This is a genomic window from Rufibacter sp. JT3400010 (assembly GCF_054956755.1).
Window position 1 is genome coordinate 57672 of sequence record NZ_JBUDXA010000008.1, and the last position, 57671, is coordinate 115342.

The following is a 57671-nucleotide window of genomic DNA, read 5'->3' on the forward strand; positions in this document are numbered from 1 at the left end:
ACAATCAGGCATGAACCACTTTTATCAGACATTTTTCATCCTTCAAGTTTGAGCGAAGCGGTAACTTGGAGGAATATCAACAGCCAGTTTGTAACTGGCGCTGTGCAATAGTATCTATAACAGTCCGCCAGTTGCAAACTGGCCTCAAAGCACACCACAAGTTACCGCTTCGCTCAAACCTGCGGTATATATTCAGTTACTCTGTAACGCTGTGTTTTCATGAAACAGAAAGGGCTATTCCAGAACAGAACCTGATTTGAAGCGATTCCAACAGAAAAGCCTTTGTTTCTAAAAACATCTTTGCTGCGTAGCACCACGACGTTACAGTGTAACGTCGCTACATGAGGTCATCCCTGTTCTTTGCGTCATTTTACCAAAACAGAACATCCTCCCATTCTCTCCTTCCCTCAATCATTCAACCACTCATTGCCACATTTGCAGAATCCAACTGCAGCCCGTACCTTTGCAGATGCTTATCAAGAAAGACGGAGGGATTAGGCCCTATGATGTCTTAGCAACCCAATTCAGTTGGGTGCTACTTCCTACCTGACGCCCTTCCGGCCGATGGGGAGATGAGTGCAGGCCTTGCCTTACCCTACCCTGCACGCTTCCTCCTGCCCTTTCTTGAGCCGCAACTAACCCTTTAGGTTTGCACAAGAAGATGACTCCAATAGAGGAAGAAGTAAAGAAACGCATATTAGTTTTAGACGGTGCCATGGGTACCATGATTCAACGGTACAACCTCCAAGAGGAAGATTACCGCGGCGAACGTTTCAAAGACTATCACCTGGATGTGAAGGGCAACAACGACTTGCTCTCTATCACCCAACCCCACATCATCAAAGAAATCCACAGTCTCTACTTTGAAGCTGGCGCCGATATAGCCGAAACCAACACTTTCAGCGGCACCTCCATCGCCATGGCCGACTACGACATGCAGGACCTGGTGTACGAACTGAACTACGAGTCTGCCCGCATCGCCCGCGAAGCCGCTGATGAGTGGACTGCCAGAACCCCTGAGAAACCGCGCTTTGTGGCCGGTGCCATAGGACCAACTAACCGTACCGCTTCTCTTTCCCCAGATGTGAACAACCCCGGTTACCGCGCCATTACCTATGACGAGCTGGTAGAAGCCTACACTGAGCAAGTGAGAGGTTTGGTTGACGGCGGCGTGGATTTGCTCTTGGTAGAAACCATTTTTGACACCCTCAATGCGAAGGCGGCTCTATTCGCCATTGACCAATACAGCCAGCAAACCGGCAAGCGCCTGCCGTTGATGGTGTCTGGTACTATTACCGATGCCAGCGGTCGGACTTTGTCTGGCCAAACCGTTGAGGCGTTTTTGTACTCGGTATCGCACATGCCGTTGTTGAGCGTGGGCTTTAACTGCGCTTTGGGTGCCAAGCAGCTGCGTCCTCATTTACAGTCTCTGAGCAAAGCGTCTAAATTTCATATCAGTGCCTATCCCAATGCCGGTCTTCCCAACGCCTTCGGAGCGTATGACGAGACGCCGGAGCAGATGGGTCAGCACATCAAGGACTTTTTAGACAACAACTTCGTGAACATTGTGGGTGGATGCTGCGGTACCACCCCGCCGCACATCAAGGTCATCGCTGAGATTGCTGCCCAGTACCCACCTCGTCCGTTGCCGCAACTGCCGGCTGTGCCTACCTACTCCGGTTTGGAGCCGCTTACCGTGTTTGAAGGCTCTAACTTTATCAACATTGGCGAGCGCACCAACATCACCGGCTCCAAGCAATTCAAGCGTCTTATTCTAAATGAGCAGTACGAGGAAGCTTTGGCCATTGCCCGTCAGCAGGTGGAGAACGGTGCCCAGATTATTGACGTGAACATGGACGAAGGCATGCTGGACTCTGAGGCCGCTATGACCTTGTTCCTGAATTTGATTGCTTCTGAACCAGACATCGCCCGCGTGCCCATCATGATTGACTCCTCTAAGTGGAGCGTGATTGAGGCCGGATTGAAGTGCGTGCAGGGAAAAGCCATCGTAAACTCCATCTCGCTCAAAGAGGGCGAAGAGGCGTTCAAAGAGCGCGCCCGCAAAGTGCGCAGCTACGGAGCCGCTGTAGTGGTAATGGCGTTTGACGAAGAAGGCCAGGCCGATAATTACGAACGCCGCATTCAGATCTGTGAACGTGCCTATAACATCCTGACCAAAGAAGTGGGCTTCCCCGCCGAGGACATCATCTTCGACCCGAACATCCTGACCGTTGCCACGGGCATGGAGGAGCACAACAACTACGCCGTAGACTTCATCAATGCCACCCGCTGGATTAAACAAAACCTGCCAGGCGCCAAAGTAAGCGGTGGCGTGAGTAACATCTCCTTCTCTTTTAGAGGCAATGACCCCGTGCGCGAGGCCATGCATTCTGTGTTCCTGTACCACGCCATCAAAGCCGGTCTGGACATGGGCATCGTGAATGCCGGTATGCTGGAAGTCTACGAGGAAATCCCGAAAGACCTGCTGGAGCGCGTGGAAGACGTATTGCTGAACCGCCGCTCAGATGCCACCGAGCGCCTAGTGGAGTTCGCCGAAACGGTGAAAAACAAAGGCAAAGAGGTAGTGCGTGACGAAGCATGGCGCAATGAGCCGGTGCAGAAGCGTTTAACGCACGCTTTGGTGAAAGGACTGGTAGAGTACATTGACCAGGACGTGGAAGAAGCTCGTCACTTGTACCAGAAACCGCTAGAAGTGATTGAAGGTCCGCTCATGGACGGCATGAACGTGGTGGGTGACTTGTTCGGTGATGGCAAGATGTTTTTGCCGCAGGTGGTGAAAAGCGCCCGCGTGATGAAGAAAGCCGTGGCGTATTTACTACCTTACATCGAGGAAGAAAAAGTACGCGCCGCAGCTTCCGGAGACACCTCCACCCGCCAAACCAACGGCAAAATCCTGATGGCGACGGTGAAAGGCGACGTACACGACATCGGGAAAAACATTGTGGGCGTAGTGTTGGCCTGCAACAACTATGAAGTGATTGACTTGGGGGTAATGACGCCTGCCGATAAGATTCTGGATGCCGCCCGTGAGCACAACGTGGACGTGATTGGCCTTAGTGGTTTGATTACCCCGTCACTGGACGAGATGGTGCATGTGGCACGTGAAATGGAGCGTCAGAACTTCAACATTCCGCTGCTAATTGGCGGTGCCACTACTTCCCGCGCGCATACTGCGGTGAAAGTAGCACCAGCCTATAATGGCACCGTGGTACACGTGTTAGATGCCTCGCGCAGTGTGCCGGTAGTTGGTAATTTGCTGAGCCCTGATAACAAAGAACAGTTTGCGGTAGACATCAGGAAAGAGTATGATGAGATGCGCGAAGGGTACCTGAGCCGTCAAAAGGACAAGAAATACCTGCCGTTGACCCAAGCGCGTGCGAACAAATTGCCCATTGAATGGAAAGCCGAAGACGTGTACGCTCCAGCCAAAACAGGTGTGCAAGTATTCCAGAACTTCCCGCTGGAGGAATTGGTGCCGTACATTGACTGGACTCCGTTCTTCCAGGCGTGGGAGCTACACGGCAAATTCCCGAAACTGCTGGAAGACGCGGTAGTAGGCGAAGCTGCCACCAAGCTGTACGCCGACGCCCAAGTTCTACTCAAGCGGATTGTAGACGAGAAACTACTAACCGCTAACGGTGTAGCAGGCTTGTTCCCGGCTAACTCTGTAGGCGACGATGACGTGGAAATCTACACCGATGAACAACGTACTGAAATTCTCACCCACTTCCGTACGCTACGCCAACAAGGCCAGAAAGGACCAAACGTGCCAAACATCGCATTGGCTGACTTTGTAGCGCCAAAGGAAACCGGCCTAGCAGATTATACTGGAGGTTTCGCAGTAACGGCTGGGATTGGCTTGGATGAACTGGTGCAGCAGTTTGAAGCAGACCACGACGATTACCACAGCATCATGGCCAAAGCCCTAGCTGACCGTCTAGCCGAAGCATTTGCCGAGAAGCTGCACGAGATCGTGCGGAAGGAAATCTGGGCCTACGAACCAGAAGAAAGCCTCACGAACGAGGACCTGATTAAGGAGAAATACCAAGGCATCCGTCCGGCACCGGGGTATCCGGCTTGCCCAGACCACACCGAGAAAACTACGCTGTTCCAATTGTTAGAGGTGGAGAAGAACACCGGCATCACCTTAACCGAGAGCCTAGCCATGTACCCCACCGCAGCGGTTTCTGGCATGTACTTCGCGCACAAGCAATCACGTTACTTCGGACTTGGCAAGATTGAAAAAGACCAGGTAACGGATTACGCGCAACGCAAAGGCATGAGCGTGGAGGAGACCGAGCGTTGGTTATCACCAAACTTGAACTACTAATTTCTGTTTAGGGGCTGGTTTGATGAAAACAGTCCCTAAACAACAAGTTTAGAGAACCTTACTTAGGACGGGATCTGCATTGGATGGAAACCTTGCTAATTACCCGTTAGCTCGTTCTCCGCCAATAACTCACTTCCCCATTTTGCCATCCTGAAAGGAACTTGTGGGCGAACTAGAAAAGCGTTGAAGAAGCCTCATGGCCGTTCGCCCACAAGATCTTTCCAAGATGACAAAATGGGGTAGGAAAAGTAATAAAGAGGAAGGTAAGAGAAGAAAGTAAAAGATAAACAACCACGAGGCGAACGCCTCAAGAACACTCACCCTCGCTAAACAAAAGGGAACGGGATTAACAAGAAATAAAGGCTTACGCCTGAGACATATATAACTTCAATGAAAGTTACTGAGCATTTACAGAACGCTACCAACACCCTTTTCTCATTTGAGATTCTGCCGCCGGTAAAAGGTACCAGCATCCAATCCATTTACGAAGGCATTGACCCGTTGATGGAGTTCAAACCGCCGTTCATCAACGTTACCTACCACCGCGAGGAATACGTGTTCAAGGAGCGGGAGAACGGGTTATTGGAGAAAATCACCATCAGAAAGCGGCCGGGCACGGTGGGCATTTGTTCAGCGATCATGAACAAGTACCACGTAGATGCGGTGCCACACATCATCTGCGGGGGCTTCAGCAAAGAGGAAACCGAGAATGCCTTGATGGACCTCAACTTCCTGGGCATTGACAACGTGTTGTTGCTGCGCGGCGATGCCGTGAAAACAGAACCTGGTTTCCGTCCGCACAAGAACGGACATTCCTACGCCTCTGACTTAATCAAGCAGGTAGTGCAACTGAATCACGGCGTGTACCTGGATGAGGACATGGCCAACCCCGTGCCTACCGATTTCTGCATCGGGGTGGCCGGTTATCCGGAGAAACACATGGAGGCCCCTAACCTTTCTACCGACCTAAAATACCTGAAGCAGAAGGTAGATCTGGGCGCGAATTACATCATCACGCAGATGTTCTTCGACAACAAAAGGTTCTTTGATTTTGTGAATGCGTGCCGGGCCGCGGGAATTAACGTGCCTATCATTCCGGGCCTGAAAACGTTGACCACCAAAAACCAACTGAACGTGCTGCCGCGCTACTTCAACATAGATTTGCCAGAAGATTTAGTGACTGCGGTGGAAGCCTGCCAAACTGCTAAAGACGTGAAACAAGTAGGCGTTGAATGGACCATCCAGCAGTGCAAAGAATTGATGGCGTTTGGGGTGCCGTGTCTGCACTTCTATACCATGAGTAAGTCTGATGCTACCCAAGCGGTGGCAAGGGCTATTTTCTAAAGCTGTTTTAGCCTTGCTTTTGGTAAACTGCCTTGAAACAACCAATAAGTCCTAAAAAAGTAATTTCCCTCGCTCGCCTCTGGCGAGTGTGAGCTACCTGCGGCGTCCCGCCGCTTTGAGGTTGTTTGTTCAAAAGGAGCAGAGAAACGGCCAGAGGCCGCAGGTAGCTCACACTCGCCAGAGGCGAGCGAGTACGTCCAATTCTTTCGCCCTATTTTCTGGGAAAAGGTCTTAAAACAAACGAGCCATCTACTACGCAGATGGTTCGTTTGTTTTAAGTATGAAACGGAAGGCCTCTATAAGTTAATCCGGAATTTGGTAGTGGTGATACCACCAAAGTTGCCGTAGCCGTTCCGGATGTTGCTGTGCAGGTTTAGCGGTTCGGCGAAGGGATTGTCTTCTTCGTAGTTGCCTTTGGAACGCTCGTAGAGGTACAGGTCCTGGGTGAGATGCTGCAGGGTTACTTCCAAGTACTTAGGGGGCGCGCCGCCTCCAGTATAGGCTCCTACTCTATTGGAATAGGTAATGACGCCTTGCTTGGCCCAGCCATCGTCAAAGACGTTGTATAGTTCAATTTCCTCTATCTCTTCGCCAAAAATATCATCATTTTCATTGGTGGAGTAAAAGTTGCCCACGGGCCGGTCCTGCTCATCCTTTAATTGCACGTACAGACGGTAGTAGTTCTGTTGGCCGGCAATGTCTTGGAACTGGACCCGCAAGATGCCTGATAAATTAAATTGACCGTTCTTCGCATCGGGTTGGAAGGTAGCCGAGGCTACGGGCACAGGGGCGGGCATGGTCAGTTTGCCTTCTATGGTTTCAAAGTTGGGGGCACTTACCGTAAGCGTGTATTGCTGGCCGGGTACTGGCGTAAACTCATTGGAAGGTTTGTAGCTGCCTTGCTCTGGGTTATATTCCAGGGGCACAAATGCAAAACTTTGGCGCGTAGTACCGTTGCCGTCTTTGAGGGTGATAGCCGCATCTTTGACCATACCGTTGCGCCAAAGGTCATCGCCGGCCAGCACAGACTGGCTGCGCCCGATGTACATGTTCTGCTTAGGGTTGTCGGTGTTGAGGTTGTACTGAACCGCCAAGCGCGGAATATGCGGAGGAACTTCAATCTCTACTTCCTTCTCACAGCCAGACAGCGCCAACGCCAACGCTGCTCCAACCAGCAAACGGGCTCTTTTACGTTGATTTACAGAAAACAGGGTTAAAACAGAGGTGAACATGCGCTGCTAGAACTTAAAGGTTTTGCTGATGGAAGGTAAAATGGGGAACAGGCTGATCTGCCGGAAGGTAGCCGATTCATCTTCGTTTCTAGCCGACTGCACATAGATAAAGTAAGGGTTCTTGCGGTTGTAAGCATTGTAGAAACTGATGTTGTTGACTACCTCGCCCCAGCTTTTCTTTTTAGTATGGCTCAGGCTGATGTCGGCGCGGTGATAGGCGGCCATGCGGTAGCCGTTACGGGAACCATAGTCGTTATAAGTGGCAGTTCCGCCGTAGCCTCCCTCCCAGGCCTCACCCAGCACATAGCGGGCTTCGGGCAAGGTCACGGAGTTGCCGGTACCGTACACCCACGTGGCAGACAAGGACAGATTGGGTTTCAGCTGATGGATCACCACTACCTCAAAGTCATGGCGGCGGTCATAGCGGTACGGGAACTTCTCGCCCCGGTTCAGCTCGGGGAACTGGCGGTTAGACCAGGCCAAGGTGTAGCCAATCCAGCCGTTGGTGCGGCCCGTTTTCTTGTGCAGAAACAGTTCCATGCCGTACGCCCAGCCTTTGCCAGTGGTCACTTTGGTGTCCCAACTGCTGGAAATACCAATGAAAGACGCGCCCTCTTTGTATTCAATGAGGTTGTTCATGGTCTTGTAATACCCTTCCAGGCTGATTTCCATCTTGTCTCCGGCAATGGTGCGGGTGGCACCCAATGCTACCTGGCGCGAGCGCTGCGGCTTTATCTTCTCGGTAGAAGGTACCCATAAATCCGTGGGCAAGCCGATGCCGCTGTTGGTGAGCAGGTGAATGAACTGGGTCATGTGGGCGTAAGACGCTTTCAGGCTCAGCTTCTCGGTGGCGATGAACCTGACGGAGGCGCGTGGCTCAATGGATGAATACGTTGCCTTGTTCACCAGAAAGCCGTTGGCCCGTACGCCTACGTTCACTTTCAAGCGTTCAGAAAGGCGCAAGTCATCTTCCAGGTATACGCCTACCTCCTGTGCGTTGGTTTTCCTGGTGTTCACTTCCAGGTCTTCAGCATCGCCATCATCATTACTCCTCACCTGCAAGGCACCCGGCTGAAACTGGTGGTGCACGTATTGTGTCCCGAACCGGATGTAATGGTCCGGATTTGGGATGTAATCGAAATCCATTTTGGCGCTCAGGTCCCTGATATTAGAGAGGTACTTGAGTCTGTAGTCATAGCTTTGGCCCTGGTATTTAGATTCTTCCTCGCTGCTTATGTCAAATTGGTACTTGGTGTAGGTGAGGTGCGAGTTTAGGAAAAGCCGTTGATTGATGATGCGGTTCCAGCGGAAGGCCGAGGTCAAATTGCCCCAACCCAACCCGGCCTTGCTTTCTGACTGACCATTGTCTGCGCTCTCCATGGTGGCGTAGAATTCATCATAACCGGTGTAGGCACTCAGGTAGAGGCGGTCTTTGTCACTTACTTTCCAGTTCAGCTTGCCGTTGAGGTCATAAAAATAATAACCGCCTACGCCGTCTTCCTTGTTCATGAAAGGCCGGGCCAGTACGTCAATGTAGGTGCGGCGGCCCGAGAAAATAAAGGAAGCCACGTCTTTCTTGAGGGGTCCGCCTACGGTGAGGCGCGAAGCAATTAACCCAATGGAGCCCTCACCGTCCACCTCATGCATATTGCCTTCCTTCATGGAAATGTCCAGCACCGAGGACAGCCGGCCGCCGTACCGCGCCGGAAAGCCGCCTTTCACCAGTTCCACGTTATTGAGCGCCTCGGCGGTAAACACGGAGAAAAACCCGAACAAATGCGAAGCATTGTACACTGGCACGCCGTCCAACAAAATCAGATTTTGGTCTGGCCCGCCGCCACGCACGTACAGGCCGCTGGTCCCCTCGCCACCACTCTGCACACCCGGCAGCAACTGAAGCGTCTTGAGCACATCTACTTCGCCAAACAGCGCAGGAACTGATTTTATCTGACTCACACTCATGTTGATGGTGCTCATGCGGGTACTTTCGCGCACGTCTTCCTCGCGGGTATTCACAATCTCCACTTCGCGCAGAGCGGTGGCAAATGGCGTAAGCAGCAGGTTTTGACTCAAGTCTTTGTCTAGATAGGCAGAAAACTGGCGGCGCTCATAGCCCACGTAAGACACCACCAACTTCACCGAGTCTTTGGGCAGCGTGAGGCTGTAGAAACCGTAGGCGTTGGTGGCGGTGCCCTGCCCCGTAACCGAGTTAAGAATGGCTACGCCGATCAGGTTTTCGCCGGTCTCGGCATCGCGCACATAGCCGCTGATGGTGAATTTCTGCCCGAGGGCGGTGAGAGGAAGCAGGAGCAAAGCCAGGCCTACCAGGTGCCGCAGGCCACGTCTGCCAGCCGCCTTAAAACGAAAAGACATTCAGAAATGAGTTGAGATAAATGAAATACTACCCGCAGGGTTTACCTACTATGTAGGTAATGACAGGCAATATCAGGTTTACCCCTACGCTTTCCAAAATTAAATTAGTCCTAAAAGTAGATCCACTCGCTCGCCTCTGGCGAGTGTGGGTTACCTGCGGCCTCTGGCCGCTTTGTGAACGTTTATCAAAACAAGAAGATAAGCGGCCAGAGTTCGCAGGTAGCTCACACTCGCCAGAGGCGAGCGAGGTTTTTTTTTAGTTTCTCATCAATTTTTGCAGAACTATCCCAGAACTAGATCATCCCAATATTTAGAATGGCATCGCCTTGGTTTACCACGGGCATGTGGTTCAGGCCAATTACATAACCGCTCACCGGGGAGGTGATGGGATGGCTGGCATAGCCGAAGGGATCTGCCACGGTGCCCACTTGCTGGCCCCTATTAATGGCTTGACCGTTTTTCACGAAGCTTCGGAACAAACCGGCGCGGCGAGCGCGTATCCAGGTGGTTTTCTTGCAGACAACCGGCGGCTGCGACATGGGAACAGAATTGTCGGTCATACCCAGATGGTGCATGACGCGCATAGCTCCTTCTATGGCCGTATTGATGCTGTTTTCGTCAAACCGCAACGATTCTCCGGCCTCATACACCAGAATGGACTTGCCCATTTTGGAAGCTTCTTCACGCAGCGAACCTGGTCTCAGTTTGGAATTTAAGATGAATGGTGCCCCGAAGGCCTCGGCCATAGCCGCACTTTGCTCATTGTCCAGCTCGCACCTGATCTGAGGAAAATTGGAGCGGCTGGCTCCGCCGGTGTGGAAGTCAAGGCCATAGTCAATCAAAGGCAACACCTCCTGGGTAAACCGGGCGGCTACCCGGCTGGCCAGGGAGCCGTTGGGACTGCCGGGGAAACTCCGGTTCACGTCTTTGCCATCTGGTACCTCGCGGGAGAAGTTCAGGAAGCCGTAGATGTTGAGAATAGGAACTGCCAAGACGGTTCCCCGCAAAGGCTGCAACATCCGGCGCCGAATCATGCGCCGGATGGTTTCAATGCCGTTTACCTCATCGCCGTGCATGCCCGCCATCAATAGCAGCACCGGTCCCGGCTCCATGGCCCGGAAGACATGGATGGGAATATCAATTTGGGTCCCGCTGGGCAGCTTGGAGATGTTCAGCCGGATGAGGAGGTCGTCACCGGGATTTATCTCAATGTTATTGATGGTCATCTCCGCCATCTGGGGAACTGGTTGGTTTAGACTTTTTCTTCTTTCCTTTGGCTACCAGTAATTCTGTGTATTCCATGATTTTACCCGCTATGTCTTGTTGCGTGGCTTTTTCAATACCTTCCAGCCCTGGCGAGGAATTCACCTCCAGAATGAGCGGTCCGCGTTTAGATTGAAGCATGTCTACGCCGGCCACGTCCAGACCTAAAGACTTAGCAGCCATGAGTGCGGCAGCTTTCTCGGCGCGGGTGAGTTTGATAAGGCTGGCGCTACCGCCTCGGTGCAGGTTAGACCTAAACTCGCCCTCTTTGCCTTGCCGCTTCATGGCACCAACTACTTCGCCGTTTACCACAAACACCCGTATGTCAGCGCCTTTGCTTTCGGCTACGTACTCCTGCACAATGATGCGGGCTTTGAGGTTGTAGAACGCCTCAATCACCGATTCGGCGGCTTTTTGGGTTTCGGCTAAGACTACGCCCAAACCTTGGGTGCCTTCCAGTAACTTAATCACCAGGGGTGCACCGCCTACTTCGGCAATGAGTTCCTTTACTTTCTTGGAGTAGTTGGTGAAGGCAGTTTTGGGCATACCCAGACCGGCCCGAGCCATAATCTGCAGACTGCGGAGTTTGTCTCTGGAGCGCACAATGGATTGGGAGGCCACCACACTTTTCACTTTCATCATCTCAAACTGCCGCACCACCGCCGTGCCGTAAAACGTAACCGAAGCCCCAATTCTAGGAATAATGGCGTCTATGCCCGAGAGTAACTCGCCTTTGTAGAGAATGTGCGGGTCGCCTTTCTCCATGACCAGGTCACAGCGCAAATGGTCCAGCACCACCACCTCATGGCCCCGTTGCTGGGCGGCTTCCACTAAACGGCGGGTAGAATATAACTTAGGGTCTCGCGAGAGGATCGCAATTTTCATACAGGAGGGTTCTTGGGTTTGGTACTTTTTTTCTTGGTCTTTTTCTTGGCCTTAAGCGACAGGTACTTTTTGGAAACATCCACAATGAACCGTTTTCGGAGCAGTGTGCGCCCCAGCAGAACCGGATACTTTAAATCACTGCGGTCTGAGAGGGAGAACTCAGTCTCTATCTCCTGCCCATAGATCATGATCTTAGTACGGATGACGTAGCGTTCCTGCACATCGCCAAACGAACTTTTTACAGTCCGCAAATCAAAATTGGTAAACTCAAAGGCCTTGTGGTTGTACGCGGGGTGGTTGTCATGCAGCAACTCAAAATGAATGGCCCGCTGCCCGTCTGGCAAGTCCACCTCACAGATATTGTCGCAGTGAATAGAAGACGTATACGCGCCGGTATCAACTTTGGCTTCTATTTCATACAATTCCAGTTCAGGAAAATCTACCATCTCCCGCCGGCCTATGATCCCTTTAATAGGTTTGTCATCCTTCATGCTACAGAAATCAAGAACTATCAGAAGCTGTAATGGGCCTGTTTTCTGAAAAGCAGACCCATTACAGTTAATTCATACGCATAAGTGAAAGGCACGGTCAAATAGAAAACCGCTCCAGACATAGATGTTCCTCTTCTACCATCTTCATCCCGTGGGCATCTGTAGTAGTTTTAGTGATGGTCTGGCATTCTACATGGTCGTTGTTCTTTTCTATAAAGAATAACATGCCCACTGCTATCACTAAGATAGCGAACCCCACTGAAAGTAAATTCCGTTGCTCCATCTGCCTTTAGTTCATACCGGAAATGCATTGTGCTGTTTCTAATCCAATTTGTAGAAAATAAGCCAGAAACAGAATGGCAGTACTGCGTCTCTACACCGCTATCAAAAAAATTATTTATTGCCGGTGTAGGTGATGCGGTAAATGGCATCATTCATATCATCAGACACCAGCAGGGAACCGTCTGGCATCACCTCCACGTCTACTGGCCGGCCCCATTCTTTGCCGTCCTGCAACCAGCCCGCCGCAAACGGCACAAAGCTGCCTTTGCCCTGGGCATCGGTGCGGTAGAGGCTTAGGCGGTAACCAATCTTCTCGGTACGGTTCCAGGAGCCGTGTTCGGCAATGAAGATCTGGTTTTTATAGGTGTCGGGGAACATGGTGCCGGTGTAGAACTCCATGCCCAGCGTGCCGCCATGTGGATTCAATTTCTGTACCGGCGGAGTGTAGTCTGCGCAGTCTTTGCCTTTCCCGAACTCAGGGTCCAGGGTTTCGCCGGCGTGGCAGAACGGATACCCGAAATGCATGCCCTTTTTTGGGGCGCGGTTCAGTTCATCTGGCGGCATGTTGTCGCCCATGAGGTCGCGGCCGTTGTCTGTAAACCACAGTTCTTTGGTGGTAGGGTGCCAGTCAAAACCAACGGTGTTGCGCACGCCATGGGCGAACACCTCCAGGCCGGTGCCGTCTGGGTTCATGCGGTTGATGGCGGCGTACACGGGCTCTTTACTTAGGCAGATGTTGCAGGGCGCGCCCACCGGCACGTACAACTTGTCATCTGGCCCGAAGGCGATGTATTTCCAGCCGTGGTGCTCCTCTGTGGGAAATTTGTCATACACCACCGCGGGTTTAGGCGGGTTCTTAAGGTTCTGGGCAATGTTGTCATAGCGGGTAATGCGACTGATCTCGGCCACGTACAGCGCGCCGTTGCGCAGGGCTACGCCGTTGGGCATTTTCAGGCCACTGGCAATGGTAATCACCTCATCGGCTTTGCCGTCTTTGTTTCTGTCTGGCAAGGCATAGACGTTGCCTTTGTCGCGGGAACCCACGTAGAGCGTGCCGTCTGGCCCTAAGGCCATGGAACGGGCATTCACCACGTTTTGGGCGAAGTAACTGATCTGAAAACCATCTGGCAGGGAGATTTTAGCCAGGTTGGCATCGGTGGCGGGTTGCTCGGTGACGTTCTCAGAGGCAGTGTCCTGCGCAGCGGTGGAGGTTCTTTCACCCTCTTCGTTCGCATCGGGCTTGCCCGAATTAGAGGAACAGGCCAGTTGGCCCAGAAGCACCAGCATGCTGGCACCTAGTTTTAACTGTAAAGGAAGTTTCATAGTTTTAGATTGTACGGTATGGTGTAGAGGCGAAACTGAGCTGTCATTTCCGTTTCGGGCTACTTTGGCAAAAATAAGGTAAAAAAGGAATTCTCCTCCTGAGGCGTATACGCAAAGAAACTTACTTGGCTGCCTTGGTGCGGTGATTGCGTAGCCACGTGGCCACCGTGTAGAGCAAATTGGTATGGCCCGTCTGCAAAACCACCAGATTCTTTCGTTTTAAGGCATTCAGAAACACCTGTAACCGGTTCTGAGAGATAATCTGGTCGTACTTGCCTAAAAATACATTCACCTCAATGTTGCTCTGGTTTAAGAGCCGGACAATTTTGCGGGTATCAAAAACCAGATTGCTGAAGCCCGTCCAGCTGCGGTACACGCGCAGACGCTTCTGGGGGGAATCCATCTGCCAATGCGCAAACTTCACCAGCCCCGAGTTCACCCAGCGTTTCCGTTCCAGCCAGCTCAACGTCTTGAAAAACCGGGTTGGCCGCAGCACAATGCGTTTGAACATGCCTTGCAGCCAGCCCGGGTACGTGGCAATGCTGTACAACAAATGCGTCTTGATACCGTCTGGGGCAATCAGGTACAATTCCTCCATTTGGTCATGAAACTTCTCCAGCACCGTTAGCGCGAACTTCCCGCCCATGCTGAACGCCATCACCGAGAATCTTGCAATCTGCTCCTTTTCCAGCAATGCTTGAATAAACGCCTGTAGCTTCTTCTTGGAAAGCGGCTGGTCTGCCTTGCTCAACGTGCTTTGCCCATGGAAGAAAAGGTCAATGGAAAACACCGTGTAATCTGGCTGCAACGTGCGCGCCATGGTGTCATAGTAATGCCCTTCCTGCCCATACCCATGAAACGCCAGCAGCGCTCTGGGTCCGTTGCCCATTACGCGGTAATGCAGTTTGGAGGATTTTAGCTGGATGAAAGGCACGGGATAGTTGTTGGTTTTTAGTTGTTAGGGAATAAGTGGAAGCTGTCCCTACTACGAAGATGGTTTGACGGTAAGTTGTTTTTTGGGGTGTTTTTCTGAAAACGGAAGAGATACTTCCTGTTTCTACTACATCTGGTAGAGGAATTCAAAAGACGTTATATACAAGCTCTGCCAGATCACCCGTTATTTTCTTTTCACCAGCTTCCAAATCAAGATGCACAATCAACCTTAACTCACTTTCTGATAACAAAGAAACTTTAAACTTGAAATGATTCACTGAGGACAGGATGATTTCATTATCCACTACTTCATACTTGATTGCCTGAGGTATTTCATTTTCATCTGTAAGAAGCAAAAGCAGTTCAGGGTCTGTAAAGTCTAACAAGGTAAACGTAGGAAAAGAAATCAGCGCCTCACTAATGGAAGGTAATTTAGTGAGCTCTTTGAATTTCCATAGCTTGTATAACGAAACACGAGTCAGGCCTGCCTGCGCCCTGCATTTTGATTTAGAAACTTCCAGCCGCTGTAAATTTTCAATATTCTCCTCTGTTGGTTTTACCACCTTCCGCCACTCCTGATATCCGTATGTATCATTTCCCCTGGTAGGAGCATCCATTTCTATCCAAGTATTAAACAAGGCACTATGCACAGTGCCTCTTAGACATTCATTTTTTTGAGACACCTCCACATCTAGGCCTTCAATTTTCATTAGGTTGATGCGATGAGGAACAAACTTGTACCCTTCAAACCAATCGCCAATCTTTTGTTTAAGTAGCAGAAAGACTTCCTTGTATTCAAAAGAGGGAGATACAGTTATGGTTTGAGTACGGGAATAATTATGCCAATTAAGCTCCTGATCTTCACTAAAAATTCTTTCCCGCTCCAGTACTACTTCTGTTGTATCTAAGCCATAAATGGTGTAAAAAGGCCCTAACAAACAAATGGAGAAATGCAGCTCTTTGATCCATTTAAAGTCTACGCTCCCTTTCTGATTAATTACCAGACTACCTTCAAAACAAGGATAGGGAAGATAATGGCTGGTCTTAATTTTTTTGCTGACTTCTTTCTTCAGGTACTTTTTAAATTCTCCCCATTTTTTCGAATAATGACTGCGCGTATAAACGCTTTCGTGAATGATTTCATGTCTCAACAAAGTTTCCGGGCTCTCATCCTTGTAATCAACCTCTTCCTCCGTACAGTTTACTCCTAGAGGATAATACTTTTTAATTGTCTCATACAGCGGCCAGAAATCATACTCTTCTTCATTAAACCAAAAACGATCCTTCATAAGTGGTACAAGGGTTTTACATAGGAGGAACAAGCTAACAAAGATGTGGCTTTCCGCATAACAGAGAGCCACATCTTTGGAACAAAATATACAGTAAAACAAAGGAGGAATAAAGGTTTGTTTTCTCATCCAATCGCTCTGCATACACTCTTACATAGATAATGCGATTTATATATTACTATATTCAGTTGTTTGGCCGGTTCCTGCGTATATAAACATATGAAAACCAAGACCTTATTATTTACTTTATTAACCGGCGTGATTACTTTTTTCACGACCCAGGCTTTTGCCCAAAGCACTCAAAATGAGCAGGAACAGAAAATGGAGCAAGACTCTGTGAAGGACAAGGCCATGGGAGACAAGAAGCGCCTGAATGACCTGGCTCAGCAAAAGAAATCTGCCCAAGCTGATGCAAAAGTAGCTAAGGCAAATGCCAAAGAAGCCAACAGAATAGAAGATGAAGCTTCAGATGCCGCCAGAGAGGCCAAACAAGCTTCCAGAATGGAGGCAAAAGCCCAGAGAAACAGAGCCAACGCTGATAAACAAGCGAAAAAAGCGGCAAAAGCAGTAGAAAAGTCAGGTAACAATTAACCACTAGCCGTCTACTATACTTTCAAAGCCTCTCCTTTCTGGAGGGGCTTTCTTTGTTTTAGATTAAAGCAGTAGCACTCTCTAAGATGCATAAGCGTTTCTGGGCTTATTTCATTGAATCAGCCCAGAAACGCTTATGTAATTTGGTAGTCCTGAAAAGAAACTACAAACAGGCACCAAACCCTCGCTCGCCTCTGGCGAGCGAGGGAAAATTACTGTAACTGCTTATTCTCCACTCTAGTTACCCTACTAGCTCTACCAGAAGCATCAAAGGCGGCTAATTTAATGGTGCCATTCTCGGCGATAGGTCCGGTGTAGATCTTACTTTGCACGGTGGGCATGGCGCCATTGGTGGTGTACCTGATGGTCATGCCCGGCATTTGCACATTGGCCAGCACTTTGCCATTCTGGATTGTAGCACCCACGGTGGGAATACGGTACTTGAACCCACCCGCATAATAGTTCAGGCGCGGCAGTTCGCGTTTGCCCAGTACATTCACAAATTCAGACCAGGCTTGGGTGTAAGCCACTTTGCTCTGGGCCGATTCTGGATTTGTTGCCCAGGTGGGGTCTGGTGCCCAGGCTCTTTCGGCTAAGCCTAATATTTTAGGCAATAATTTATATTCCAGGAGTTCCGGCGAGGTAATCAATTCACTCCAGAGTGGTGCTTGCAGGCCCACAATGTTGGCGCGGGCGGCCGGTTTCAGTTGTTCTTTACTGGCGAAGGCAGCGGTAGAAGTAAGTGGCTGGTTGTCATCGTTCACCCGTATACTTTTCATGTAGTCATACGGAATAAAGTAGAAAGGCTTGTCTACGTCCACAAACCCTCCCCAATACAGGCCAAACTCATCGTATTCGCGTTGGGCGGCAAGGTCTATGTACAAATGCGACACATTGGTTAACACTACCTTGTAGCCGGCATTGGCCATTCTGTAGGGCAAGTCTATATTAGCTCCCTGGTTATTCCAGACATCCACATGAAAATTCTCTTTCACGAAATCTGGATTGGCGACATACGATAACCGGCCGTTGGTTCGCACTTTGCTCAGGCCAATTTCCTCCCAACCTGAAAGGTACAAACCGCGGGCCTTCACCAGGTCATTCACCTTCCCGAAGAAGTAGTACCACAGGTCATCCACGTTTTTCACGTTGGCATTACCCGCCATCAGGTTCTGCACCACCGGTGATTTTTCCCAAACGCCGCTAGGCACCTCATCGCCCCCGAAGTGGATAGTTTGGATAGGTGCTCCGGCTTCTTTGTACATGGCCAGCAGTTCATCCGTCACTTTCTCCAGGAAATTATAGGCAGATGGTAATGCCACGTTGATTACGTTGTCATTGAAATACTGCACCGACCGGTACACCGATTTGTCATTTACATCACGCAGCATGTATTGCTCGGCCTCTGCTTTCTTGCCTTCTTTCATGAGCCGCTCATACCGGGCATCCATGGACTTAATGGCAGCGCGGGCGTGGCCGGGCGTTTCAATCTCAGGAAGCACCTTAATGTGGCGGGCCTTGGCGTACCGCAGAATCTCCACAAAGTCTGCCTTGGAATAGTAGCCGCTGCCGCTGGATTGATTCACCTCCGGCCCCGACCCTAAAGCAGGTTGCAAAAAGCTCTTTTCGTCTATGGTATGGCCGCGGCGGGCACCCACCTGCGTCAGTTCCGGCAAGCCCGGAATCTCAATGCGCCAACCTTCGTCATCGTTCAGGTGGAAATGGAGCACATTTATCTTGTAGAGCGCCAGCATGTCCAGCACCTTCAGCACCTCTTCCTTCTTCTGGAAGTTACGGGCCACATCCATCATGAACGCCCGGTGACCAAAGCGTGGCGCGTCTTTCACCTGCACACCGGGCACAGCAACAGAAGTTTGTTTTTTGGCTAAAGCCGAAGGCGGAAGCAAGGTTTTTAGAGACTGCGTACCATAGAAAGCACCCGTTGGCGTAGAGGCCGAAACCACAATCTCCTGCGGACTTACCGTTAGTTCATACGCTTCGGCACCCAGCCCTTCCTTTTTCTGCAACCGAATGGCTTTCCCCGTTCCGGTGGTCTTTACTTCTGGCTTCTTCCCGAAAATAGTTCCCAGGTGCGTGGCCAACAATGCCGCCTCGTTCTGAAACGCGTTATCTGCCACCACTGGCACCGCGGCGGTTAAGGTGAAGGCTTGCCCGGTTTCTTTGTACTGCGCTGGAGTGGGGAATACTTTGGTCAGCTTTTCGGCGGGAATATCTTTGATGCTGCTGTTCTGCGCATAGAGGTCTCTAGATTCCAACCAGCCCACCATGTTTTTAGCAGGCTTTATAATTTGAACATTCTCTATGGCGAGGCCTTTGGTTTTGTCCTGGTCATACACCAGGTAGAAGCCCCTGGGCGCTCTGGACTCGTTTATAATCTGTCCGGCGGCTACAAACTCAATACGCTGCGAAGCTCCGGGAGCCAGTTCTTTGAAGCTGGAGGTAGGCACCATTCTGAGGAAATCTCCGTTGATAGACTCCGTTTTCACCGGCGCCTCTGCTTCTCTGGGCTTAAACGATGGAGTGCTATGGAAATATAGGCTCCAGCCAGTGGCAGCCAAAGGGGCAGTACCCGTATTCCTGAGCGTAAGCACCGAAAGTGTTTGGTTCTTACCTTGGTATTTTTCCTCCAAAACTTCCCACGTCAAACTCAAAGGGCTGGTCTGCGTGCGGTTATTGATAGCTTGTCCAGCCCTCGTCTGCGGGTTACCGGACCGGTTCTGTCCCGAAGAGCAGATGGAGAGCAGGCTCATGGAAATAACAAGGAATTGTTTCATCTGGAGGAGCTGTTGGTGTAAGATTCGTGTTCTCAGGCTGGCAGGTTTTTATGCCAGAATCGCGCCAGCCCTACTTCTTTCCGTTAAAGATATCATAACCCAAGTGAATTTCAGTTTTTAGACCACATAATTCTGATTTCAGGCAGAGACTCTTTCCAGATTTGAGAAGATTCATTGAAAGGAAGGCATGTAAAAAGCTGTTTTTAACCTTATTTTGAAGAATCAAGCCTAAAACGGCTTATGCCCACTTGTGCATGTTACCACAGAAGGGATTCTCCCTTAGGTAGACGTACAAAACACAAGATTATCTAAAAGCCCGCTGCTCTAACATGTATGTTAACGGGAGCGCAACCAGCGTTCAGGCGTTGTTGACGCTATTTTTATGAACTTGAACTCGATAGAAGGGAATAGCAAAAAACAAGGCTTTACAAGTAAGAGGAGGTGGAAGCCAACCTCTTACTTGTAAAGCCTTGAAAACCATCAAGCTCTTTTTGACCAGTACACAATTTCTGGAGAGAAAACGTATTGAGGAAATAAATACCTCCTTGGCTAAAGTCGGGGAGAGAATTTGTTTGCGTTGAGTTTGCTCCCTAGGTGTTAGTCAGATTAAAAGCCTTCGTGGTACAGGATGGACTTAGAGCACATTTCCAGCACACATTCCTGTAACAGCAGCTGACTGGTAGACTTCTCTGCAATAACCGGGAATACATGGTCTACAATGGCCGGAACCCCCAATGCCAGACCCAGCTGTTCTGCTACCGCAAAAGCTCCCATGGAGTTGTAATTGGACAGATACACCTGGAGCAAATCCTGCCAGGGGCCTTTGGCGCTGCCCGTTACGGCAATGAAATCGCCCAGAGCCTGGCGGGCTTTCCCGGCTACCTGACCCAACAGCTGGCGTATGTCTGACGGCTCCCGCCCGATGATGGCAAACAGCTCCCGCGCCTTTTCTTCATGTTCCCGTTCCTGCAGGGCCATCTCTGCCAAATATTGCTTCATGTGCGGTTCCTCTATCTTCTCTACGGTGTCTTCCACCAACTGGCGGCAAGAGGATTGGGTCAGGAGTACATTGTCAAACCAGCGTTTGGCACGGTCAAACTGTTGTTCTCTGGTTTCCTGGTCCAGTTCAATTAAGGTAATTTGGGTTTGCATTGCATTAGCCATTTTGAGCCTCCTTTCTGGAAATCTTCCATAAAACACCGGTGTGGGCAAAGGCTAGCATGTTGCCCGGCGTGATGTTAGTAACACCAAAATCCAGTACGTACAGACTTTCCCCGTCTTTACTGAACTTGCAGGAAACCGGACGTTCAATACCACCTGTACCAGACGCAGAGGCAGGCCCCATCTTTTTATTGTGCATAAACAACTCAGCGGTACCTTTCTCCACATCTACCCGAATAACCCGGAAGCCGTGGTCTATATCTTCCGGGCGGGGTGAGTTGAGCGGGGCAATGGATCCCCACTCTGCCACAAACAATTCACCTTTATAGCCAAAGGCCTCTGACCGGGAGAAATCCATCTTGCACATACAGGAGTGCGGTTGTTCCAGAAAAGCGGCAGGCCCGGCCCATTCAGGCGGGTTTTCTATGAATAGCTCAGCGGGGGTTCCACGGCTGGGCAAATGCGATTCGTGGTTCACGGGCAGGCCGTCTCCGCAGATATCGGGGAAGCCGTACCAGTCCGGGGTTTTCACTGATCCGAAGGGTTCCCGGGCTTTTTTGATGTGCCAGATGCGGTCGGGGTCGTTGGAAATGGCCCGCTCGCCTTTCTCCTCAAAATCATTATCGCTGACGTACAGTTCGCCTGCCTCGTTCATGGCCATCCCGAAGGGGTTGCGGATGCCCCAGGCCAGCAGTTCTATGTCGGTGCCATCGGGGCGAGAGCGCCACACCGCTGAGTTGCAGAACAACTCGCCTTTGATTACCTCGCCTTTTTTGGAAGGAGTGGCGAAAGGCTTGAACGCCCCGGTCTCTACCAGGTAAGGGTACGGCATTCTGGGATCTCTGCTCCTGACGTTGTTGCCCGTGAGCGTGACGTCCTGCCCCGGCACATCATGGGCGTTAGGGTGTTTGGCCAAGTCTACCGTGAAACCGGCTGGCAAGCACACCCCCTGCTGCGAGACAGACCCGTTTCCAAAGTACATGAGTCCGTCTGGCCCAAAGATGGGGCCACCCGGCTCATGCCAGCCCCCGCTCGGGAGCTGGTCTATCAAGATCTTCAGTTCGCCAGTTTCCAGGTTGTACGTCACAATCTGCATGTGGTACCCACCCTTGAGCGCTAGGTACAGTTCCCCATCCCGGTAGGTAACGCTTCTGGGGCCTGCCTGCACGTTCATGGTGATCGCCTCGGTCTCGCCAGAGGGCTTCTTCACAATGACCCGGGCGGGCATGTACGGGCGGGTGGGCCAGGAACTGCCGCCCTCGCTCACATAGATGGTACCATCCTCGGCAATGTCTACATCTGTGGGGAAAGAGAGACCCATGAGTATGGGTTCCACCACATACCCCTCAGGCACCACCACGTCTGCGGGGTCTATCAAGGGCCGGGCGGGCGGTAAAAAGTTTTCCAATTCCTGCCCAGAGACAGTGCTGGTTTTCAACCCCGTTTTGGAGATGGAGAACCCGGTGTTCTTGCGTAATTCAGCGTAATCTGTTGCCATATCAAACGGTTTAGGTATTGAGGAGCTTTGTTTTCCGCTTTAAGATTGCCTGAGCAGTCCAGCTCACCAGAAAAGCCAGTAGCATAATGGTAACGGCCACTACAGATGGGCTGAAATCATGTAACTGGCTGCCCGCATAGGCATATACCAGTGACACAAGTAAGTGACCGGCAAAAGAGTACAGCAGAAAATCCTTGAAAGAGGTGGCGGTGGTGCCTGCTACAAAAGAAACCGCCTCTGAAACGACGGGCAGGGCTTTGGAAAGGGCAATGGCCCAATTCCCGAACTTAAGAAAGAGCGCATTGCTGGTTTCCTGTTCCTTGCGGGAAAAGAACTTGCCCAGGTAAGAATTGGCGCTTCGGCCTATGTAAAAGCCCAGCACAGAAGACAAAAGCCCTGACGTTAAGGAGAGCGCTGTGCCATAGAAAAGGCCCAGCATTTTTCCGTTCAAGATCATGACCAAGCTGTTGGGAACCGGCAGGATCACATCAGAAGCCAGAAAGAAGAAGCTTAAAACAGCATAGGTTTGGAGCGATTTCTCTGTACCTAAGGAAACTTCCATCCATCTTTCCAGATCGCCAAGCAGCAGAAATGCCGTAATTACGACCAAACAGCAAAAAAGGAAAACGGAGAGGAGCTTTTTCATGCTTTTTCAATTTGCATTGGCTTTTCCCGGTTCTCCTATCACTTCGCCTTTTTACTTTTCTCCAGGAATTGTACAGATGTATCTAGGTATACTCATTTAGAAAAGAAGAGTTAACGGAAAAATGGAAGAATGGAGTTGTTTTAGCTAAAGACGTGGCTTGGAGACATAGCAATGCAATACGGTGTATGTCATTGTATGTCAAAGGCGAATTAACATGACCTCGGGAATTCCCACGAATTCAGTTCCCTTTAAGGCTATAAGCTTGTAGGGAAAAAATTAACAAGCCTCTTCTAAGGCGCGGATTTACTTCCGCGCCTTAGAAGAGGCTTTCATGAGGCTGCCGCCTCACTGAAGTTGAGAACTTCAGCCCATAGTAGGTCCAAGTTGTAAATTTGAACCATTTTAACTTACAGATAGAGTCATTAAGAGCTAATACACCCCCCACTAGAAGCCTAAATATGGCACTTACAGTTTAGAAACGCCGCCAGACACCACAAACTTCATCACCTCGCTGCTCGGGATTTCCAGATAAGTCACATTCTCACGTGCTATCAGAAACAACTCTCCGGAGAAGTTGTAGGAATGCGGAAAATAGACGGCCACTTTATCTGGCAAATGAACGGCATCCATGGAAAGCTGCGTCACGAAGCCCAGTTTATAGGTATCATTATACTGGGTCATTTTCACCAGCACTGGTTGGTTGAATTTCTGGTTTTCGCCTACAAAGGCATCAAAAAGATCTTTGAGCGAAGAGTAAATCATGTTCACCAGCGGCAGGCGGCTCATGATACGCTCCGTGAGGACAAAGAAAGGCTTTACCAGGAAATGGGAACCTATAAACCCTACTACGGTCACCAAAATGATGATGAGCGTCAGGCCCACGCCTGGGTATTTCATGTAAAAGAGATTATCCAGCCAGTTGATGATGGCTACAATGATGTAGACCGTCAGGGAGATAGGCGCAACAATAAGAAAGCCATTCAGAAAATAGCGTAAGATCTTTTTCATACACAGAAAGATAGTAAAAAAGCCCCGTCTCCGAGGCTTTCAAATATACTGTGTATCTAATATTTTGTTTTAAAAGAATTATGCAATTACCGGGTGCTGGGCCTGAATGGCATCTGCCACCTGTTGCATGAGCCACATAGGCGTGGAAGTGGCGCCACAGATTCCTACTGAGTTTGCGTCTTTAAACCAGTCCATATCAAGTTCGTCGGCGCTTTCTACAAAGTAGCTTCTGGGGTTTACCCGTTGGCACACGGCGTAGAGGGCTTTCCCGTTGGAGCTTTTCTTGCCGCTCACAAAAACGACCACGTCATGGTGCTGCGCGAATTTGTCCAGTTGCGGCTCCCGGTTAGAAACCTGGCGGCAGATGCTGTCATTGGCATCCAAGTCAAATACTTTTATGCCGTTGGCCCGCACCGCTGCTACGCGCTCTTCAATGAGCTCTTTCATGCGGTAAAAGCCTTTGGTGCTTTTAGTGGTCTGGCTGAAAAGGGTGATAGGCCGGGTATAATCCAACTGATCCAGGTCTTCCTCGGTGGTGATGACAATGGCTTCGTTGCCGGTCTGGCCTGCCAAACCAATTACCTCAGCGTGGCCTTGCTGCCCGTACAACACAATCTGGCCGTTGTGGGCTTTGACGGAGTCATAGGCGTGTTTTACGCGGTTCTGTAGTTTGAGTACCACCGGGCAAGAGGCGTCAATCAGTTCCAGGTTGTTGCGCAGGGCCGTCTGGTAGGTTTCCGGCGGTTCGCCGTGCGCTCTGATTAAGACTTTGCAGTCGTGCAACTGCTCCAGTTGCTCGCGGTCAATGATGCGTAAGCCTTTGTTATACAAACGCTGTACTTCCATGCTGTTGTGCACAATGTCACCCAGGCAGTACAACTCAGACACTTCCTCCAATTCATCTTCCGCCATCTGAATAGCGAATTCTACTCCAAAACAGTAGCCCGAATTTTTATCTATGGTTACGTTCATATACTTAGCTAACAACCGGTTTACTGAGCAAGTTCTTTTTGCAGCAGCGCCGAGGCCACTAAATCCAACACGAAGTCTACCTGCTCATCAATGGTGATGTGCGAGGTATCCAGCACATGGGCATCATCGGCCTTTTTAAGGGGGCTTTCGGCGCGGGTAGAGTCAATGAAGTCCCTTTTCTTCAGGTTCTCCACAATCTCATCATACGGCACCAACTGCTTTTTCTCGAACAATTCCTGCTGGCGGCGTTTGGCCCGTATCTCCACATCGGCGGTCATGAAGACTTTCACCTCGGCATCTGGGAAAACGGCGGTTCCTATGTCACGGCCGTCCATCACCACACCGCGGCGTTTGCCCATTTTTTTCTGCTCAGAAACCATAGCGTGGCGCACGGGAGCCAGTACGCTCACTTCGCTCACCTTGTCTGAAATGTACATTTTCCTGATTTCGTCCTCTACGTTCAGCCCGTTCAGGAAAACCTCATTCCGACCCGTTTTGGCGTTCCGGTGGAACGTGACTTCAATATTATCCAAGGCCTCCTGCACCTTTTTGGGGTTGGTGAGGTCTATATAATGCTCCAGAAAATAAAGCGTAACGGCCCGGTACATGGCACCAGTGTCTATGTACGCGTAGCCTAGTTCTTGTGCCACTTGCTTGGCGGTGGTGCTCTTACCGCACGAAGAGTGCCCGTCTAGGGCTACAACAATCTTCTTCATACCAGTGCCTTAGGGTAAATAGTAATTAGCAATCTTTGGTGGGGCAGGGAATTCCCTTGCCCGAGCGTTGATGACGCTGAAAACTCTTGGTTTTCTTACTCAATAAGGTGTTTTTGCGCGTACAGGCCGGACTAACGGCCCCTAGCATCAGGCACCACAGCAACCCCAGGGAAAAAATCTTTCTCAAATCCATTAACTTTGACTGCAAAGATATACGTAATCTGCCGGAACCGCTACGGGTTTTTACGCACCCGCCCGTTTCCGGATTACTTTTCTGAAAACTCCTTAAAAACATACCATGGCTTCATCCAGATTCTACAAATTGAGCGGTAACATCATAGACGTCCTGCACCAGGAAATCTACCAAGGCACCCTGGAGATCATGGATGGCCAGATTGCCCGCATCGTGCGCGAGCCTGTGACCGAAACACACTATATTTTGCCGGGGTTCATTGACGCACACGTGCACGTGGAGAGTTCTATGCTGGTGCCGTCTGAGTTCGCGCGGCTGGCCGTTCCGCACGGCACGGTGGCTACCGTGAGTGATCCGCACGAAATTGGCAACGTGCTTGGGCTGCAAGGCGTGGAGTACATGCTGGAGAACGGCAAGAAAGTGCCGTTTAAATTCTTCTTCGGGGCACCCTCTTGCGTACCCGCCACGCCTTTTGAAACGGCCGGGGCCGAAATTACCCCTGAAGACATTGAGGAACTGTTCCTAAGACCTGAAGTGAAATACCTTGCCGAGATGATGAACTGGCCCGGCGTCCTGAACCAAGATGACCTGGTGATGCAGAAAATCACGCTGGCCCAGAAGTTTGACAAGCAGGTAGACGGCCACGCGCCCGGTCTGCGGGGCGAAGAAGCGAAAGCCTACGCCGCCGCCGGCATGACCACCGACCACGAGTGCTTTACCGCCGAGGAAGCTCTGGATAAGTTGACCGCCGGCATGAAGATTCTCATCCGGGAAGGCAGTGCCGCCAAAAACTTCGAGGCCCTCATTGAACTGCTGGCGGAGCATCCCGACAAAATCATGTTCTGCTCCGATGACAAGCACCCCGACAACCTGGTGGAAAGCCACATCAATGAACTGGTAAAACGCGCTTTAGCCAAAGGCCATGATTTGTTCCACGTGCTACAAGCCGCCTGCGTGAACCCGGTACAACACTACAAACTGGAAGTGGGCCTGCTCCAGGAAAAAGATCCCGCTGATTTTATTGTCATTGACAACCTGGAAGACTTCACTGTACTCAGGACCTATATAGACGGGAAACTGGTCGCCGAGAACGGGAAGAGCAAGATTGAATTCACGCCCAGCGAAATCATCAACAACTTCCACGCCCAGCCGAAGACCGTAGAGCAATTCCTGTTTCCTGCTAAGGATGCGGTGAAGATACGCGTGATAGAGCCGTACAACGGGCAACTGGTAACCGGCATGCTGCTGCTGGACCCTAAAATAGAGAACGGCAACATTGTGAGTGACCTGGCGCAGGATGTCTTGAAGATGACCGTGGTGAACCGCTACCAAAACACCGAACCTGCCATAGCCTTCATCAAGAACTTCGGGTTGAAGAGCGGGGCCATTGCCTCCAGCGTAGGTCATGACTCCCACAACATCATCGCCGTAGGCTGCGACGATGAAAGCCTGTGCCGCGCGGTCAATCTCCTGATTGAAGCCAAAGGCGGTATTTCGGCGGTAGCCGAAGGAAGGGAAGAAATCCTGCCTTTACCGGTGGCGGGCATCATGTCTGCTGAGGACGGCTATTGGGTGGCCGAACAGTACGCGAAACTGGACCGTACCGCCAAAGAACTGGGCAGCACCCTCACCTCGCCGTTTATGACCTTGTCGTTTATGGCTCTTTTGGTAATTCCAGCCCTGAAACTGAGCGACAAGGGTTTGTTTGACGGTCAGCACTTTACGTTTGTAGACGTTACTACCACTAGCCTGGATGAGAAATAACGTTCCTGGCTGTAGGACGGTAAGCCAGATGTTGGTTTCTTTGATTTTCAGCTTTCTACACTCACTCATGGAAAAGAGTACCGTCTGTTTCAGAAGCTCTTTTGCTGGTAATTGCCATTTAGAACACTACCCGGTTTGTTAACAGATGTACTCCTCTTCTTGGTTGGAATTGTGGTCAGCGCCTTCGGGACGATGGTGGGCTTTGGGGGAGGAGTTTTCATGGTGCCTATTCTCATCATCTTTTTTCAGTTCCCTATTGAGTTGGCCATCGGGACGGCCATGACGGCCTTGCTCCCCGCCGCTTTAGTGTCTTCCATTTTCAATTTCCGGGAGAAAAGCATTGATTACGTGGTGGCGTCTTTGCTGCAGTTCCCCGCCATGGTTGGCACCGTGATTGGGGCTTTTCTGGTGGCGTACATGCCGGTGCTCCAGATGCAGGTGCTGTTCTCGCTGTTTGTGCTGCTGGTGGGCGTTTACATGCTGGCCACGTACAAACAGAAGAAAAAGCGCGAGCGCGGCATGATGTACCGCCTCAACCGGATGCCTACGTCTTTTATCCGGAAGAATCATCCCAAGCACATGGCTTACAGGTTGAATGGGGGCCTCATGGCGTTTTTTGGGTTGTGTACGGGCACCATTGCGGGCCTTTTCGGGATTGGCGGGGGCTTCTTGCAGACGCCTATCATGATCAGGGCATTTAAAATTCCGTCTCAGATTGCTATTTCTACTTCCTTGTTTATTCTGGTGATTACCAGCCTTTCGGGCATTTCATCGCATTATTGGCTAGGACATATTGACTGGAGTAGGAGCCTACCTTTGATGCTGGCTTTTGCGCTGGGGGCTTTGCTGGGGAAAACCATGAAAGGCACCAGTTCTCCCACGCAGCAATCTTCTGAGAAGCTGATTGGCATTGGTTTGATGTTGGCGGGGATGAGTGTGATGGTGCATATCTTTTTGAAATACGATTTTTGATAGGTTATTAGTGCATGCCTTACGCTTTTCCCTTAGATTCTCTGTTGTTTTCGTGGGTGCAGGTACTTTATTGTTTCATCTTTTGCGGTAAGCGCTCACGGCCGCGAGGCCCCGCCTTCCGCCCTCGCGCTGTGATTTCTCCTCACCTGCTTCGCTAGCGCTCAGAGGTGGTCGAACTCTAGGCGCTCAGCCGAAAGGCTGGAAAAAGATATGCGTGGTTTCTTTCCCGCTGGCGCGAGTCTCTGACTCGCGCCTACTGATGACGGGTAGTCTCCAGACTACCCTCCCTGCACCGCAGCGAAACCTCGCATTGTAGGTTCTTCTATGGAGCGGATTTACTTCCGTGCTTAACTAAATCCACAAAAAAGCCGATGGTTTAGGCGCTGTTTTCTAAAAACGGCACCTAAACCATCGGCTTTTTATATAGAAGTTCTGTTTCTGGACTTCTTTTCCTTGGGCCTACTCTTCTTCGCTCTGGAAATAGGCGTCTAGTAGGTCTTGCATTTTTTGGGTGGTGAGGGGCTTGGTCAGGTAGGCGATGTTACTGGCGGCGGCGCGCTCGGTGTCTTGGTTATGTTCTGAGGTAGAGAGCAGGGCCAGCACAATGTCCTGCCGGAAAGTGGCGTCCAATTTTTCAAATAGGGACAGAAACTCGAAGCCGTTCATGACGGGCATGTTGATGTCCAGCAGAATAAGCGATGGTTTAAAGTAATCAGGCGAAGCTGCGTCATAATGCTCCGCACTTATGTTGTAAAGATAATCAAAGGCTTGTTTTCCGTTCCGGAACTCCCTTATTTTATCAGTGATTTCCATTCTTTTCAGCAAACGCTGGTTCAGGAAATTATTGGTGTCATCGTCGTCAATGAGCATGATGCCCTTCAATTTTTTCATATCCGTGTTCCGGTCTGTTGATCATGGCGTACAAAATACAGCAGAAAGGTGGTTCCTTCTCCCAGAACGCTTTCTACCTCCACTTTTCCGCGGCTGTTGTCCATGATGCGTTTAATAATATAAAGTCCTACACCGCTACCCTCCACGTGGTCATGAAACCGGCGAAACATAGAAAACAAGTGCTGTCCGTATTGGTTTAAATCTATCCCTATGCCGTTGTCCTGCACCTTTAAGACCAAGTAATGTTCCTGCAGGCTGGTGGTAAGCGAAATGTGCAGCGGCCGTTCCGAATCTCGGTATTTGATGGAATTGGAGAGCAAGTTCACCAGCAGGCTGTACAGGTTGTCTCTGGAGAAGAAAACCTCTGGCGCGGCCGAGAAATCGGTCTGTAGGAGGGCCTCTGAGATGCGCAAAGGCTCCGCAATCCTTTCTTTTACCTGCTCCAGCACACGGGCAAACGAAACCATCTGCAAATGCTCTTCGGCTACTGGCCGCTGGATACGGCTTACCTCCGCCAGGTTATTCAGTTTGCGGTGAATGCTGGAAACGGAATCATCTAACCGGGCGAAGAGGTGGTTCAGTTCCTGGTTATCGGGCGGCAACTCTTCCCTTACGGCTTCTACCAGACCAGTTACGTTGAGCACCGGCCCTTTCAGGTCACGGGAAGCGTAGTAGACAAAGTCGTCCAGATCGGCGTTCTTCTTGACCAGTTCGTAGTTTTTAGAGATGAGCTGCTTTTCGGCACGTTTGCGGTTTTCCACTTCGCGTTCCAGTTCCCGGGTGGCGGTAATAGCCTGCGCACTGCGTTTGAGTACCCGGTCTTCCAGTTCCTGCTGGGCCTCGTGCAAGGCAATCTGAGCTCTTTCCTTCTCCTCTACCTGCGCCCGTAAATCTTCATTGGTTTTCTTTAGCTGCCACTGGCTGGGAATGGCAATCATGCCCGGTATGGCCTTGAACAGCAGAAAAGCGCCTATCATGGCTATGGCCCCAAACACCAACCGGAGCGTGAGCAGTACCTCACTGTGGGCCGAACCCCAGAAATTGAGCGCGTGCACAGAACCGCCCATGAGGGCAATGACCCCAAACAACGCCAGCACCACTTTCCGCTCCCGGTCATCGCGCCGAAGCGCCAGGTAAAACAGTATGGCTGCTACCAGAAAATAAGCGATGACGACCAGAATCTCTCCTACCAGCACCAACCCATTGGGGTCAGAAACCTCAGACGGCGTAGTAACGATGGAAGGTGAAGAAGTTTGAAAAAGAAGCACTGTCTAGAGTTGGGATGGATGACTTGCTTAAAACGGTAACTCGCGCCACAAAGTTACTGCCTTTAAAGGTACTATAGAACCGCTCTCTTTGATAATTGGAACGGCTGCCTGTGAGATTAGTACAGGCAGCCGTTTCAGATACTTTTTAGAGAAAACAGCCTCAAAATGAAAGGATTAGTCAAGATACCCTTGGGCCCGCATCCAGTCATCGTTGTAGATTTTGGCCAGGTAACGGGTGCCGTGGTCAGGTAAAACCACTACCAGGGTGTCGTTTTCGGTGAGGTGCTCTCGGGCGTATTCCAGGGCACCGTGTACCGCAGAACCGCAGGACCAACCCACAAAGAGGCCTTCTTCCTTAGCCAGACGGCGGGTCATGAGGGCTCCGTCTTTATCAGTTACTTTGATGAAAGTATCAATTAAATCAAAGTTCACGTTTTTGGGCAAGATGTCTTCGCCAATCCCTTCAGTGGCGTACGGGTAGATTTCCTCTTCGTCAAAAATGCCGGTCTCTTTGTATTTCTTGAACACAGAGCCATAGGTGTCTATGCCTACCACTTTAATGTCTGGGTTCTGCTCTTTGAGGTATTTGGAGATGCCGCAGATAGTACCACCGGTGCCCACGCCGCACGCAAACATTGTGATCTTCCCGTCGGTCTGCTTCCAGATCTCGGGGCCGCTGGTGTCATAGTGGGCGGCGGTGTTGGAGAGGTTGTCGTACTGGTTGGGGTAAAACGAGTTGGGAATCTCCTGGTTCAGACGCTTGGCTACGGAGTAGTAGGAGTCCGGGTGCTCAGGGGCCACATTGGTAGGACACACCCGAACCTCGGCACCCACGGCCTTCAGAATATCAATCTTCTCCTGGCTCTGTTTGTCAGACATGGTGAAGATGCATTTGTAGCCTTTGGCGATAGCGGCCAAAGCCAGACCCATGCCGGTATTCCCCGAGGTGCCTTCAATGATGGTTCCGCCCGGTTTCAGGATACCCGCTTTCTCAGCGTCTTCCACCATGCGCAGGGCCATACGGTCTTTCACTGAGTTGCCTGGGTTGAAATACTCTACTTTCGCTAACACAGTGGCTTTGACACCGTCTGTGACGCTGTTCAGCTTCACCAGTGGCGTGTTACCAATGGCTTCTATAACATTGTTGAAATACATACTTTCTTTATGTCTTGCGTGATGGACTCCTGAAACCAGGCACAAAGGTAAGCAAATAATTAAGACCTGCCGGACCAGGCCGTTGATAACCGGTTACCAGCGTGGGTCATAGAAACTGGTGGTGTCTCTGAAAAAGCGGTTGTAGCGCAGGCGCGCCTGCCTGATGGAATCCTGCCGTATCATGATGCGTTCCAGTTCTTTCTGGCGCTCGCGCTCCTCCATAAGTTTGGCTACGCGGGTACGCTGCCTGCCTTCTTTGGAAAACTGCTCATACAGGAAACTCAAAGGGCTGGTGATTAAATCTGGCGGCGCGGGCGGTCCCGGCGGAATAATGATGCGGGGCACGGTCACGTTCATTCTGGGCTTGGGCGGCGCAGGCCGAGGCTTCATGTTCCGGAGCACCCGGTCTACCTTCTCCGGCGACAAAGGCGATATTTTCACTTCGCGCAGTTGCACGCTTTCCTGTTGCAGCAAGATATTCACCCGCAGTTCGGTGACGCTGCGCAGCGAGGGTACGTAGATTTTCTGGGCAAACCCCAGGGCTCTGAACACCAAGGTATCTGCGGCCGAAATCTTGATTCTAAAGGCTCCTTTTTCATCTGTGGCCTGACCTTCGCCGGTGCTTTTGAGGTACACAGACGCACCCGCAATGGGAGCTTTGGTATCTTCCCGCAACACTTGTCCGCTTACCCAGATGGTATGCCCCGTGGTCTGGGCAATGACTTCTTGCAGCCCAAGCAGGCTAAGCACTAAAAAGAATATACAGCAGAAACGCTTACGCATAGAACACAGAAGGGCAGAAACAGCCATGAAAAAAGGCTTGCCTTTCTTACGGGCAAGCCTTTCAAAGATACTGAGAGAACGATTAGTTCTCCAGTTTTATTTTAGTATCGCCGGACTTGTATTTCACCTCGTCCTTTTCGCGCTTCAGTTTGGCGTCATCGGTTTTTACTTTAGACTCACCGGGCTCTTTTTTCACTTTGACGTTATCGGTTTTGAGTTTAGACTCGTCACCATCTCTTTTCACTTTGGTGTCACCGGCTTTCAGTTTGGCTTCATCGCCGTCGTATTTCAGTTTGGAACCGTCCTGGGCTTTGTATTTGGCCTCGCCACTGTAGTATTTCTGACGGTTGGCTTCGTACATCTTGAATTGTGCCGGTGTCAGGAAGCCTTTCACTTCCATGTCTACGTTGGAGTTGATGGATTCTATCTCACTGTAATATTGCGTGGGATAATCATCGGGGTAACCAGTTACAGTCACAGAACTCTGGACGGCCATGCCGCTGTCTGCCATGCTCTCATCTTCCACCAGCATGTCATCACTCATGGTGCTTTGGCTGTCTGCGGCCAGACCGGCACTCTGGTTAGTGCTGCTGAAACGGGTTTCCAGTTCGTCCATCATGCGGGCGCGGTTGTACATCACGGTACGGATGCGGGCCTGGGTAGCCTCGTCTAAGCTCAGGTCCTGCGAGATCTGGGAAGACATGCGGTTAGCTCTGTCCCGAGACTCTTGCTCATAGTTGTAAACGGTAGAGCTGTCGTTTGTTTCACCAGAGGCATTGTCTGGCGTGCTGCTGTCATTTTCCTGCGATTCACTTGAGGTGCCGGCATCTTCACGACAAGCGGAGAAGGTAAGGGCTCCGGCCGCTAGCATCATTAACATGTACTTTTTCATAGTCTTATTTTTTGTTGAAACAAAACCGCCCCGTTTCTTAGGCTTGTTCCAGCAGTTTTACGGCGCCTTTTATGGCAGGTTTTCTGGAAATTGCACTTAAACCACACCACTTTCCTCACCAGAACCTTCTTCCTCGGCTTCCTGAAATAAAAAACTCCTGCTTTATAGCTCTTTTCGCAAAAACGGCCATAAAGCAGGAATTGTACTCTGTTTGAAAATTTTCAGGAAAGAAATTTAATTCACCTGTTCTTGGACGGGCTTTTATCCGCGCTTGAATTCAAAGACGGTAATCTCCGGTAAAAAGCCTACGCGCCCGTGGTAGCCCAGAAATCCAAGGCCTACGTTCACATACAGCAACTGCCTGCCTTTTCTGTACAAGCCCGCCCATTGTTTGTAGACGTACTGCACCGGGCTCCATTTCCAGCCGGGAATGTTCACGCCAAACTGCATGCCGTGGGTGTGGCCAGAGAGCATCAGGTCAATGTCGGGGTATTTGAGGGTTACTTCGCCGTCCCAGTGCGAAGGATCATGCGAGAGCAGGATCTTGACCGGATATTGCTCGGTGCCCGCGTAGGCTTTGGACATGATCCCGTACTTGGGGAAGTTCATGCGATGGCCCCAGTTCTCTACGCCCAACAAGGCAATCTGCTGCCCGTTCCGCTCCAAGACGCGATGTTCGTTCAGGAGCAGGTCCCAACCGGCAGCGCGGTGGTGTTGCTTAAGCGTGTTCAGGTTCTGGCTTTTGGCCTCGCGGCTTTCCCAATCCACATAGTCGCCGTAGTCATGGTTGCCCAGAATGGAAAAAACGCCGTAGGGAGCTTTGATTTTTGCCAGTGTAGGAATGTACGGCTCAACCTCAGAGGCCACGTTGTTGACCAAATCGCCGGTAAATACCACCACATCGGCGGCCTGTTTGTTGATGAGTGCCACCGCTTTCTCCAGCGGCTCCCCTGAATGGAAACTGCCCGAGTGCATGTCCGTGATCTGCAACATCCGGAAACCGTCAAAGGCGGGCGGCAGGTTAGGCAGCTTGATGGTCACTTTCTTCACCTGGTAGTCATACGCGCCCTTCACCATGCCCCAGATCAGCGACGCAAACGGAAGCGCCCCCATCACCAGAGCCAACTGGCTCATAAACTTATGGCGGGACACATCAAACTTAGGTTGCTCCGGTCCGCGCACCGTATTGGAGATCCACTGCACCAACCGTACCAGGTCATCCAGAAACAGGAACAGCACCACCACTACTTTAGAGATGAACAGGATAAAGAGCACGTTGGCCACCTGCATGCGCACGGGATTGGGAGCCGAGCCCCGGGTCAGTAAGGCCAGCAGCAGCGTGCCCAGGGTAAAAAGGCTGACTGCCCAGTACAGAATGAAAACGGCTTTCCGGATACCGGGCGAAAACCCGGCTGCCACCGTACGCACCGCCTGAAAAACATAGATATCTATGACTAAAACGAGTATTAACGTGATGATCAGTCTGAACATATATTTTATAAAACTGAGTAATGGCCGCAAAGGTAGGTTGCCGCAACGGAGGGTGTACGGAAATTAAGAGAACGCCGGTGAACTATTTCTCTTCGTTTGTACTTGTAAATCAAAATTTAGCCTTATTCCTAGAAACCAACTTAAAAACGTATGTCTGTTGCCTACGCTGCCGCACCGCTCTCCATCAAATCCTGGGCCGAAGAAGACCGTCCGCGCGAAAAGCTGCTCTTAAAAGGTCGCGCCGCGCTCTCTGACGCCGAGTTGATTGGCATTCTGATTGGCTCTGGTACGCCCAAACTCAGCGCCGTTGACGTAGCCAAGCTGATTCTGAACGCCGTAGACAACGACCTGAACGCTTTGGCCCGCCTCACGGTAAAGGAACTGCAAAAACACAAAGGCATCGGCGAAGCCAAAGCCATTTCCATTGTGAGTGCCCTGGAACTAGGCCGAAGACGCAAAGAGGCGGCTCCTGCCGTAAAAACCCGTATCACTTGCTCCACTGATATTTACGAGTACATCCGTCCGCACCTGCTGGATTTGCCGCACGAGGAGTTCTGGATCATCCTGCTCAACCGCGCCAACACCATCATGAAGAAAATCCAGATCAGCAGCGGCGGTGTGGCTGGTACCGTGGCAGACCCCAAACTCATCTTCAAACACGCTCTGGAAAATCTGGCCAGCGCCATTATTCTGGTGCACAACCATCCTTCGGGTCAACTGAAACCCAGCGCCGCCGATATTTCCCTCACCAAAAAACTACAAGAAGCCGGCAAAGTCCTGGACCTGCCCATCCTGGACCACCTCATCTTCACCGATAACAGCTACTACAGCTTCGCGGATGAAGACCTGCTTTGATTGTTGATTGCTGATTGGTTTGTCTGTTTGGAGGGCTGCTGCTGAAAAGTTGCAGCCTTCTTTTTTAGAGTAGATTTCCAAAATGGGCCGAAAAGACCGTAGCGGCGTTACCCTGTAACGCCGTGGTCCCACGCAGCAACCCACGGCTCAAACCTAGTTGAACCAGTTTAGAATGAAAGGGTCGTTCCAGGGGAGGCGTTTTCGTTTCATAGAACCACGGCGTTACGGTGTAACGCAGCTACGTATTTCGTTTTGGCATGTTTTCAGAAAAAGAGGCCAAAAGCGGTTCCTTTCTCCATGTTATCAATTTCTTTCCGAACTTCGCGGCTTCCATCTGCTATTGTTCATGAAAGGATTCAAATACATTATCATTATTGGCGTCCTGCTTATTGTTGGGTATCTCATGAAGGACCTGTTTTTCAACGATGAAAGCTACAACCAGGCCGTCCTGAAATACCGCGAAAACAAGGATCTCACCTTCCGGAGCCTCACCCGCTCTCCCCTGCCAGATTCGCTGCGGCGCGCCTTCAACAAACTTAACTACTACGCTCCTTCCCGGGACTATGAGATTGCCGCTGATTTCACGTCTATAGAAAGTAAAGAACCCGTGGCCATGCCCATGACCACCGGCACGCAAGAACCGTACTTTGTGAAAGGGAAAGCCTCGTTTGAACTGGACGGGCAGCAACACACGCTCACCTTATTTCAAAAAGCAGGTTCCGTATCAGATACACTTTTCATCCCGTTCACCGACCAGACCAACGGCTTTGAAACCTACGGCGGCGGGCGTTATTTAGACGCCATCCCTAACGGGCAAACCATTGTGCTGGACTTCAACAAAGCTTACAACCCCTTCTGCGCCTACAACCCCGAGTTCGCCTGCCCCATGCCCCCTGCCGAGAACCGATTGAAGGTCAAGATTCCCGCCGGGGAACAAGCTTTTGCGAAGTAAACTTCGCGAGTTCTGAGTCTTGAGTCTTGAGTGAGTAAGAGAGTAAAGTAAAAGAAAGTGCTGGCGCGAGTCTCTGACTCGTGCCTCCGGTGCTGGGTAGTCTCTGACTACCCTCGCTGCAGCGCAGCGAAACGGGATTGCAGGTAATCTAAGTTGCTACTTCGTTTACCGCTTTTTGACCACCCCACCCTCCGGGCACCCCTCCTAAATTAGGAGGGGAGTTTCTGAGCGCCACCGCTATATCGCTTGTTCAAAAGACCTCGTAGCGTCTGGGAGACCTGCGAGCGTCTGCGCTGAAGCCGCCACAAAAAATCAATCCTTTACACCCATGTTTACCAGTTTTTGGTAATTTTGAAAATTGTAGCCGCAAAATGGCTTCGGGTGCGGCGTGGCTGCACCTGTCCTTACTTTGATTTAACACCATGCGCATATCACTTGATTGGCTGAAAACCTTAATCGCGATAGATAAACCTGCCCAGGAAGTGGGCCAACTCCTCACCGATGCCGGTTTGGAAGTGGAAGGCATTGAAACCGTAGACGTAGTGCCCGGCGGGTTGCAAGGCATGGTCATTGGCGAGGTACTCACCTGCGGCAAACACCCCGATGCCGATAAACTGAGCGTGACCACTGTTGACACCGGCGAAGGCGAACCCAAGCACATTGTGTGCGGTGCGGCCAACGTAGCGGCAGGCCAGAAAGTAGTGATTGCGACCGTAGGTGCTACCTTGTACCCTGCCGGTGGCGAACCGTTCCAAATCAAGAAGTCTAAAATTAGAGGTGCGGTTTCAGAAGGCATGATTTGCGCCGAGGACGAAATCGGCTTGGGCACTGACCATTCCGGCATCATGGTGCTAGACACCGATTTGCCCATCGGCACGCCGGCTGCCCAGTATTTCGGGTTGGCGTCTGATGAGGTGTTTGAAATTGGCTTAACGCCTAACCGCGCCGATGCTGCCTCTCACTTAGGGGTTGCCCGTGATTTGCAGGCTTTGCTCAAGACACCGTACCAATTGCCTGACCTTTCTGAGTTCAAAGTAGCCAATACCAACCTGCCTATCTCGGTGGAAGTGGAAAACACGGAGGCTTGTCCGCGCTACGCTGGTGTGAGCATCTCAGGCGTGACCGTACAGGATTCGCCTAAGTGGTTACAGCAAAGATTAAGAGCTATCGGCTTGTCGCCGATTAACAACGTGGTGGACGTGACCAATTACGTGCTGCACGAATTGGGCCAACCCATGCACGCGTTTGACGCCGCGAAAATCAAAGGCGGCAAAATCATTGTAAAGAACGCTTCTGAAGGAGCCAAGTTCACCACCCTGGACAGTATGGAACGCACGTTACGTACCGAAGACCTGACCATCAGTAATGCCGAGGAGCCGATGGTATTGGCGGGTGTATTCGGGGGTTTGCAGGCGGGCGTGACGGAGGCAACGCAGAACATCTTCCTGGAGAGCGCTTACTTCTCCCCGGCCGGTATCCGGAAAACCTCGCAGACGCACGGCATCAAAACTGATTCCTCGTTCCGGTATGAGCGCGGCACAGACCCTAACATGGTCATTACGGCTTTGAAACGGGCCGCTTTGCTTATTCAGGAAGTGGCAGGCGGGGAAATCTCTTCCGAAATTGTGGACGTGTACTCAACACCCGTGGAGCCTACCCAAATCAGGGTGAGTTACGCGCGGGTGCACCAGTTAATCGGGCAGCACATCGGCGAAGCCAGAATCAAAGAGATATTGACCGACTTGGGCATCGGGATAGATGAGGAAACCGCTGAGGACTTGCTCTTGTCCATTCCGCCGCACAAAGTAGATGTCACCCGGGAGGCCGATGTGGTGGAAGAAGTGTTGCGTATCTATGGGTACAATAACATCCAACTGAGCGAGAACCTAGCGGCCAGTTTCCTGGCTAAATTCCCGAATCCTGACCCCGAGGTGATTACCAAGCGTATTGCTGATTCTCTGGCAGCCAATGGGTTTCTGGAGACCATCACCAATTCATTGACTAACTCCAACTACTACAAAGACGCAGAAGGCAACACTCCGGCAGAATTGGTGCCTATTCTGAACTACAACTCAGAAGATTTGGATGCCATGCGTCTGACGCTGGTGTACTCAGGTCTGGAAGTGTTGCGCCACAACATCAACCGCCGTCAGCGCGACCTGAAGGTATTTGAGATTGGCAAGACGTACCGCAAAGACGGCGAGAAATACAAAGAGAACAACTACCTGGTTCTGTTCATGACGGGCAACCGCGCCGCTGAAAGCTGGCAACAGGCTACAGCCAAGGCTTCTTTCCATGATTTGGCCGGACAGCTACAGCAGGTATTGACCCTGTGCCGTCAGCCCAACTTCACTACCCAACCTACGCAGCACCCGTACCTGGCGGGCGGCGTTACTTACCAGAAAGGCGATGTGACGTTGGGGCACATCGGGCTGCTGAAGGAGAGCGTGTGCAAACAGGTAGACGTGAAAGAACAGGTATGGTACGCCGAGCTGAACTGGGACTATCTGCTGCGCAACTACAAAGAGAAACTGGTGTTTGAAGAACTCTCCAAATTCCCGGAAGTGCGCCGCGATTTGTCTTTGGTGGTGGAAAAATCCGTATCTTTTGACCAAATCAGGCAAGTGGCCCAACGGGTAGAGCGGAAATTGCTGCAGGATGTAAACGTGTTTGACGTGTACGAAGGCGATAAAATTGAGAGCGGCAAGAAAGCCATTGCCATCAGTTTCACGCTGCAGGACAAGAACCAGACCCTCACCGACAAAGTGATTGATTCTACCATGAGCCGCCTGATGCAACAGTTTGAGCACCAATTAGGAGCCGTAATCCGGAAGTAAGATGTCTGACCAATCCTATCTGCAACAGATACAGTCCATTGAGGGCAAAGTACACCAGCTGGTACAGCAGTACCAGGCGGGGCAAGAACGGCTTCAGGCAGCCCACCAGGAAATTGCGCGCCTCCAGCAAGTGATTCAGGACAAAGATGCTGAGATAAAAAATTTTCAGAATCAAGATAATATTAGTAAAATTGTACAAACCATAGCAGTAGACACCACCAATTCAACGGAGTTGAAGCTGAAAATAAACGAGTACTTGCGCGAAATTGACAAGTGCATCGCTTATTTAAGAGATTAGGAAACGGGTTGTCTGGTTGCGGTTGTTTGTTCTCCTTAATTTATAGCGTGCTTGCACGCGCATATACCAATTTAGAACCTGAGGCTTGTGATGCGGGATTTTTACACTTTTTATACAACGCACGGCAACCTGTCAACAAACAAACGCGCCACGACAGCACATAAAGCATTTGGGCATGAGTGAGTTATCTATACGAATCAAGATAGCCGACCGCGAATATCCAATGCGGGTAAACGAGGACGAGGAAGAAAGGCTACGGCAGGCCGGGAAATACCTGAACGAACGCATTAGATTGTTCAGAGAGCAGTTCGGGATTCATGATAAGCAGGATTTGCTGGCCATGATTGCCCTGGAAACCGCCGCCGACAAAATAAAAACGGAAGATACTTCCGTAGAAACCCAACTCACGTTGGAGCAGAAACTCTCTTCTTTGAACCAACTGCTCTCTTCTCTGCAGCTCGGATAATCAACCGTCCGCTCCGCATTTGAGCTTATTTTGGCTTTGCTTTTGTAGGCGAAATAGGCTAGGCAAAGGTTCTGCGGAAGCATTTTTAGAGGCTCGTAGTGGTACTACGGGACGAAAAAAAGGCAAACGCAGGTTCTTTGATTAGCCTGTTGCAGCACAAAAGGCGAAGGTAAAACAAGTTCTAAATTGGCTTGGTGTCATTGCTATACTTAAACCCTTTAAGTTATAGTCATGACTATTTATATCATTTTAGCAGCCGTAATAGGCGCCGGCATAGGCTTCTATGCGGGTCGCGTGCTGCTCCTGAAGCTCTTCAAAGAGCAGGAAGAACAAGCCACTGAGCGCGCCAAACTCATCATCCGCGAGGCGGAAGTAAAAGCCGAAACCCAGAAGAAAGACAAGATGCTGGAAGCCAAGGAGCATTTCCTTAAGCTGAAAGCCGAGCACGAGGAAGAGGCCAACCGCAAGAAGAACATTATTATTCAGAATGAGAACAAGGTAAAGCAGCGCGAGCAGTTCATTACCAAGCAGCAGGAAGACCTGAAGAAAAAAGAGCAGGAAACCGATGCCCTCAAAGAGAAACTGAACCAGCAGCTGGACGGCTTTAACAAGCGCAAAGAAGACCTGGAGGCCCAGTACCGCGACAAACAAGCCAAAGTAGAGCAAGATCACCACGAAATCCTGAGCCGCCTGGAGCGCATCGCTAACCTGAGCGCCGAGGAAGCCCGTGAGCAATTGGTTGAAAACCTGAAGAACGAAGCCTCTACCCGTGCCTCTTCCTACATCAAAGACATTGTGGCCGAGGCCAAACTCACCGCTACCAAAGAAGCCAAAAAGGTAGTGATTGAGACCATTCAGCGCACCGCCGCCGAGCACGCCATTGAGAACTGCGTCTCTATCTTCAACATTGAGTCTGACGATATCAAAGGCAAAATCATCGGCCGTGAAGGCCGGAACATCCGTGCCTTGGAAGCTGCCACGGGCGTGGAAATCATCGTGGATGATACCCCGGAAGCCATCATCATCTCTGGTTTTGACCCGGTAAGACGTGAGATTGCCCGTCTTTCCCTGCACCGCCTGGTAGCCGACGGACGGATTCACCCGGCCCGTATTGAGGAAGTGGTGTCTAAAACCAAGAAAAGCATTGAAGAGGAGATTGTGGAGATTGGCGAGCGTACCGCCATTGACCTCGGCATTCACGGTCTGCACCCAGAACTGATCAGAATGGTGGGCCGCATGCGCTTTAGGTCTTCGTACGGCCAGAACCTGCTGCAACACTCCCGCGAGGTAGCCAACCTTTGCGCCACCATGGCCGCTGAACTTGGCCTGAATGTGAAACACGCCAAACGCGCTGGTCTATTACACGATATTGGAAAAGTAACTACTGAAGAACCAGAATTGCCGCACGCCATTATTGGTATGCAACTGGCCCAACAATACAAAGAACACCCAGACGTGTGCAACGCCATTGGCGCCCACCACGACGAGATTGAAATGACGGCTATGATTTCGCCTATCATTCAGTCCTGTGATGCCATCTCCGGCTCGCGCCCAGGTGCCCGCCGCGAGATCATGGAGTCGTACATCAAACGTCTGAAAGAACTGGAAGAAACGGCCCACTCGTTTGACGGCGTGAACCAGTGCTACGCCATCCAGGCCGGCCGCGAACTCCGCGTGATGGTAGACGCCGACAATGTCACTGATGAACGCGCCCAGCAGCTTTCTTTTGACATCTCCCAAAAGATTGAGAAAGAGATGCAGTATCCTGGCCAGATCAAAATCACGGTCATCCGGGAGATGCGTTCCGTGTCTTACGCCAAATAGTTATTAGTTTATAGTTATTAGTTGTTAGCTTCTCCTTTTGGAGCTGATTTCTGAAAATAGATAAAAAAGCGCCTTCTGCTGAAAAGTGGAAGGTGCTTTTGTTTGTAGGGGCAATCCCTTGTGGTTGCCCTTTCCATTCCCTATGCTACTTTCCAGAGAATGTACGGACAGGTCGCGACCTGTCCAACGGTATTGTGAAGGGCAACCACAAGGGATTGGCCTTACATCCATCCTAATAAAAAAACCGCACCCGTAAAGAAAATACGGGTGCGGTTTTTAAGTTGATTTTAGGAAAACAGGCCGAAAGCGGCCTCCTATCTCATCTTAAGAGGCTTGGAAAGCATTCAGCATCCAGAGGTTTTTCTCCAGGGTATTCAGGTTGTCGCTGATGAGCCCTTGCGTTCCTTCGTCGTCATGTTCGGCCGCCAAGGCCAGGACTTCACGCTCCAGTTGGATGATCTGCCCGATGTTCTCTACGGTGGCACCTACGGTTTCTACATCAGAAGACAGGTTTTTTCTTTCCTGCACTCTAGAGGTAGCCAGAAAATCTGAGAAGCTGTGCATAGGTGTGTGGCGCAGGGTTAAGATGCGCTCCGCAATTTCATCAATGGTTTCAAAGGCAGCGGTGTACAATTCTTCAAATTTCGCGTGCAGTGCGAAGAAGTTCCCGCCTTTGATATTCCAATGGAAGGCCCGCAAATTCTGGTAATACACGTGGTAATTGGCCAATAACTCATTCAGTTTAATGGCTAACTCTTTGGTGTCTTTGCGTTCCAGTCCAAGTTCATTATGTGATTCCATAGTCTTTGTAATCTTTTTAAAATGTAACGTCTGCCTTCCCTTACGGGAAAATGGGGGCAAATGGTTAAATCGATTACCTCAATAATAGTCTTATAATTATCATCACAATCTATTACCTTCGCACAAAGTACCCACAACCTGGTTTTAAGCCTTCTTTTGTGAAAGCAGGTCAAGAACAGCGAGCATCTTTATTGGCAATTTAGACTTCGCTCCTGCCTGAGAACAGCAAACCTGAACAAGGTATAAGGAGCAGTTTCCCAAAACAAGCTTAGAACGAATCTTAATTTTCTTAATCATTCATCCTCTCAATCACTCATTCCGAAAATGACCCTTACCCAACTGGAATACCTGCTGTCTGTAGATACGTACCGCCATTTCGCCACCGCCGCCGAAAAATGTTTCGTGACGCAGCCTACGTTGAGCATGCAGATTCAGAAACTGGAAGAAGAACTGGGAGTGCTGGTATTTGACCGGAGCCGCGTGCCTGTTAAACCTACAGAGTTGGGGAAAGAGATTATTGCGCAAGCCAGAGTGGCCGTAGCCGAGTTCAGGAAGATTGAGGAACTGGTGAAAGTGCAGCGCGACGGCATTACCGGCGAACTCAGAATAGGCATTATTCCCACGCTAGCCCCCTACTTGGTGCCGCTGTTTATCACCTCGTTTATCCAGAAATATCCGCAGGTGCACGTGACCATTCAGGAACTGGTCACCAACCAGATCGTGGAGAACCTGCGGCTCGAATTGCTGGATGTAGGCTTGTTGGTAACGCCGCTGCACGACAAAACCATGGTGGAGGTGCCGCTTTTCTACGAGGCCTTTGTGGGTTACCTGCATCCCTCCCACCCGCTGTCCCAGCAGGAGACCATTACCGCCGAGTCCATTGACCCCGCTGATCTGTGGTTGCTCAACGACGGCCACTGCTTTCGGAGCCAGGTATTACAGCTCTGCAACCGAGCCAAGGGCATCCGAAACGTACACCTGGACTACGAAAGCGGCTCCCTGGAAACCCTCAAACGCATTGTGGAAACCCAGAGCGGCATGACATTGCTGCCAGAGTTGTCTGTGCTGGATTTACCCGAAGAAAAGAAAGCCATGATCCGCCCCTTCGCCGAACCACAACCGTTGCGGGAAGTCAGTTTAGTTGTACACCGAAGCTTCCTAAAGAAACGCCTGATTGAAACCCTTCGCGACGAGATTGTCACCCACGTACCAGCCGGCTTGCAAGAGCGGAACCCCGTGCGGGTGGTCAAAATCAAGTAATACGCTTTGACGGTGTTTTCCGGAAATCAGCTTTGAAAACAAAAGGCGGCTCTTTGCAGAGCCGCCTTTTCCATATCTCAAAAGAAGAAGCTTACGCGTTGGTCGCTTCGCCTTGTAATACTCTTACCATAGTCTCACCAATTTCAGCGGGAGAGTCTACTACGTGGATGCCGTTTTCACGCATGATGCGCATTTTAGCAGCAGCAGTATCATCGGCACCGCCGATGATGGCACCAGCGTGACCCATTCTACGACCAGCCGGAGCAGTCTGTCCTGCGATGAAACCAACCACTGGCTTTTTGTTGCCGGTTGCCCGGATGTATTCAGCAGCAACGGCCTCGTAGTTACCGCCAATCTCACCAATCATCACAATAGCATCCGTCTCTGGGTCTTCCATCAACAGTTGTACAGCGTTTTTAGTAGGCGTTCCAATGATTGGGTCACCACCAATTCCGATAGCGGTAGAGATACCCAAGCCAGCTTTCACAATCTGGTCGGCGGCCTCATAGGTCAAGGTACCAGATTTAGACACGATACCAATTCTACCAGGCTTGAACACGAAACCTGGCATAATACCAACTTTCGCTTCGCCTGGCGTAATCACGCCTGGGCAGTTTGGCCCAATTAAGGTAACCGGCTTGTTTTTGATGTAGTTTTTAGCGGCAACCATGTCTTTCACCGGAATTCCTTCGGTGATGGCTACAATCACTTCAATACCGGCATCGGCGGCTTCCATGATGGCATCAGCGGCAAACGCTGGTGGCACGAAAATGATAGACACGTTAGCACCGGCTTTCTGTACGGCCTCGGCCACGGTATTGAACACCGGACGGTCTAAGTGGGTAGAACCACCTTTGCCCGGCGTTACGCCACCTACTACGTTGGTGCCATACTCAATCATTTGCTGTGCGTGGAAAGAACCCTCTGAGCCGGTGAAGCCCTGCACAATCACTTTGGAATCTTTATTTACTAAAACACTCATGTGTAGTGGATTATGTGAAAGATGTACGCTCTCGTTTAAACTGTACGCAAAAATAGGCTTTTTTGCCGCCCATACAAACTAAGAATTCCCAATAAGCCCTTCGGGTCAGATAATCCGTTTAGGGGCTGGTTTTCCAGAAAAGAGCCCTACATCAAAGGCAAGCGCTTCCCTCGGCATGCCGAATAATACCGCACATTCACTATATTAAGACAAAAAAGCGTCTCCATGCACCTGCCCTCCTGTCTTCGTCTGTGTTTCCTTTGCATGTTCGCTTGTTGTCTGCTGCCCTGCTTTCAGGCCAATGGGCAAATAGACTTAGCGCGCAGCCGCACTACCAGTTACTACACCTACCTCTACAAAATCACCGATGCCGAGGCCAAGCAGTTGTATGAGCAAGGAATAGACGCCGCTAAGAAGAGCTTCTTCCACACCAAGGTAGATTCATTTCCTACCGGATTGAGCTACCCCAAGCAACTACCGCAAGGGCATTATCTGTACACGTATGTTTCTGGGCCAGATTTAGAATACACGCTGGAAAGCCAAACCAACGTACAGGTGCAGTTGCTGAAAAACCACGTAGATTTTGCGGCAGTGCTGCATGATACTTTGGGCAACCCCATTACCACCGCCCAGCTGCAACTAGGCAGAAAGAAAGTGCCCTATGATGCTACTTCCGGAAGTTATCGCCTGCCTAACAGCAAGAAAAGCGGGTTACTTTCGGTGACGCACGAAGGCCACACGTTCTATGTACCGGTAGAGCAGAGAGACAAAAAATGGAAAGCCCCGCTGTGGAAGAAGGTACTACTGGGTCGGCCGGTGTATTATCTTTGGAGTCCGTTCCGGGATATTGGGTATAGTATCATCCATGGGTACCGCAGAGGCTTTGTCCAGCAGTTCTTCAACTTATTTGATGGCTCCTGGCTTGACAACTTTGATACAACTCCCAAAGGATATCTGGTCCTGAACAAACCGATGTACCGGCCCGACGACACGGTGCAGTACAAGGCTTTTCTGGTGAAACCCAACGGAAAGCCGTACCGCAAACCTTTGAAAGCGGAGATTACCGGCAACAGCAAAACCAAGAAAGTTGGGAACCTGAAGCCCTACCGCCCGGGTGCCTACGAAGGTTCCTTTGTGCTCCATGATTCCCTCCAACTCAGGCTAGACACCTACGTGAACCTAAATCTGGTGCGGGAAAAGAAATGGGACGATGACCAAATCATCAGGACTCAGTTCAAGTATGAAGATTATGAACTGAAGGAGAACACGTACACCCTCAGGTTAGAGAAACCAGAGCACTTTGCCGGTGACACCAACTCCGTGGTTATGCGCGGCGCCGATGCCAACGGCTTAACCTTAACCGACGCCCGGGTAGAAATCACCGTACTTACCCGGCAGATCAGGCAAATTAAAAACCCGGTGCAGTTTATTCCAGACACGTTGTGGGTACATAAGCAACCTCTGGAGAGTTCCGGCGAAACCACCATCCAGCTTCCGGCCTCCATTTTTCCAAAGGCCAACGTAGACTATCAGGTACAAGCAGTTTTCCTGAACTCCAGCAACGAGCGGAGCACCAAGAGCGCCAGAGGCACCTATTCTTTTGAAGATGGTCACCTTACCCTTAGCTTATTAAAGGACAGCCTGCAGGCCAGCTACCTGGAAGGCGAAAAGTCCCTCCCCAAAGAAGCTACCCTGATTTTAACTGATGCTAAAGGAGAGAAATTGCAGACGCAAAAAGTGCAATTGCCTGCTTTACTGCCTTTACAACCCCATACCCAAGAGTACAAAATTGTGGTTGACAAGTTAGAAAGCACCCTAGACCTGCAGGATGAGCCCGCCAACCTGCAATTCTTTTCTGAGCGCACCGCCGATTCCCTTTTCCTGAGCATCCAAAATCCCAGACGCTTGCCTTTCTGGTACTTCGTCTACAAGAACAACCGCTTAATTGACCGAGGCCAGGATACGACTTCTTTTTGGCAATACAACCGCAAAGCCGCCAATCAGGAGCCGTACTATGCATCGGTGCAGTACGTGTGGGGTGGCCTGGTGCGCAGCGAGGAGTACAATGCCCCTTTCCAGAAGAACGAACTGGACATTACGGTGCAAGCGCCCGCCACGGTGTACCCCGGGCAAAAAACTACATTGACGCTCCAGGTAAAGAATGCCAAAGGCAAACCCGCCGCCAACGTAGACCTCACCGCATACGCCCTTACGTCTAAGTTTAAGGCATCTTCCCTGCCTCAGCTTCCCAGATTCAGTAAGTACCAAAGCAGAAAAGACCGACGCACTTTCGCCTTGAAAGATAGTCCGGGCCAAGGTTCTCACCTGTTGCAGTGGGACTACTGGCGGAAAAGCATGGGCTTAGACAGCTTGGCGTATTATGATTTATTGTACCCGGAAAAAGGGGTTTATTACAACTACACGCCCAACCCAGATAGCCTCACCCAGTTCGCGCCTTTTGTGGTAGACTCCGGGAGAGTGGTGCCTGTGCACGTGATTTTCATAAATCAGGTGCCGGTGTATTTCTCTGGTACCGATGTGGTGCCTCCGTATTCTTTCCCAGCCGACACCGGATACCATTCCCTGAAACTTCGCACGGCCAAGCATTTCATAGAACTAGATAGCGTGTACCTGAAGCACGGGCAGAAACTCATCCTGAGCATCGACCAAAACAAGATGACTTCTTTGCTGAAGCACGCCGAAGAAGGACAGTTGGCAAAAGCAGAGCAAGGTGCCCTCGCAAAGTACCTGGTACCCGTGGAACAGAATTTCCATACTGGCCTTACTTATCTCAAACAAGGGAAAACCATTCAGTATCTGCCCAACAGCTCTGCCAACAGAACCTTTCACCGCGGAAATGAATGGGATAAAATCCTTTTAACCGGACCTTTCCGGCCCAGTCTGGTGCAGTTTCAATCATTGGGAAACTTTGAAACCAGCTTTACCCCGGAGGCCAACTACACCCATCATTTTGAGCCCGGTTTGCTGAAAATGCGCGAAAAACAGACGTTTCCAGGCAAGGTGTCCCTTTACCCTAAGGGCAACACCTACCATCTAGCCTCCAGCTCCCTGGCAGAAACAGCTTATACAGAAGAAAGGCTGCGCCAGCAATGGGCAGAGAGTCAGTACGCCTACTGGTTGGCGAAGATATTGAACCGCCCAGAGTACCGCACCGAAGTTGGCCAAGGGCGCTTGCACTGGCAACTGGATTCCACGTTTAAGGAAAACCCCAGATTTCTCTTTTTATACGAGCCCAACGCCGCCAATGAACAAGTAGCCATGTACCGCGGCACTACAAATCAACTGAACCAACTAACTCCTAAGAAATATAAACTGGTGCTGGTGTTTGCAGACCATCGGCAGATCAGCACTTTGGTTACTGTTCAACCAAACGGAGAACTGCGCCTGCGCTTCAGCAAAGCTCAGGTGAAAGCCCCAACCCCGGAGACCAAAGCCTTGGAAGCGTATCTACAGAACAGCGTGGAGGCCGCCAAACGCCGGGCTACCACTACCGTCCCGCTTTCTGCTACACCTCCGCCTGATCCGGTTTCAACGGTTATTTACAGCGGCTCCTCCAGGTACTTCGGGGAAGTACAGGGCCAAGTGTTTGATGCGGCTACCGGAGAAACCATGCCCGGAGCAACTATTCAGGTAAAAGGAACTACTACGGCTACGGCCACCGATGTGGAGGGCAGATTTACCATTGACGCCCCAACTAACGGTGTACTGGTGGTCTCCTTCATTGGGTATGTGACGCAGGAAGTACCTGTTAGGGGTAGCCGCCGCATTGAAATCAAGCTAATGGGTGATTATAAAGCATTGGATGAAGTGGTGGTAATTGGCTATGGTGTCCAGAGCAAGCGTGAAGTTACTGGCTCAGTTTCAACGGTACTACAGGGTCAAGTGGCCGGGGTCAGAATCAGAGGTATTTCTTCCATCCAAGGCAATACCCAACCGCTCATCATTGTAGACGGGCTACCGTTCAGCGGTAACTTAGGAGATATTGGCGCCAACACAATCGCCTCCTCTACCACCTTGAAAGGCTCGGAGGCCACGGCCATTTACGGAGCTGCCGCTGCCAACGGCGTCATCATCATTACTACCAAAAAAGGCAAAGCCGAGGCCGAGCAGCCGCTTTTGGCCGGAGCTGAGGCAGATGCCACCGCCTCCATCCGCAGCTACTTCTCTGATTACGCTTTCTGGCAACCACGCCTGGCCACCGACAAACAAGGCAAAGTCGCGTTCCCGGTCACCTTTCCCGGCGATGTGACCAGTTGGAATGCCCATGTATTGGCCATGGATGGAAACAAACGGAGCGGTAGCGCCAGCACCGAGATCCGGTCCTTCAAAGCCATGATGGCCACGCTCAACGGACCTCGATTTTTAATTGAAGGCGATAAAACCCAGATCATCGGCAAGGCCGTGAATTACTTGCCAGATACTGCCTCGGTACAAACCAGGTTTGAGTTCAACGGTCAGACGCTTCGGCAGCAGAATATGAAATTGGCCCGCGTGTTCACAGATACTGTCATGATTCAGGTTCCAGCCGTGGCCCCTGACTCCATGGAACTACTGTACTCTTTGCGGCAGGGCAGCGGTTTTTCAGACGGCGAGCGGCGGCACATTGGGGTGTACAAGAAAGGGGTGCTGGAGCGCCAGGGCGTTTTCCTGTCTCTGCCTATTGACTCCACGTTCACGCTCACGTTTGATCCGGCCAAAGGCCCGGTGCACTTCTATGCTCAAAGCAATTTGCTGCAAGTCATGCTGGACGAAATCAAATACCTGCACCGTTATGAGTACTGGTGCAATGAGCAGGCCGCTTCTAAGCTGAAAGGCTTGCTGTGGGAGAAGCGCATTCAAACGGCGCTGGGCAAAGAGTTTGAACATGATAAAATGGTGCGCCGCCTGATCAGGCACCTGGAGAAAACCCAGAAACAAGACGGCACCTGGAGCTGGTGGGAAAACGGCCCCGCCTACCTCTGGATCAGCCACCACGTCACCGAAGCCTTGGTCATGGCCCAGCAGGAAGGTTTTACCACTAGTTTCAAGAAACAGCCGCTTATTGACTACCTGACCTACCATGTAGAAAGGAAAGACGCGCAGGATAAGATAAGAGCCGTAGAGATTTTGCAGCAACTGGACGGCAAAGTAGATTTCCCGGCGTACATAACCCAATTGGAAAAACAGCCGCACCTTATCTTAGAAGACCAGTTCCGCCTGACCCGTTTACGGCAAAAACTTCAGTTAAAGGCTCCGCTGGATACGCTCAATTATTACCGCCATACCACCACTCTGGGCGGTATGTACTGGGGCATAGAGAAAAGTAGCTTGTTTGACAGCCACATCTCCAACACCCTGCTGGCCTACGAAATTCTGAAAGCGGCGGGCGGGCACGAGCGCGATCTACTTAAGATACAGGCTTTCCTGCTGAACGAGCGGCGTACTGGCCATTGGCGCAACACCTATGAATCAGCTAGAATTCTGGAAACCTTGTTGCCTGATCTGATGCGGGAAAAAGGCCAGGTACCCGAGAACCAATTGACGTTATCAGGGGCGCTGAACACCACGCTGCGCCAGTTTCCGGCAGACACTACCTTCACGCCTACCCAACCGCTCACGCTGAGCAAAAAAGGAGCCTTGCCGCTGTACCTTACCGCTTACCAAAACGAATGGATTGCAAACCCCGAGCGGGTAGAGAAAGACTTTACCGTCCGTACCCGGTTTGTAGGAACCGGCTCCACCCAAGCCACGCTGGAAGCCGGTAAACCCGTAGAGATGGAAGTAGACGTGTACGTAAAGGCCAACGCATCTTACGTGATGATTGAAGTACCCATTCCGGCTGGTTGCTCTTATGACACCAAATCCAGTTGGGGCCAAAACGAGGCGCACCGTGAGTACTTCCGCCATAAAGTGAGCATTTTCTCCAATTACCTCACCAAAGGCCATTACACCTTCACCATCAAACTGCTGCCGCGCTACAAAGGCACTTACACCTTAAATCCTGCCAAAGCCGAGCTAATGTATTTCCCCACGTTCTTCGGGCGGGAAGGCGTGAAAGAAGTGAAAGTGAAATAGAAGAGTTCTATCTAAGTTCTGAGTCTTGAGTTCTGAGTCCTGAGTTGGATAGATTCGCTGGCGCGAGCGTCCCGCTCGTGTCCGCACGCATTCCAAAGGATATTCGATCCATAATACCCCTGTCATCTTGGAAAGATCTTGTGGGCGAACTAGAAAGGCCTTAGAGAAACGCTACTACTGTTTGCGCATAAGATCCTTTCAGGATGACAAAAAAAGATCAGGAATACGTGCGGACACGAGCGGGACGCTCGCGCCAGCGGCAACTCCATTTTATAGAAAAACGGTTAGGTCCTCTTTTTGGAAAAACAGCCTTAGATCAGCTTGTTCCAAACACGTTGCGGGAGAATGTTGCGTCTGTTGGGCCGAACTTCTGAAAACACTCCCGCCCTCCCTTCGTTTACTTATCCATAAACATGTGCATCGGGCACCGGTTTATAGTACCAAAACCCCCATAACATGAAGATTGGATACCCTTGCGTGAATGAAACGTTGGACTGCACCTCGGCGACCACGTTCCGGTTGGCGTCTTATAATGAGGAACGGCTGGTGCAGACCGTGGAGAAAAACCTGGGGTGCCTGCGTCGCATTCTGGAGTACAACCTGGAGCACGGCTTCCTGTTCTTCAGGATGAGTTCTGAGTTGGTGCCCTTCGCCTCGCATGAAATCAATACCTACAACTGGCAGCAGCATTTCCAGATGACGTTCCGGCGCCTGGGCGATTTCGTCAAGAAACATAACATGCGCATCTCCATGCACCCAGACCAGTTTGTGGTGCTCAACTCGCCAGATGAACGCATTGTGCGCAACAGCATCGCGGAGCTGGTGTACCAGGCCACGGTCATGGATTTGATGGGCCTGGACTCTACGGCTAAACTCCAGATTCATGCCGGTGGCGTGTACGGCGACAAACCCAGTGCCCTCAAGCGCTTTATCCAGACGTACCACACCTTGCCCCAGAACGTGAAGGCACGGCTGGTGGTGGAGAACGATGACCGGTTGTACAGTCTCAGAGATTGCTTGGAACTGAACGCCGAGACCGGTATTCCTATCCTGTTTGACAATTTCCACCACGAGTGCCTGAACCACGGCGAGCCCATGGAAGAGGCGCTGCAACTGGCCGCCGGTACGTGGCATCCAGAAAAAGACGGCGTGCTCATGATGGACTACAGTTCCCAAAGCCCCGGCGACCGCAAAGGCAAGCACATCACCAGCATTGAAACCGATTTGTTTCGGGAGTTTCTCACCCATTTAAACGGATTAGACGTAGACATCATGTTGGAAATCAAGGACAAGGAAGCCAGTTGCCTGCGTGCGCGTCAGGTGCTGGAAGAGTTGGCATTGGTGTAGTGCCGTTTTAACCTCCGTTTACAAAAATCAGGTCCAAAACGTAATCTAACGTTTATAGAAACTACCTCCGCCAGCCAACCTTGGTTTTAGAACGCTGACTTAGAGCATGTTTAAATTTTGGATTCGTAAGCTCAACTGGCAAAAGCGAGGTTCTGCGGAAGTGGTTTTTAGAGCCTCATAGCAGCGCTACGAAGGTGATAAAAGCGCGAACGCAGGTTCTTGCTATGGTCGTTTGCAGCACGAAAGACAAAGTTTAAACACGCTCATAGATTATACATCCCCCATGAAAATTCTAGTACGGCTCTTACCTTATTGCACCTGCCTTGTTATGTCTCTTTTCGCCGCCGGTTGCCAGTCAGACACAGAGTCTTCCGCTAAACCTACCGCCATCATCCGGCAGAAAATAGTGCTGGAGGGAATTCCTTCGGCCTCAGGCATTGAACGGGTGGGCGACCGTTATTACGTGATCGGGGATGATTCGCCTTACCTGTTCACTTTGGACAAGAACTTCAAGCTAGTTAAAAAAATACCCTTGTTTGAAACGAATGCTGCGGTAGACGGACGTATCCCTAAACCGGTGAAACCCGACCTGGAAGCCATCACCCAACTCACCCTGAAGGGAGGTCAGCCGTACCTGTTCATTATTGGTTCCGGGGCCACCGAACCCCGCAACACCGGGTTTCTGGTTCCGGTAACCCGAACCGGTCTGAACAGTCCTATCGTCATCAACCTGAAACCACTGTATGACCACCTGCGCGCAGATAAATCGGTGACCGGGCAGGCGGCCCTGAACATTGAAGGCCTGGCGGCCGATGAAGAATACCTGTACCTGCTACAGCGGTTCGCGCCGGGCGGACAAAACGTGCTCATCACCTACACCATGGATTCCATTACACCTTTCTTGCAGGGAAAAGGTCCGGCCCCCAAACCATCTGGGATTCAGGCCTGGGCTCTGCCAGATCTGGAGCAGATTAAAACCGGTTTCTCAGGCATGACCACCGCCTTAGGAGGCCGCATGCTCTTTACGGCCTCGGCCGAGGAAACCCCCAATGCCGTGCTGGACGGCGAAATCTACGGCAGTATGGTAGGCTTGCTACAGGCGCATCCGCATAAAACCACCCAACCCGCCAAACCCCAGGTTGTGGTACCCATCACGGAGAAGGACGGCAGCCTCTATAAAAGCAAAATTGAGTCTATCTGCATCTCGGGCCAGGACCGCAGCGACCTTACCGCCGTCTGCGTAGCCGACAATGACAACGGCCAGTCTGAACTGGTGGTCGTGAAATTCAGATGGTAACAGAAAAACAGCTTATAAACAGAAAGGCCTGCGCTGATTCCCTTAGCGCAGGCCTTTCTGTTTAGTTCAAACTATCTCTATTTACGCCGCACGCGCATCTTTTTCCAGTACACGGTATTAGACGTTTTTACTTCTACCAGATAGGTACCAGTTCCTAATTTCCCAATGTTGATGGGCGCCGCCAGCGTGTGGTCTCCGGCCGGAATTGGTTGGGTGTACAGCACTTTTCCGGCGTAATTGGTGAGTTCCAGCACACCCGGTTCGGGCATGTCTTGCTGAAAGGAGAGCAGAAACACTTCGCCTTTTTTGTCCTGCGGGAAAAGGTCAATGCCAGACAAGGTTTCGCGGCGAACAGGAGCATCCTTGCCGGGAGTCGCCATGGCCAGCGTCGTATCTTTGCTTACATCTGCTGCTTTGCGCTGCGCTTGCACCTGCGTACCAGCTATTGTGAAGATCCCTGCCACTAACAGGGCACCAACTGCGTTAAATTTCATTTCCATACGGGATATCATACGTTACATTAGAACGGCCCATGCCGCGAAATCCGTATTACATATACCGTTCCAAAAGTGAGGTTGCTCAGTAAATTTTAATCCAGCAACTTCTTCTTGGCCTCCGGCAAAACCCGTTGCGCCCATTGCCGGTGCATGAGGCCACTGTAGTGCAACCCGTCTGAAGCCACTAGTTGCGGAGATTCTTTCACTGTTAAAGACAAATCATACACGTCAATCACCGTAATACCGGCGGCCAGCGCCTCTGCTTTGATCACCTCATTGAATCTTTTAATCTGGGTACTGACAGTAACCTGGTCCCGGCTCGCGCCGAAGGGGGTGGCTCCCCAATCTGGAATAGTAAGCACGATTACATTCTTCGCATCGTTACGGGCTATGATGGTACTGAGGGTCAGTAGTTCCTTGAACTGCATCCGGAATTCCTCCAGGCTGCGGCCCTGGTACTGGTTGTTCACCCCAATCATGAGCGACACCAAGCTGTAGCCCCCATCAAACTTCTGAGATTTTACTTGTTGCAGCAGATCGGCGGTAGTCCACCCGGTCTGGGCAATGATGCGGGGCTCCCCTACCGTAATTCCTTCGGGCACCAGCATAGAAGCCAGGTGCACCGGCCAACGCTCCGTAGCCGGAACGCCTTGCCCAATGGTATACGAATCGCCTAGGGCCAAGTAAGACGCATTGGCTGTGGGTGAGGTGGGAACTTTAGGCGTGGGCATGTCCTCTGGTTCTTCCGTTTCTGCAGAGGAACACGCCCCCAGAATCAGGATACCCGCAAAAAAGAAAACCCCTCTGGACAGAAAACGCATGTTGGTAGATTCAAGTAGAAAGCAGATTGTCCTGCCTTTGCCATACCTACGCAACAGGTGCTTCCTCTGGATTGTTCATCTTGCCCTTTACGAACAGAAACACTTTATCCACTTGTTCAGGCACTCCTTGTTTCAGGGCTGTTTTCCGGGAAAGAGGCCAGAAACTCCTGGCGGGCTTGTTCCAGGGCAGCCATTAACCGGTTGCGTTGTTCCAGCAGGCTGTGCAGCACGGTGGTGCGCTTGGAGAAAAGCGAGAAGAAAATCCAGTTACGGCGGGCTACCCGAATGCGGTGCCAGTAGTGCAGCACAAAGAACCCGGTTACAGGCAGCGCCACCAAATAGCCCACCAGCGTCCAGCCCGACAACCCGAACCACGCATGCACGGCCCAGCCAATGAGCGCGTAGAAAATGGGGAACGTGAACATGCCAATGGTCATCATGATGGGGGCGTAAAACTCAATGTCTTTGGTAAGTGCCCGGGCAATTTTGGAGGGCAAGAGGTACGGCAGATAGTTATGCACCACCCCGAAGAGGTAGAACGGGAAACCTACCAGCAGATAGAGAACAGTCTGCACTGTGCCCCAAGCCACCTCGCGGCGCCGGGGAATCCGTTTGAAAGCATCTGGCACCAAACCCACGCTTTCCAAATGCTGTAGGTAATTCTGCAGTTCGGTGCGCAGGTGGTGTATGCGTTCTGGCTCCCGCGATTCAAAGTATTTGATGCTTTGCACAATGCCTTTGGTGATTAAGAAACGTTCCTGCGGTTCAGACGGAGCTAGGTCCAGTTCTTTCACCAGTTTGTCCTGGTACACGGCTTCTACCTGGCGGGTGAGCACGTCTTCTTCCTCGGTATCGGTGTGGATGACCAAGGCTTCCAGGCGTTCTTTCAGATGATCAGTGAGGGCGTGGGCGGCCTGGAAAGGGTCTTCGGCGTACGCCGCTTGGAAATCTTTGACATGGATGGGCTCGCCCACGTTCACAAACACATCGCTCCGGAACCGGGACGGGTCTGAGTAGTTGACGCCCACGGGAATGATGCGCAGACCCAGGTTGAAGTTGTGCTGGGCCTCGGCCCCCAGGCCAATGCGGGCGGTGCCGGTCTTGAGCGGACGCAGGCGGCGCTGCATGAAGCTGTTGCCCTCTGGGAACACCATAAGCGTGCCGCCTTTGCCCAGGAATTCGTAGCACTTGGCAAACGTGGCATCGTTTTGGGCGGTGCCCCCGTCGCCTACGTCTTCGCGGCGGTACACAGGTATCATGAACAGTCTATGGAAAAGCCAACCTTGGATGCCCGGTTTGAAGAAGCTGCTCTTGGCTAGAAAGTAGATGTTCTGCTTCATGAGCGAGGCCGTGACCACGGGGTCCATGAGCGTGTTGGGGTGATTGGAAACTACTATGAGCGGTCCGTCAGAAAACAGCAGGTGCCGGTTGTTCACCGTGAACCGCCGGAAGAACACGCGCAAGGCAATCTGAAAGAGGGTCTTAAGCAGAAAATACAACATACAGGCGCTGGATTATGGGAGGAAGCTACGCATTTTCGGGACTAATTCAGAAAATGAGCCCCAAAATAGCCGCAATGGGCAGGCTGGGCAGAAAATCAGGAGTTCCTTCTGTACGCTTCGTTTCCAAAGCAGGGGCGGTTTTGCAATGTTTTTTCGGGAAATAGGCTGGTAAACAGAGAACGTTTTCTAAATTGTAGAACCTCGTCTTTCCGCCCTGCGGGAATATCCTCTTATTTGCTTTAGAGGAATGATTTTAGGTGTAGATACAGAAGAATTCCGCCAAAAGGGGGAATTCCTTTTGCAGAAAAAGCTAAATTTGTAAGTAAAACCGAGTAAGCGCCGCTGATAAGCTCCCTAATTTATACAAGATGACAAAGACTTTCTTTGAGGAAATAAACGGTGATTCCCCAACCGGCGTGGCGTTCAAGAATGTCAACCTCAAAAAGAAAGTCATCGCCTATTTTGCCAACATAGGCAACGCCACCATTGCTGAACTGGGCAAGGAACTGAATTTGAGCGTGCCCAAAATCACGAGCCTGCTCAACGACCTGATTCAGGATGGGCTGGTACAAGACCACGGCAAAGTAGACTCCACGGGCGGCCGAAAACCCAACGTCTACGGCTTGGCCCCAGATTCTGCCTTCTTTCTGGGAATTGACGTAAAAATCAACCACATCAACATTGGCCTCACTGATTTCCAGAAAAACCTGATCAGCGATTTTGAGAGCTACCCTTATAAATTGTCCAATGACAAAGAATCACTGGATGAACTCTGCCACATCATCAACAATTTCATCTCAGAGCTGCCTATTCCCAAGGAAAAGATTCTGGGCATTGGGATTAACCTGTCGGGCCGTATCAACTACGCCAAAGGCTACAACTATAATTTGTTCGATTTCCATGACGCGCCGCTGAGCAAAGTCATAGAGCAGGAGATTGGCATAAAGGTGTTTCTGGAGAATGATTCGCGGGCCATGGCCTATGGCGAATTCTGCTCGGGCGTGGTAGACAACGAGAAAGATGTCCTTTTCCTGAACTTGGACTACGGCATTGGCATGGGCATGATCATCAACAACCAATTGTTTTACGGCAAGTCGGGCTACTCCGGTGAGTTTGGGCACATTCCTATTTTCCAGAACGAGAAGATGTGCAAATGCGGCAAGAAAGGCTGTCTGGAGACCGAAGCCTCGGGCTGGGCTTTGGTAGAGATGTTCAAGGAAAGCATGAAAGCCGGTGCTTCTACCATTGTCTCCCAGAACAACATTTTACCCGAAGATCTACTCCTGGACGACATC

42 protein-coding genes, 1 pseudogene and 1 riboswitch (1 of these 44 only partly in view) are annotated in these 57671 nt (G+C 51.0%); of the genes and pseudogenes, 16 read left to right on the forward strand and 27 right to left on the reverse strand.

Going from position 1 to position 57671, the window contains the following annotated elements; genetic code table 11:
• The first annotated feature begins 470 nt into the window (after positions 1-470).
• A riboswitch (SAM riboswitch) is annotated at positions 471-579 on the forward strand.
• Between the two features lie 82 nt (positions 580-661).
• A complete protein-coding gene (gene metH / locus ACY0JR_RS10175) occupies positions 662-4351 on the forward strand; it encodes a methionine synthase (RefSeq protein WP_462633945.1) in 3690 nt (1229 codons plus the stop codon).
• A 390-nt stretch (positions 4352-4741) separates the two neighbouring features.
• Positions 4742-5695: a methylenetetrahydrofolate reductase [NAD(P)H] gene (gene metF / locus ACY0JR_RS10180; protein ID WP_462633946.1), complete on the forward strand. Its 954-nt coding sequence runs from the start codon at positions 4742-4744 to the stop codon at positions 5693-5695.
• Positions 5696-5991: 296 nt separating this feature from the next.
• On the opposite strand, the gene ACY0JR_RS10185 is transcribed toward metF, so the two are convergent.
• The 9 genes from ACY0JR_RS10185 to ACY0JR_RS10225 form a co-directional block, all read right to left on the reverse strand.
• A complete protein-coding gene (locus ACY0JR_RS10185; RefSeq protein WP_462633947.1) occupies positions 5992-6927 on the reverse strand; it encodes a DUF4249 domain-containing protein in 936 nt (311 codons plus the stop codon).
• Positions 6928-6933: 6 nt separating this feature from the next.
• Positions 6934-9300: a TonB-dependent receptor gene (locus ACY0JR_RS10190; protein ID WP_462633948.1), complete on the reverse strand. Its 2367-nt coding sequence runs from the start codon at positions 9298-9300 to the stop codon at positions 6934-6936.
• A gap of 293 nt (positions 9301-9593) precedes the next feature.
• Positions 9594-10535, reverse strand: coding sequence for a succinylglutamate desuccinylase/aspartoacylase family protein (locus ACY0JR_RS10195; protein WP_462633949.1), 942 nt, complete (start codon positions 10533-10535; stop codon positions 9594-9596).
• A complete protein-coding gene (rimK, locus tag ACY0JR_RS10200) occupies positions 10513-11448 on the reverse strand; it encodes a 30S ribosomal protein S6--L-glutamate ligase (RefSeq protein ID WP_462633950.1) in 936 nt (311 codons plus the stop codon). The genes ACY0JR_RS10195 and rimK overlap by 23 nt, the downstream gene beginning before the upstream one ends.
• Entirely contained in the window at positions 11445-11939 is a 495-nt protein-coding gene (locus ACY0JR_RS10205) for an ATP-dependent zinc protease family protein (RefSeq protein ID WP_462633951.1), read from the reverse strand. The genes rimK and ACY0JR_RS10205 overlap by 4 nt, the downstream gene beginning before the upstream one ends.
• A 97-nt stretch (positions 11940-12036) precedes the next feature.
• Positions 12037-12222, reverse strand: coding sequence for a hypothetical protein (locus ACY0JR_RS10210; protein WP_462633952.1), 186 nt, complete (start codon positions 12220-12222; stop codon positions 12037-12039).
• A gap of 110 nt (positions 12223-12332) precedes the next feature.
• Positions 12333-13544, reverse strand: coding sequence for a PQQ-dependent sugar dehydrogenase (locus tag ACY0JR_RS10215; protein WP_462633953.1), 1212 nt, complete (start codon positions 13542-13544; stop codon positions 12333-12335).
• Positions 13545-13665: 121 nt separating this feature from the next.
• A complete protein-coding gene (locus tag ACY0JR_RS10220; RefSeq protein WP_462633954.1) occupies positions 13666-14478 on the reverse strand; it encodes an alpha/beta hydrolase in 813 nt (270 codons plus the stop codon).
• 145 nt (positions 14479-14623) lie between these two features.
• Positions 14624-15766: a hypothetical protein gene (locus tag ACY0JR_RS10225; protein ID WP_462633955.1), complete on the reverse strand. Its 1143-nt coding sequence runs from the start codon at positions 15764-15766 to the stop codon at positions 14624-14626.
• A 219-nt stretch (positions 15767-15985) separates the two neighbouring features.
• Between ACY0JR_RS10225 and ACY0JR_RS10230 the strand changes: the two genes are divergently transcribed.
• Positions 15986-16357, forward strand: a complete 372-nt coding sequence (locus ACY0JR_RS10230) for a hypothetical protein (protein WP_462633957.1) — start codon at positions 15986-15988, stop codon at positions 16355-16357.
• A 212-nt stretch (positions 16358-16569) separates the two neighbouring features.
• On the opposite strand, the gene ACY0JR_RS10235 is transcribed toward ACY0JR_RS10230, so the two are convergent.
• The 7 genes from ACY0JR_RS10235 to cmk form a co-directional block, all read right to left on the reverse strand.
• Positions 16570-19152, reverse strand: coding sequence for a family 20 glycosylhydrolase (locus ACY0JR_RS10235; RefSeq protein ID WP_462633958.1), 2583 nt, complete (start codon positions 19150-19152; stop codon positions 16570-16572).
• A gap of 606 nt (positions 19153-19758) precedes the next feature.
• Positions 19759-20304 (reverse strand): hypothetical protein, encoded by a 546-nt coding sequence (locus tag ACY0JR_RS10240; protein WP_462633959.1) that lies wholly within the window; start codon positions 20302-20304, stop codon positions 19759-19761.
• A 4-nt stretch (positions 20305-20308) separates the two neighbouring features.
• Positions 20309-21811, reverse strand: coding sequence for a PQQ-dependent sugar dehydrogenase (locus ACY0JR_RS10245; protein WP_462633960.1), 1503 nt, complete (start codon positions 21809-21811; stop codon positions 20309-20311).
• 10 nt (positions 21812-21821) lie between these two features.
• Positions 21822-22457 carry a TVP38/TMEM64 family protein gene (locus tag ACY0JR_RS10250; protein ID WP_462633961.1) on the reverse strand — a complete coding sequence of 212 codons (636 nt, stop codon included), beginning with the start codon at positions 22455-22457 and terminating at the stop codon, positions 21822-21824.
• Between the two features lie 465 nt (positions 22458-22922).
• Positions 22923-23465 carry a DUF502 domain-containing protein gene (locus tag ACY0JR_RS10255; RefSeq protein WP_462633962.1) on the reverse strand — a complete coding sequence of 181 codons (543 nt, stop codon included), beginning with the start codon at positions 23463-23465 and terminating at the stop codon, positions 22923-22925.
• Between the two features lie 78 nt (positions 23466-23543).
• Positions 23544-24437 (reverse strand): 4-hydroxy-3-methylbut-2-enyl diphosphate reductase, encoded by an 894-nt coding sequence (locus tag ACY0JR_RS10260; protein WP_462633963.1) that lies wholly within the window; start codon positions 24435-24437, stop codon positions 23544-23546.
• Between the two features lie 20 nt (positions 24438-24457).
• A complete protein-coding gene (gene cmk / locus ACY0JR_RS10265; protein ID WP_462633965.1) occupies positions 24458-25153 on the reverse strand; it encodes a (d)CMP kinase in 696 nt (231 codons plus the stop codon).
• A 298-nt stretch (positions 25154-25451) separates the two neighbouring features.
• Between cmk and ade the strand changes: the two genes are divergently transcribed.
• Together ade and ACY0JR_RS10275 are read left to right on the forward strand one after the other, a co-directional pair.
• The gene (gene ade, locus ACY0JR_RS10270; RefSeq protein ID WP_462633967.1) at positions 25452-27110 is read left to right on the forward strand and encodes an adenine deaminase; all 1659 of its coding nucleotides are present in this window, start codon (positions 25452-25454) and stop codon (positions 27108-27110) included.
• 111 nt (positions 27111-27221) lie between these two features.
• Complete coding sequence (locus ACY0JR_RS10275; protein ID WP_462633968.1) at positions 27222-28082, forward strand: sulfite exporter TauE/SafE family protein; 861 nt, start codon at positions 27222-27224, stop codon at positions 28080-28082.
• Positions 28083-28541: 459 nt separating this feature from the next.
• Here ACY0JR_RS10275 and ACY0JR_RS10280 read toward each other — a convergent pair whose 3' ends face one another.
• From ACY0JR_RS10280 to ACY0JR_RS10305, 6 genes and pseudogenes are all read right to left on the reverse strand, one after another.
• Positions 28542-28973: a response regulator gene (locus tag ACY0JR_RS10280; RefSeq protein WP_462633969.1), complete on the reverse strand. Its 432-nt coding sequence runs from the start codon at positions 28971-28973 to the stop codon at positions 28542-28544.
• The gene (locus ACY0JR_RS10285) at positions 28970-30241 is read right to left on the reverse strand and encodes a sensor histidine kinase (RefSeq protein WP_462633970.1); all 1272 of its coding nucleotides are present in this window, start codon (positions 30239-30241) and stop codon (positions 28970-28972) included. Before ACY0JR_RS10285 ends, ACY0JR_RS10280 begins: the two co-directional genes overlap by 4 nt.
• Before the next feature lie 177 nt (positions 30242-30418).
• A pseudogene (locus tag ACY0JR_RS10290) lies at positions 30419-31396 on the reverse strand (PLP-dependent cysteine synthase family protein); the annotation flags it as partial.
• 93 nt (positions 31397-31489) lie between these two features.
• The gene (locus ACY0JR_RS10295; RefSeq protein ID WP_462633971.1) at positions 31490-32146 is read right to left on the reverse strand and encodes a carboxypeptidase-like regulatory domain-containing protein; all 657 of its coding nucleotides are present in this window, start codon (positions 32144-32146) and stop codon (positions 31490-31492) included.
• Positions 32147-32261: 115 nt separating this feature from the next.
• Positions 32262-33071 carry a hypothetical protein gene (locus tag ACY0JR_RS10300; protein WP_462633973.1) on the reverse strand — a complete coding sequence of 270 codons (810 nt, stop codon included), beginning with the start codon at positions 33069-33071 and terminating at the stop codon, positions 32262-32264.
• 261 nt (positions 33072-33332) lie between these two features.
• Positions 33333-34562, reverse strand: coding sequence for a metallophosphoesterase (locus tag ACY0JR_RS10305; RefSeq protein ID WP_462633974.1), 1230 nt, complete (start codon positions 34560-34562; stop codon positions 33333-33335).
• 150 nt (positions 34563-34712) lie between these two features.
• On the opposite strand from ACY0JR_RS10305, the gene radC reads away from it, so the two are divergent.
• The 6 genes from radC to rny all read left to right on the forward strand — a co-directional run bounded on the left by radC (position 34713) and on the right by rny (position 41794).
• Complete coding sequence (gene radC / locus ACY0JR_RS10310) at positions 34713-35417, forward strand: RadC family protein (protein WP_462633975.1); 705 nt, start codon at positions 34713-34715, stop codon at positions 35415-35417.
• A gap of 346 nt (positions 35418-35763) precedes the next feature.
• Positions 35764-36369 (forward strand): DUF1684 domain-containing protein, encoded by a 606-nt coding sequence (locus ACY0JR_RS10315; protein WP_462633977.1) that lies wholly within the window; start codon positions 35764-35766, stop codon positions 36367-36369.
• 422 nt (positions 36370-36791) lie between these two features.
• On the forward strand, positions 36792-39206 hold the full coding sequence (gene pheT / locus ACY0JR_RS10320; protein WP_462633978.1) for a phenylalanine--tRNA ligase subunit beta: 2415 nt from the start codon (positions 36792-36794) through the stop codon (positions 39204-39206).
• 1 nt (position 39207) lies between these two features.
• Complete coding sequence (locus tag ACY0JR_RS10325) at positions 39208-39504, forward strand: hypothetical protein (protein ID WP_462633979.1); 297 nt, start codon at positions 39208-39210, stop codon at positions 39502-39504.
• A 175-nt stretch (positions 39505-39679) separates the two neighbouring features.
• Positions 39680-39970 (forward strand): cell division protein ZapA, encoded by a 291-nt coding sequence (locus ACY0JR_RS10330; RefSeq protein ID WP_462633980.1) that lies wholly within the window; start codon positions 39680-39682, stop codon positions 39968-39970.
• A 231-nt stretch (positions 39971-40201) separates the two neighbouring features.
• Positions 40202-41794, forward strand: a complete 1593-nt coding sequence (gene rny, locus ACY0JR_RS10335; protein WP_462633982.1) for a ribonuclease Y — start codon at positions 40202-40204, stop codon at positions 41792-41794.
• A 324-nt stretch (positions 41795-42118) separates the two neighbouring features.
• Here the strand turns inward: rny and ACY0JR_RS10340 are convergent, their stop codons facing one another.
• Positions 42119-42595: a Dps family protein gene (locus tag ACY0JR_RS10340; RefSeq protein WP_462633983.1), complete on the reverse strand. Its 477-nt coding sequence runs from the start codon at positions 42593-42595 to the stop codon at positions 42119-42121.
• 324 nt (positions 42596-42919) lie between these two features.
• On the opposite strand from ACY0JR_RS10340, the gene ACY0JR_RS10345 reads away from it, so the two are divergent.
• On the forward strand, positions 42920-43855 hold the full coding sequence (locus tag ACY0JR_RS10345; protein WP_462633984.1) for a LysR substrate-binding domain-containing protein: 936 nt from the start codon (positions 42920-42922) through the stop codon (positions 43853-43855).
• Positions 43856-43946: 91 nt separating this feature from the next.
• On the opposite strand, the gene sucD is transcribed toward ACY0JR_RS10345, so the two are convergent.
• Positions 43947-44837 carry a succinate--CoA ligase subunit alpha gene (gene sucD, locus ACY0JR_RS10350; protein ID WP_462633985.1) on the reverse strand — a complete coding sequence of 297 codons (891 nt, stop codon included), beginning with the start codon at positions 44835-44837 and terminating at the stop codon, positions 43947-43949.
• 225 nt (positions 44838-45062) lie between these two features.
• Between sucD and ACY0JR_RS10355 the strand changes: the two genes are divergently transcribed.
• The 3 genes from ACY0JR_RS10355 (at position 45063) to ACY0JR_RS10365 (ending at position 53556) form a co-directional block, all read left to right on the forward strand.
• Positions 45063-50912: a carboxypeptidase-like regulatory domain-containing protein gene (locus tag ACY0JR_RS10355; RefSeq protein WP_462633986.1), complete on the forward strand. Its 5850-nt coding sequence runs from the start codon at positions 45063-45065 to the stop codon at positions 50910-50912.
• Between the two features lie 456 nt (positions 50913-51368).
• Positions 51369-52259: a UV DNA damage repair endonuclease UvsE gene (gene uvsE, locus ACY0JR_RS10360; RefSeq protein WP_462633987.1), complete on the forward strand. Its 891-nt coding sequence runs from the start codon at positions 51369-51371 to the stop codon at positions 52257-52259.
• A 328-nt stretch (positions 52260-52587) separates the two neighbouring features.
• Positions 52588-53556, forward strand: coding sequence for a DUF6929 family protein (locus ACY0JR_RS10365; RefSeq protein ID WP_462633989.1), 969 nt, complete (start codon positions 52588-52590; stop codon positions 53554-53556).
• Between the two features lie 77 nt (positions 53557-53633).
• Here the strand turns inward: ACY0JR_RS10365 and ACY0JR_RS10370 are convergent, their stop codons facing one another.
• From ACY0JR_RS10370 to ACY0JR_RS10380, 3 genes are all read right to left on the reverse strand, one after another.
• Positions 53634-54050: a T9SS type A sorting domain-containing protein gene (locus tag ACY0JR_RS10370; protein WP_462633990.1), complete on the reverse strand. Its 417-nt coding sequence runs from the start codon at positions 54048-54050 to the stop codon at positions 53634-53636.
• Between the two features lie 95 nt (positions 54051-54145).
• Positions 54146-54874 carry an SGNH/GDSL hydrolase family protein gene (locus tag ACY0JR_RS10375; protein ID WP_462633991.1) on the reverse strand — a complete coding sequence of 243 codons (729 nt, stop codon included), beginning with the start codon at positions 54872-54874 and terminating at the stop codon, positions 54146-54148.
• Positions 54875-54990: 116 nt separating this feature from the next.
• Entirely contained in the window at positions 54991-56376 is a 1386-nt protein-coding gene (locus ACY0JR_RS10380) for a lysophospholipid acyltransferase family protein (protein ID WP_462633992.1), read from the reverse strand.
• A gap of 368 nt (positions 56377-56744) precedes the next feature.
• Here ACY0JR_RS10380 and ACY0JR_RS10385 point away from each other — a divergent pair, with 368 nt between their 5' ends.
• Positions 56745-57671: the 5' portion of an ROK family transcriptional regulator gene (locus tag ACY0JR_RS10385; protein WP_462633993.1), read on the forward strand. It continues 306 nt past the right edge of the window; the window shows 927 of its 1233 coding nt (coding positions 1-927); it begins with the start codon at positions 56745-56747; its stop codon lies off the right edge, out of view.

Coding starts and splice junctions, on each gene's coding strand:
- metH (WP_462633945.1), top strand. CDS start 662: ATGACTCCAATAGAGGAAGAAGTAAAGAAACGCATATTAGTTTTAGAC.
- metF (WP_462633946.1), top strand. CDS start 4,742: ATGAAAGTTACTGAGCATTTACAGAACGCTACCAACACCCTTTTCTCA.
- ACY0JR_RS10185 (WP_462633947.1), bottom strand. CDS start 6,927: ATGTTCACCTCTGTTTTAACCCTGTTTTCTGTAAATCAACGTAAAAGA.
- ACY0JR_RS10190 (WP_462633948.1), bottom strand. CDS start 9,300: ATGTCTTTTCGTTTTAAGGCGGCTGGCAGACGTGGCCTGCGGCACCTG.
- ACY0JR_RS10195 (WP_462633949.1), bottom strand. CDS start 10,535: ATGGCGGAGATGACCATCAATAACATTGAGATAAATCCCGGTGACGAC.
- rimK (WP_462633950.1), bottom strand. CDS start 11,448: ATGAAAATTGCGATCCTCTCGCGAGACCCTAAGTTATATTCTACCCGC.
- ACY0JR_RS10205 (WP_462633951.1), bottom strand. CDS start 11,939: ATGAAGGATGACAAACCTATTAAAGGGATCATAGGCCGGCGGGAGATG.
- ACY0JR_RS10210 (WP_462633952.1), bottom strand. CDS start 12,222: ATGGAGCAACGGAATTTACTTTCAGTGGGGTTCGCTATCTTAGTGATA.
- ACY0JR_RS10215 (WP_462633953.1), bottom strand. CDS start 13,544: ATGAAACTTCCTTTACAGTTAAAACTAGGTGCCAGCATGCTGGTGCTT.
- ACY0JR_RS10225 (WP_462633955.1), bottom strand. CDS start 15,766: ATGAAGGATCGTTTTTGGTTTAATGAAGAAGAGTATGATTTCTGGCCG.
- ACY0JR_RS10230 (WP_462633957.1), top strand. CDS start 15,986: ATGAAAACCAAGACCTTATTATTTACTTTATTAACCGGCGTGATTACT.
- ACY0JR_RS10235 (WP_462633958.1), bottom strand. CDS start 19,152: ATGAAACAATTCCTTGTTATTTCCATGAGCCTGCTCTCCATCTGCTCT.
- ACY0JR_RS10240 (WP_462633959.1), bottom strand. CDS start 20,304: ATGCAAACCCAAATTACCTTAATTGAACTGGACCAGGAAACCAGAGAA.
- ACY0JR_RS10245 (WP_462633960.1), bottom strand. CDS start 21,811: ATGGCAACAGATTACGCTGAATTACGCAAGAACACCGGGTTCTCCATC.
- ACY0JR_RS10250 (WP_462633961.1), bottom strand. CDS start 22,457: ATGAAAAAGCTCCTCTCCGTTTTCCTTTTTTGCTGTTTGGTCGTAATT.
- ACY0JR_RS10255 (WP_462633962.1), bottom strand. CDS start 23,465: ATGAAAAAGATCTTACGCTATTTTCTGAATGGCTTTCTTATTGTTGCG.
- ACY0JR_RS10260 (WP_462633963.1), bottom strand. CDS start 24,437: ATGAACGTAACCATAGATAAAAATTCGGGCTACTGTTTTGGAGTAGAA.
- cmk (WP_462633965.1), bottom strand. CDS start 25,153: ATGAAGAAGATTGTTGTAGCCCTAGACGGGCACTCTTCGTGCGGTAAG.
- ade (WP_462633967.1), top strand. CDS start 25,452: ATGGCTTCATCCAGATTCTACAAATTGAGCGGTAACATCATAGACGTC.
- ACY0JR_RS10280 (WP_462633969.1), bottom strand. CDS start 28,973: ATGAAAAAATTGAAGGGCATCATGCTCATTGACGACGATGACACCAAT.
- ACY0JR_RS10300 (WP_462633973.1), bottom strand. CDS start 33,071: ATGAAAAAGTACATGTTAATGATGCTAGCGGCCGGAGCCCTTACCTTC.
- ACY0JR_RS10305 (WP_462633974.1), bottom strand. CDS start 34,562: ATGTTCAGACTGATCATCACGTTAATACTCGTTTTAGTCATAGATATC.
- radC (WP_462633975.1), top strand. CDS start 34,713: ATGTCTGTTGCCTACGCTGCCGCACCGCTCTCCATCAAATCCTGGGCC.
- ACY0JR_RS10315 (WP_462633977.1), top strand. CDS start 35,764: ATGAAAGGATTCAAATACATTATCATTATTGGCGTCCTGCTTATTGTT.
- pheT (WP_462633978.1), top strand. CDS start 36,792: ATGCGCATATCACTTGATTGGCTGAAAACCTTAATCGCGATAGATAAA.
- ACY0JR_RS10325 (WP_462633979.1), top strand. CDS start 39,208: ATGTCTGACCAATCCTATCTGCAACAGATACAGTCCATTGAGGGCAAA.
- ACY0JR_RS10330 (WP_462633980.1), top strand. CDS start 39,680: ATGAGTGAGTTATCTATACGAATCAAGATAGCCGACCGCGAATATCCA.
- rny (WP_462633982.1), top strand. CDS start 40,202: ATGACTATTTATATCATTTTAGCAGCCGTAATAGGCGCCGGCATAGGC.
- ACY0JR_RS10340 (WP_462633983.1), bottom strand. CDS start 42,595: ATGGAATCACATAATGAACTTGGACTGGAACGCAAAGACACCAAAGAG.
- ACY0JR_RS10345 (WP_462633984.1), top strand. CDS start 42,920: ATGACCCTTACCCAACTGGAATACCTGCTGTCTGTAGATACGTACCGC.
- sucD (WP_462633985.1), bottom strand. CDS start 44,837: ATGAGTGTTTTAGTAAATAAAGATTCCAAAGTGATTGTGCAGGGCTTC.
- ACY0JR_RS10355 (WP_462633986.1), top strand. CDS start 45,063: ATGCACCTGCCCTCCTGTCTTCGTCTGTGTTTCCTTTGCATGTTCGCT.
- uvsE (WP_462633987.1), top strand. CDS start 51,369: ATGAAGATTGGATACCCTTGCGTGAATGAAACGTTGGACTGCACCTCG.
- ACY0JR_RS10365 (WP_462633989.1), top strand. CDS start 52,588: ATGTCTCTTTTCGCCGCCGGTTGCCAGTCAGACACAGAGTCTTCCGCT.
- ACY0JR_RS10370 (WP_462633990.1), bottom strand. CDS start 54,050: ATGAAATTTAACGCAGTTGGTGCCCTGTTAGTGGCAGGGATCTTCACA.
- ACY0JR_RS10375 (WP_462633991.1), bottom strand. CDS start 54,874: ATGCGTTTTCTGTCCAGAGGGGTTTTCTTTTTTGCGGGTATCCTGATT.
- ACY0JR_RS10380 (WP_462633992.1), bottom strand. CDS start 56,376: ATGTTGTATTTTCTGCTTAAGACCCTCTTTCAGATTGCCTTGCGCGTG.